Origin of the sequence: Terrabacter sp. RAF57 (assembly GCF_052113925.1) — a bacterium.
Taxonomy (GTDB): Bacteria; Actinomycetota; Actinomycetes; order Actinomycetales; family Dermatophilaceae; genus Terrabacter.
The window spans coordinates 56575-109027 of the sequence record NZ_JBFRDT010000014.1 but is presented as its reverse complement, the minus strand read 5'-3'; the positions used below and the strand labels follow the sequence as shown (position 1 = coordinate 109027).

The window sequence follows — 52453 nt, the reverse complement described above, 5'->3', positions numbered from 1 at the left end:
GGTCAGCACGCCGCTCTTAGGTCACGGGACCACCGGGAAAGAGAGAGCCCGGAGGGACTGGCCCTAACGGGGTCAAGGCCCTCAGGCCCGACAGAAAGATTCCGGGTCACCCCCGGGCTCCCAAGGCTCAGACAACCACGCAGGAAGATCCCGACGACGTCGGTTCGGCGGCGGATCTCACGGTTGAGGCGCTCGTTCGGGTTGTTGCTCCAGATCTGACGCCAGATCTCCTTCGGGAAGACGGTGAAAGCGAGGATGTCGGCGCGGGCCAGCTCGAGGTGCTCCGCCACGGCCGGGAGCTTCTCGTACAGGCCCTCCAGGACCCGGTCGAACTGGGCGTTCACGGACTCGGCGTCGGGCTGGTCATAGACGCTGTGCAGCAGCGCTTTGACCCATCCCCACTGGGACTTCGGGGTCACGGACATCAGGTTCGCGGCGTAGTGGGTGCGGCACCGCTGCCACGACGCGTTCGGCAGGGTCGCACCGATCGCCTCGACCAGGCCGGCGTGCGCGTCGGAGGTCACCAACGCGACACCGCACAGGCCACGCGCGGTCAGGTCCCGGAAGAAGGACAGCCAGCCGGCCCTCGATTCGGTTGTGGCGGTGTGGATCCCGAGGACCTCACGGTAGCCGTCGGCGTTGACGCCGGTCGCGACCATCACCGCGATCTTGACGACCCGGCCGGCCTCGCGGACCTTCATCGTCAACGCGTCGGCCTCGAGGAACGTGTACGGCCCGTCGTGCAACGGCCTCGTGCGGAACGCGGCGACCTGCTCGTCCAGGTCCTTCGCCATCACCGACACCTGCGACTTGGACAGCCCGGTGATCCCGAGCGTCCTGACCAGCTTGTCCATCCTTCGGGTGCTGACGCCGAGCAGGTAGCAGGTCGCGACCACCGTCGTCAGTGCCGCCTCCGCGCGGCGGTGCCGCTGCAGGAGCCAGTCCGGGAAGAAGCTGCCCTCGCGCAGCTTCGGGACCGCGACGTCGATCGTGCCGGCGCGGGTGTCGAGGTCACGGTGCCGGTAGCCGTTGCGGGAGGTGACCCGCTCCGCCGAGCGGGTGCCGTACTCCGCCCCGCACACCGAGTCGGCCTGCGCCGAGAGCAGCGCGTTGATGAACGTGCCGAGCAGCTCCCGCATCAGATCGGGACTGGCCTGGGCCAGCTGTTCGTGAAGGAAGAGGGCAGGGATGCTCCTATGGATGTCTCCCACGACTATCCGCGCTGCTTCTTCTGCAGTGCCGGAACGCGCCACTGACGGGAGGGCGACTTAGGCGTCCGGAGTGCCGGCGACGACCACGACCTCAGAAACGTTCGTTGTTGAGGCGCCGCCTCGTCTGCGGCTACCGAAGCGACTCGTAGGCTCGCGGTTCATGGCCCGCCAGACTGTGATCCACCTTGTCGACGACGTCGACGGCGCGCACGCCGACGAGACGCTGCAATTCGAACTCGACCGAGTCACTTATGAGGGCGACCTGTCGACGGCCAACGCCGCCCGCCTCCGCGACACCCTGGCTCCGTGGGTTGCATCAGCTCGCCGTACCGGCGGGCGACGAAGCAACCGAAAGTAGGGCACAGCAGCCGCGGCCTGGTTCCGGCAGACTGCCTAACGCAGTCGGCGAGCCGCGTGCGAGTCCGCTTATGGGTTGGGACAGAATGGCCGGATGCTGCCCACGCCTGTCGGATCAGAGAAGCCCGACACTGCTGAGCGGCGCAAGGCACGCGGCGCCTTCTTCACCCCCGAGCCCATCACCCGCTTCATCGCGGAGTGGGCCATCCGCAGCGCACATGACGCTGTGATGGAGCCCTCCGCTGGAGACGCAGCCTTCCTCGTGGAGGCAGTTGCCCGGCTTCAGCACCTCGCCGAAGATCCTTCGGTATCGCCGCGGGTCGACGGAGTCGAGATCCATGCGGTCTCAGCCAAGACCGCGAGTGAGCGCGTCCGTGAGGCAGGGGGCGACCCTCATGTGGTCGTGAGTGACTTCTTCCACGTGGATCCCAAGCCGCAGTACTCAGCAGTCATCGGGAATCCCCCCTTCATTCGCTACCAGGGCTTCTCTGGCGCCTCGCGGGCTGCGTCGCGGGCGGCCGCGCTCCGCGCCGGCGTATCCCTCACTGCATTGGCCTCAAGCTGGGCAGCGTTCACGGTCCACTCCGCCCTCTTTCTTCGCCCTGGCGGCCGACTGGGACTCGTGCTTCCGGCGGAGCTGCTGAGTGTGAACTACGCATCGGCGGTGCGCCGGTTCCTGTTCGACCGCTTCAGCACCGTGCGGCTTGTGCTCTTCGACGAGCAGGTGTTTTCTGAGGCGGAGGCGGACGTCGTGCTGCTGCTCGCCGAGGGGTTCGGAGAAGGCCCAACCGACCACGCGATCATTCACCAGGCACGCAACGCTGCCTCGCTGCAAGATCTCGAGGCCTCCCACACGTGGACTCCCACCGATCCCGCGGACAAGTGGACGGCCCTCCTTGTCGACGAAGACGTGCAGGACAGCCTCATGGCTCTCGTGCGAGACGGGCAGTTCGAGCCCTTGGAGCAGTGGGGCGACACCACCCTCGGCATGGTGACCGGGAACAATGCGTACTTCGCGCTGTCTCCCGCGAAGGTTCAGGAGCTCGGCCTTTCGCGCAAGGAACTCATACGCCTCTCTCCGCCAGGGAGCTCGCATCTACGCGGCCTTAGCCTCTCGACGCAGCTTCTCACCGCCCTTGGGAACAGAGGGCAGTCCACCTGGTTGTTCCGGCCCAGCGGTGAGCCCACGCCGCAAGCTGCGGCGTATATCGAAGCTGGCCACATCGCTGGCGTGGATGGGGCGTACAAGTGTCGCGTACGCAAACCCTGGTGGAGGGTGCCGCTGGTGCCACCGGCTGACCTGTTGCTGACGTGCATGAACGCTGACACGCCTCGGCTCACCACGAACAGCGCCAAGGCTCACCACCTCAACTCTGTCCACGGGGTGTATCTCGGCGAGCAGCGTCGCGAGCTTGGAAGGGAGCTTCTGCCTCTGGCGAGCCTGAACTCGGTCACCGTCCTGCACGCCGAGATGGTTGGTCGCGCCTACGGAGGAGGCGTATTGAAGATTGAGCCGCGCGAGGCCGATCGTTGGGTCGTGCCCTCACTCGACCTCCTCACTGCCAAGGCCGAACAGCTCAGGGCCGTCAAGAGCGACGTCGCGAACCAACTTGGCCGTGGCCAGCTCGAGCGGGCAGTTCACCTCGTCGACGCTGTCCTCTTCGGTGATTCGGAGGTTCCCGACCTTCAGCTGGTGCGCCGCGAACATCGAAAGCTGGCGACGAGACGACTGGTGAGGTCGCAGGGTGCCCGCTGACACCGCCTCCAAGTCAAAGGAGCCCTCGAAGAAAGCCCGTGCTTGGGCCATCTTCGACCGGATCGTCGCTGATGCGGCGCCGGAGGGGCTCCACACCAACCCGTGGTCGGTCGCTCCAGACGGGAACCTGGAGTACGAGCCTGACTTTGAGGTCTTGACCAAGCTCCTGGGAGTCTCGCTCTTCCTCAAGGCGGAAACCACGACGGGGGTCCCCGCTCTGGCGCTCGACGTCTGGCTTGCGTACGAGTTCCGGCGTGCCGGGTTCGACCGCGACGCCGTCTGGCCTCGCGCCACCGCGCCGCGGGTGCTCCCTGCTCCCGTCGTCAGCCTGCTCGGGAAGGTCACCCAGAAGGAGCGCGCGGCTCTGTGGACGCGACTGCAAGGGAAGACGCCACCAGCTGGCGCCGCCGCTTCGAGCGCCAACATCTTGGGAAAGAACTATCTCAAGCAAGTCGACGTCGTAATGTCGAACTGGGACACCGGCCCTGAGTTGCTCATCAGCACCAAGCGGATGGACTCCAGTTTCGGGAAGAACGCGGCCAACCGAGTCGAGGAGTCATACGGCGACGCCAAGAACCTTCGGCTTCGCCATCCTCTGGCCGCCCTCGGGTTCGTCTACGGGCTCAGGTCGACCATCTTCACCGAGTCACCGGTCAAAGCTAAATGGCTCATCGACCTCCTTCAGAAGCTCGGCCGCGAAGACGACGCCTACCACGCTGTGTCGCTGCTGATCATTGAGTACACCGACGCCGACGCGCCGGCCACCGATGCCGACGACGCCGGCGACGGAGAAGACGCCCTCGTCGAGGCCGGAGTCGTGGCCTCGGCCATCGAAAGCGAAGACGAGGACGAGGTGGCGGTGCCGGCCGGGGAGGTGGAAACGGCCCTTGCCAACATTCCCCGGGTCACCCTCAGACATGACAAGGTCCCCCAAGCCCTTCAGGCCGGAACCTTCATGGGAGTCATGATTCAACGGCTTCTGGACGCCACCCCGGTCAACTTCCATGAAGGGGCCAGGGACCGCCAGCTCGAAGCTCTGGACGCCGACTGATCAGCGGTTAGCCCTCCCGCCGAGCTTGCGCCGTAGTGGGCACCAGCTTGCCGCGGCAGGTGCACAGACACTCAATACGGTAGTAGCACCGAACCGATGTCATCTCCGCGCACCGCGCGAGTCAGGCTCCGAGACATCTCCGCGCCGACCACTTGCACGGTGATCTTGTAGGTGCGACACAGTTCGAGGGCTGAGCGATCCATGATCGAGATACCGCCTTCGAGAGCCTCCTCAATGGTCAAGCTCGGCAAGAACGTGGCTTCAGGCTTGCCCGGTACGGGTCGGTTGGGGTCGCTGGTGAAGATCCCCTTCACACCATGCTTCGCCATGATGATCCGATTGGTCCCAAGATCACGGGCCAGTACCGGCGCAGCCACATCAGTCGAAACGCCGCTCTGCCCGACGCCAGCAGCCACGATGACCACCTCATCAGATGCCTCACCGAGGGACATGTCACCGTCCCATGCCTCGGCCAGGCCGGCGGCGACTTCCGCCTTCGCGATCAACCTTGGTTTCATGCCTCCGATCTGCGTCAGCTGATGGGCTAGTGCCCGAGCGTTCCAGCTTGATCCGATCATCCCTAGATCGTCGATACCCATCGGGAGGCCTCTGGCTCCCCAAGGCATGCCATGTCGGATGAAGTTGCCGCCGCCTATGACGACGCCGACACGAACCCCAGCACCGACGATCTCAGCAATCTGGTCACCAACCGCCTCGAACGCGTGGCCATCCCATGGCAAGCCGACACCGGACATCGCTTCACCGCTGAGCTTCAGAACGACGACATCGCTGGAGAGCCTGTCCAAAGGTGGGCGCTTCATGCGGCACCACTCTCACCGGTGTCGCTGGCGGCGTCGGTGAACTCGTCCGTCGCCGCCGCCCAGACCTTTTCCCAGATATTCCGCTTGGTGGACTGGAGACGATTAGCCCTTGCCTGACGCCGGAAGACCCCTGTCACTGCTTGGAGCTCGGGATGGTCTTCGATGTCGTATAGGGAGAACCCGTCCACAGGCTTACGGCTGCCGTGCACGATCATGGCTGGGTTCGGGACCGAATCATTCGCCAGGCAGGCAGCGCAGAAGCTGTAGTCAGTTGCCTCGGTGTGATTGTGTCGGCCTTCCCATCCGTCCTCCACAGCACTCAGGAACGTCCGGACGGCGCCACCATCGGGGACGACGAATTGCTGGTCGTGGCTCCAGATGTCACTGACGCTGAGGGAGGGCACACCTCCGAAGGTTCGCGTGCTTGCCATGATCTTGAACGGCTCGATGTCGATCACGATCACGTCGATATCGGTGTCCTCGATCGTCGGAATCTTGCCGACTCGGTTCTTGCGCAGGTCGGACGCGTCGGCGCACACCGAGTACATCGCGTAGGGGAATAGTTGCGGGTTGGACCTGCTCTCATCACGCAGGTAGGTGGAGGGCAACAGGTCGGACGACCGGCGAGGATCGGGGTAGAGCTCGATCTTCTCCTTGCCTCGTCGCAGCCGCTTCTGCAGCTTCGAGAACTCAGGGAGGAGATTCTCCGTAACCGGCATGCGGCCCTCCTTGTGCCGCTTCGAAGCTCGCCGAACGGTCTCCATGAGGTTGCGGTGCTGAGTGATGAGTTCCTCACCGAAGAGGCGCCCGGCGGGGGTGAGCTGGTACTGGATACCTTCCCGGTCCAGGAGCGTGCCGCCCGTCAACTCCTCGAACTTCGCATCGAGGCGGTGGAGTTCGCGGGACACGATGCGTTTGTCCGTCTTGAGCGCCTTGGCGACCGCAGCAAAGGAGTTCATGCCGTCGCTGTCGGCGCCCTCGGTGAAGATCCGCAGCATGTCGCGGGCCGCGGGCCCTGTCTCCAAAGTCAGGAATGCCTCGATCTGTGGCTTGTTTGGCTCCACTGATGTCCGATTGCTCATGAGCTTCCCCCTTGCGTCTGCGATCGATGCGTTCATCGGCCCGGACCCCTGCCCTCTGGCCGGTCATTGCCGTCCATCGGATCCTCGTCGTGGGCGAGAAAGTCATGCCCGCCCTTCGACGACTTGCTGCCGCTCTCTGACCCACTGAGCGCCTCAATTGTGCGCATAGCCCGTCCAGCGTTCCGGGCAAAGCCGGTGAGTCGTTTCAGGTACTCGGGACGCTCGATGAGCACGGCGGTGCCACCCGAGACCAGACACAGGCCAATAAAGCAGGTAGTGAACTCTCCTCCGGAGAGCTTGCCCAGGCCCAGCATCACGAACAACCCGGCGAGGGACAACGCAGCCATCCCTGTGAAGAACGCCCGCGTCAGGCGCTCGAATCCCTCGACGAACGAGACCCGCTGCGCGGGCTCGTCCAGGTCGAAGATCTCCCACTCTTCGTCCCAGCCAGTGCCTGGCGTGCCGTTGTCGTCCATGCCTCTATCGTAGGTGCGAAACATGCTACGGTCACCCCGTGATTCGGCGTTTACATATCAATTCATGCACCGTCGAAGTCCAACCGAGGGGCTCGTTTGGTGCATCGTGGCACCACGATGCACCAACTCTGGGTAGTGTTGGGACATGAGCGCCACCACCGTGATTAAGCCGCCCGCCTCGAACGACCGCGGTCCCGGACCCGGAGTTGCAGGTTCGCCTCGGTTGAAGGTGAGCTTCTCAGGAGCTGGCCTTCGGTCATTGATGAGCGCGGCAAGGCAGGCGGGGCTCGCTCCTACGGAGTACGTGCGCCGAGCCGTCAAGGGCGCAATCTATCTTCAGAAGATGCAGTCCCAGGGCTACAAGGTGATCTGCCGCAATGAGGCCGGCGCCGAGTTCATCTACATGCCTGACCTGGTTCTGGACTGAGCTCGCTCCCAAGCCACCTCAGAAACGGTCGTTTCTGGAACACCGACRACACGCCGACGAAGAGCGGGGCAGAAGCCGAGACCACAAACACTGGAGCGCGATGTGCGGCCGGCCTCTGGTTCGCCTCGTCCAGAGCGACCACCGCACACCCGGGCACCTCGCTCGCCTTGCACCCGAGTGCTGTCAGCACGGTCAGTCCTTCGGCTGTCTCTGGCAAGGACATCCGCGCCCTGCGCCGATTTGCGGCAGCCAAGGCGGCGCAGGGCGGAGGGCCCGCATGCCACGTCCCCGCGGCGCGGCACGAGGACGTCGTCTCCTGGTGCCCCGAAACTTCCGTGCCCAGTTCATGGATCGGCAGGAGCCAGTGCTCTCCAGAAGTGACCGGGCCCTGCTCGGTCTGCTCGCCAGTGCAGCGACGGCCATCGCACTTCTCTGGCTTGCCGCTGTCGTCGCGGAGACAGCTCGCGGCCATCCAACCCCGTCCTTCTCCGCAAGCCGCGCCCTCCGGGCGTTGACCGCACCGGCCGACCCGGCCGACGCGTGGGGCCTCGAGCTGGGGTCCGCGCTGGCCTACTGGGCGACGGTCCTTGTGTTGGCCCTGGTGCTCGCTAGCGGGACGGTCCTTCTGCGTCGGCACCTCCCACGAATGCACGGACCCAGTCAGTGGATCCATCGCGCGGGGATGGCAACGCGGCGTGATGTCTCCCGTGCAGCGGGGTCGGCCCGTGTCGCGCCCCGCGCATCCGTGCTGCGCCCGTCGAGTCTGCAAACCTCAGTGGATGAGGTCGCTCATGTAGTCGGCCGCAGCTACGGCATCAGGTGTCTCGTGACGGTTGAGGACTCCACCGTCGTCCTTGGGCCGCCCCGATCCGGCAAGGGGCTTCACCTCGTCATTCCCGCCATCCTCGACGCCCCCGGGTCCGTAGTCACGACAAGCACGCGCCCCGACAACCTCACCTCCACGATGCGTGCCCGCCAAACGCGAGGCCCGGTAGCGGTGTTCGACCCGCAGGGCCTGGCCCCGGGCATCCCCTCGGCCGCCAGGTGGTCACCGATCCGGGGTTGCGAGGACCCTCACGTGGCGATGGTGCGGGCCAAGGCCCTGACCAAGGGCGCCGCCTCGGGCACGACGGACGCGAACTTCTGGCAGTCCTCCGCCGAGCAGGCCGTCCGTGCGCTGCTTCACGCAGCAGCCCTCGGYGGCTGCGACGCCGCGGACATCTACCGCTGGTCCCTCTCGGCAGTCCACGCCCGCGAGGCCGTGATGATCCTGAGCACTTGCCCGCAGGCCGCCCGGTCGTGGCACCAGGGCCTGGACTCGATCATCAGCGCGGACCCCCGGCAACGCGACTCGGTCTGGGCCATGGTCTCGATCGCCTTCGCCGCCCTCGCCGACCCACGGGTCCTCGATGCCGTGTCCCCCGCCGAGGGCGAGCACCTCGACCCGGCGCACATCCTGGAGAACAACGGCACCGTCTACCTGCTCGGCACCTCGACAGGCGCCGCCGCGACCGCAGGCCTCGTCGGAGCCTTCCTCGAGGACGTCCTCGAGGTGGCGCGACGCAAGGCGGCCGGCTCCCCCGGCTCCCGGCTTGACCCTCCCTTGTCGATGATCCTCGACGAGGCCGCCAACTACCCGTTGCCCTCGCTCGCCTCGCTCATGTCCGACGGCGGAGGCTCCGGCATCGCCACCACAGTCGTTCTGCAGTCGTTGGCGCAGGCCCGCGCCGTCTGGGGTGAGCACGCAGCCTCGGCCATCTGGGACGCGGCGATCGTCAAGCTGGTCCTCGGAGGCGGGTCCAACGCTCGGGATCTGGACGACCTCTCGAAGCTCATCGGCACTCGCCCGAAGGACGTCACCAGCCGCAGCACCAGCCACGATGGCCGCCGCTCGACCTCGACCTCCACTAGCGAGGCCCCGATCCTCACGCCGGCCGAGCTGCGCATGCTCCCGTTCGGGTCCGCCGTCCTGCTCCTGCGCTCGGCCCCGCCCATCGCGCTCACCATGAGCCCGTGGCTCAAGCGCAAGGACGCCAAGACACTGACCACTGCCCGCGTCGAGCTCGAGGAGAGGATCCGCGATGCCAGCGCCGCGCGTGCGTGAGCGCCGTCGTCCGCGCTCGCGTCGGGCGACCTACGACGCGTACCTCAGTTCGCGAGCCTGGAGCGAGAAGCGCAAGCAGTGGTATGCCGCGTGGCTGACCGTTGCCGGAGTGGAACCTTCCTGCCTGGTGTGCGGAGGCCGTTGGACCCTCAAGTCCGGCCACCTGCACCACATCACCTACGCACGCCCGGGGGCTGAGGCCTGCGAGGACCTGCTGCCGCTTTGCCGGCGCGACCACCAAGCTGCTCCACGCCGTCATCGACGCAGACGTGGCGTGGCGACGCACGGACCGTCGTACGGCGACCGCCGCTGTGATCGTTTTCTTGCGTCGCCAGTCGGCCACCTCCGGGAGCGCACTTCCCCGACAGACCGCGTCAACGCATGACCGCTGACGAGCCGCTCGACTTTGGCGCGGACCCGTTCGAGCATGCCTTCGGCCAGCTCCGCGGCCCCGTGCACTGGCCCTCCCTGACGGAGGACGAGGCCCGCGAGCGGATGCTCGAGCTCGACGACTGGGTCACCGACCTCGTCCGACGCTTCGCCATCGAGCCCCGCTTCGTGCCGCCCTGCTGGGCCAAACACGGCGCCCTCATCGAGATCCTCTCGGCCCTGCGTGACCACGAACGCGCCGACTTCGCCGACACCGCCTCACCCACGGCCGGCCTGGACTTCATCCGCGCCCTGCACGACGGACACCACTTTCTGGCGGAGCACGTCGCCAAGACCCAGTGCTCCGTCGCCGGCCACCGCGACGACTTCATCGCGCCCTGGCTGGTCAGGAAAACGGCTGCGCCCCAGTGCGATTGAGTCCACCGATGGTGTCCCGCTAAAGCAGTCACCTCTCCGGACGCGCGGGATGGTCCCGCGCACGAGAGGGCCGCCATGCCAGCCAACGCGCACCCCACACCCTCGGAGACTGCCACCACCGACCCGGTCGTCGACCAGCTCCTGGCGCTGGCCCGCAACGCCAGCCGCAACATCGAAGAGCACGACCCGATCGACTACTGGTACCGCCTCGGCCAGCGCAACGCATACGCCCACGCGACCGGACAGCTCCTCGCAGCCGATCTCGGCCGCGACCCGTTCGTCGTCGCCGAACGCATCACGACCGCCCTCGACGCAGGAGTCAGCGACCTCGATGAGCTCCACGCCGCGGCATGCGACCACGGCGTGCCCAGCCACTCCCCTACCCCCGCTCTGGAGTGGGTAGGCCCGAGGGCGTTCGACTCCGCACACCGCAACGTCCGGGGTATCGACCGGGACTACGGCATGCGCTGGGGTCAGCGCGGCAACCAGCGGATCTCTCTGCGCCTGAACGGCGACACGGCCACCTACGGCCTGCTCTACGCGTACGACCCGACCTGGCAGGAGTATGCCGTCCTGTCGCACGCTGCCCGACGCGCCGCCGTCGACCGCGCCTTGGCGCACGCGACCGACACCGACATCCACATGTCCATCGAAGGCTTCACTCAGCTCGTTGGCTCCTACGGCGCCGCCATCGAGGCAGCCGAACGTGAAGCGGGCGCGGTCCGGGAAGTCCAGCTGTGAACACCCAACGCCAGCCGATCGATGTCGACGCGGTCCGAGCACGGCACCCGCTGGCCGACGTCGTCGCCGCGGCCGGCGTCGAACTGCAACCACGCGGGCACGGGCTCATCGGCTGCTGCCCCTTCCACGAGGACACGACGCCCTCGCTCTCGGTGGACGGGGTTCCCGACCGCTTCCACTGCTTCGGGTGCGGCGCCAGCGGCGACGTCATCGACTTCGTCCAGCGCACCCGCAACCTCGACTTCCTAAGTGCTGTAGCGGAACTCGACGGCGGGCAATACCGCGGCCGGCACCTGCGGGTCGTCCCTCAGATGCCGCAGCTTCGCGCCGTGACGCCACCGGCGGCGGACATCACGACCAGCCGTGCCTTCGCCATCAACCAACTCGCCTGGGACCACTTCGCCACACCCGTGGGCGTCAGCTTCGCCACCCACTACCTGCGGCACCGACGCGGCATCGACCTCACGGCGATGTCGAGCGACTTCCCCGCGCAGCGATTCGTGGGTCACGCCACCCACGGATGGGCCACCCTGACCGACCACCTCCGCAGGCTCGGGGTGCAGGACGACGAGCTCGTCGCCCTGGACTTGTCCATGCGCACCCGCGGCGGCCGGCTCATCGACACCTACCGCAACCGGCTCATCCTCCCGGTCACCAGCGAGCGAGGCGCGATCCACGGCTTCATCGGACGCGACATCAGCGGCCACCCCGCCGCGCCGAGGTACCGCAACCCCACACGCACGCCCGTCTTCGACAAGTCCCAGATCCTCTACCGGCCGAGCCATCACCACCTCGATCCCGACGCGCAGGTCCTCGTCGTCGAGGGAGCGCTCGACGCCCTCGCCGTCGCCGCGAGCGCTGCCGCAACACATACGACCTCCCGGCTTGCCGTGTGCTCGACGAACGGCGTTTCCGTCTCGTCGGCGCAGGCCCGCGTTGTGCTGTCGATGACACGCCGACCGCCGCGGATCGCCTTCGACGGCGACGAGGCCGGCAGGCAAGGCGCCTCCCGCTGGCTCATCACCGCCTGCCTCGAGCAACGTCTCCCCGTCCTTCTGACCCGTATGCCGTCCGGCTCAGACCCAGCGGATTGGCTGGCCGCCAATGGACCGGCCGGGCTGCCCGACCTGCTCGCGGACCCCTCCCGAGCTCAGGATCCCGAGGTGCCTCGCACGGTCGTACCCGGCCGGGAGCTCGTACAGGTGCTGCTGGACCGAGCCGGCCACGCCACCAGCGAGGCCGTCGAGATCGTGACAGGGCTCGCTGCCTACCTCGCGCCCGCCGAACGCACCCAGCTCCTCCGCGAGTCCGATGCCGAAATGACTCGTCACGGCCGGAACCCCCGCGGCACTTATACGGCCGCTCTCACCGACGCACTGCACAGGAGCGCAGCCACACACCCTGCGATGCAGCGGGAAACGTCCACTCCCAGCCTCACCTGACCGAGGAGCCTCGAACGCGCCATGCCGTCATCAACAGCGCTACAAGACGCAGCCGCCGAACTACTCTGCGCCGCAGACCTGGCCGAGGACAAGGCAGGAGGCAACCTCCTCGATCCCTGGGCCGCCCTGGCCGGCACGATTCGCTTGGTCGCATCCGGGCTGGACCCCATGCCCGAGCCACTGGGCATCGACAAGGTGGGACTGCACCACCATCTCGTCGCTGCCCTGACAGCCCTCGACCGGGTGCAGCCCCAAGCGGCGCCCAGCGACTTCTCCTTCTGGCGTGCCCACGTCGCAGACCTCACGGCCAACGCGTCCGCACTCGAAACCGCCCTCAACGGCGGCCACGGCGCCCACGAAGGCGGCGCTTGATGTCCACCAGCGCCACCGACCTGCTGGACCGCGCCGACACGGCCCTCGCCCAACTGCAGACATCCCTCGCCCAGGTCGACATCTCGCTGTGGGAGTCCCTCGACCAGACCGTTTACCGGGTGCTGCATGAACTCGTCCGGGCCAGAACAGGATGGCCGATGAGCGACCCGCACGCAGAAGCCATCTACCGGATCTTCATCGACTACCCACACCCGCTCCGCCCAGCCGATGACCAAGCAGACTTCTCCACCAAAGAAGCCGCGCGACTACTCGGGACCCACCCCGATGCCGTCAGAGAGCGCATCTGCGCCGGCACCCTGCTCGCGGCGCCTACGGGCAACGGCTACCGCATCCCCCGCACCGAGCTCGCAGTCCGCACCGACGTGTATCCCGCGAGCACCGATGAGAGGCACCCCATGGCGAAGCTCGCCTACACGCTGGGCGCCTTGGGCGACCTGCTCGTTACGAACCGGCTTGATCCGGGTACCCCGGAACTGTCCGCGGACTCGGCTACCACGATGACCCAAAAATGCCTCGCCCTGACTGCCGCCGCAGCCACGCACACCCTCTCCCGGTGCGACCCCGAGGTCGCGGACCGTCCACTCGCGCTGGCGCGGTTCGCAACGAGACAACTCGCACAGGTCGCGCATACGCCGCCACCGATGCTCGGTCTGCAGAACCCGACCATCCCGCCCTCCGAGCACTCACCCGAGTCGCCGGTCTCGGACCTCGAAAGATCACTCCACCTATGGGCCATCGCTGCCCGCGACGAGCTCCGCGAGGGGCTACCGAGCGTTGAGGTCTTCAAAGACATCAATCGGCAGGCCATTCACATCTACGCGGCCCTCGACTCGGTCATGGTCCGGGGTGGTGCCGGAGACAGCACGGACGACGTCCATCGCCTGCTGCGATCCACGGCAGCCGCACTTCAGTTGGGCGCGGACGCCTGGTCGCAGACCTCCACCGGCATGCCACCCACTTCTTCCTACGTCGAGGCGGCACGCCGCCTGTACACAACGCTTACGACCGTCACGCAGCTCCCTGGTCGATCTCAGCCCGACGACGAGGCGAGATACCAGGCGCTCTTGCGTGGCGCGAACGCCGCGGCATGGATCGCGTCCCTAGCAGCACCGTGGGCCTCGCGCCTGCTCGACTCCGGCGTCCTGTTCATCCACGCACGACACGCCGCGGGGCGCCCGGAGACCCTGACCGCCAAGCGTGCGGGACGCATGATCGCCGCCACACGCGCCGACGTACCGGCACTCTTCGGCGCCGTCTGGCACGCAGAAGGATTAGCAGTCCGCGCCGCGAGGGAACTGCCGCACGCGCTTTCCCAACCAATCCAGGCTCAACTGGAATCAGCGCGGATCGGCATCTAGCAGAAGCCGAGGCGGGTCGCGTGCGCTACCCCTGTCCCACTGGAAGGGTGCCCGGAACCTGTCCCCTACCGCCCACTCAGGGCGCCCCTTCCGCCCAGAATGACGCCGGCGAAGAAGCTCGTGCGCGCATCGAATGCGTCCGCGTCGCGCGCCGGTCACCTTTCCGCGGTTTGGCCGAAACTTAGATGTCGCCGTGAGCGGTCGTTCGCTGCTCGGACGTCCCCTCTCTCCGGCTTGCGGGCTGAATACGAGTCACGGTGAGTCGGCGGGCCAGCGGGCCGAACCTACGCTCAACTTCTTCACGACCGAACTGGCTCAGGACCACACGCCAGACTTCAGCGACATAGCTGTGTGCAGGGGGACCGTGGCTGAGCAGTCCGCGCACCGAGTAGTCCGTGCGAGCCCGCCAGTTACCGTCTGAACCTCGCCATGCAAATCGCTGCCCTTCGATTGGTGCCCAGCCAAGGGCTTCCGCTGCACCCGGGTGAAAGGCGAGCCACCTAAGGAATGGGGAGTTGTTGAACATCTCGAATCCCCGGACGATGAGCTCATTGTGGCGCCATGTTGTGGCGGCCCGGCCTGGATACCAGTAGGCACTTCCACCGCTTTCAACAGACGGCGCACGAACTGGCAGTCCGAAGGCATTGGTTCCGCGCACATGGATGGGATCCATCTTCCGCTCCTCTCGCGGGAGCCCCCACTCAAGACTTCCCCAGTCCGAGTGTTCTCCGAGCACGAAGTCAGGTGCGGAGGTCAGGCTGGCGCGATAGTGCTCCAGGGCCTGCTGGGCTTCCTCACACCAACCACGGTTGTCGTACGACGAGACCGTCGCGGGACGCCACGGTTGGGGAACCGAATCAGAAAGTGGGCCAGGCTCGACCAGTAGGAGCTCCGGAGCCAACAGGTCGAACGTGAACGACGGATAGGGGTCACGCACCAAGGCCGCGTCCGTGAGCTCGGCGAGCACCTTACCGGCTGCGCGTCTGCCGACCAGGTAGGCCCAAGGCCGGTAAGTGTGCATCTGCCCGCGGCGCTTCAACCGGTCGGCCATCGCGCGGTGTCCGCCGTCGGTCCAGGGATCGCCTGTCGGCGTTAGCGCGAGCTGTGAGGCCCGGTACATGACCGCGGGCTGTGATAGTTCCGCTACGTCGGCCAGCACCTCCATTAGATTGTTGAAGGGTGCGACGACCTGCTGGGGGTCGTTGAGGTCGACGAAGGGGATGCCCTCGGCGTCGATCTCCGGGGGTTGATGCATCTGGAGCGTGGGCAGCTCCAGTACATATAGGGGTGAGAGATCACGCCTCACTGCTCTCGCCGCTGGCCGGCCCCACTGAAGGCATATTCGACGAGCGACATCGCGCAGTATCTGATCGTCTCCGGCGGTCGCCCTCTCCACCGCGGCGATGAGGGTAGGCGGCGGTTGGTCCACCGCCGAAAGTACCAGTACCGACAGGGCGGACTCAGCTGCCCATCCGCCACGGTCTAATGCGTCCTCAAGGGCGGCGAGGACAGCCGCCCGGGACTCGGCTTCGGGCGATCCGCTCGTCAGGAGTCGCACGAGGGCCCGACGTGCTCCTTCCTCCGGTGCCTTCGCGGGGTGACCCAGATAATCGCCGACCATCGCCGCGAGCGCCGCTGCACTGGTGTCCGCGACGGCGTCCATGCGGAGCCCCAGGCGTGCTTTCTGAAACGACGGGTTTCCGGGGGCGAAGATTTCGAGGTAGTCATCGATATCGGGCCAGGCGGCGCCGACGGCCGAGGGGCCGGCCACCAATTCGAGGATCTGTCGGCCGTCGACTGCCATCCGCCCCCAGGAGAAGATGCCACCGGCGAGGGTTTCGGCGAGGTCTGAGAGCGCCAATCGGACAATGGCTGGCACACGTCCGCGCAGCGCGCCAGCGAACAGCTTCTGCCGAGTGCCCCCGTCGTATTGGCGGAACCAACCGCTGCTAGGAAGGGTGCTCAAGCGCATCTCGAGGGACTGACGGGCTGCCTGGGGGTCTCCAGCGGCCGCGAGGGCACTGCACGCCTGGCCCAACGCGTCCTCGGGTGCATGCAGGCGATCCAACTGTTGGACGAGCACTCGTGCGACGTTGAGTGGGATGGGGTCAAGGAACAACTTGTTCGCGACCCTGACCCACCAGCTCTCTAGCATCTCGGAGCCGTCGGGAAGCCTCCGCAGGAGTGCGAGAAGGGCCCCAGCCGTGGCGGGTGTCTCCGGGTCCGATGCTTCGCCAGCTACCCGTGGGCTCGCCCGGTCGGGGGAGGCTCCCGATGAGTAGTCCGTCTCGTCCTGCACAGCTGTCGTGGCGCTTGCCTCTGTCTCTTCGACAAGCCCCCAGATCTGCATCGACTGGTCGATTGTGTCGCGGTCTGCATCCGTGGCAAGTGCTCGGAGCCGTTCGATGACGCGATCGCGATCGCGTCCGGCAACAGGCAATAGCATCTGGGTTGCGACGAGCGTCGCGAGCTGGCTGGCAGACGTATCTTCGGCATCCAGACAACCCAGAAGGGCGCTGGTCATGAGATCGATTTCTGGAAGCGCGCCGACGTCGGACAGCGCGATGCCGACGCGGTAGGCATGCATCGGCGATACCTGCCAGCACTCCCGTACAAGTCGACCGGCGGCCGTTGTCGCCGCGCTCTCGTCGGTCCGCGAGGCGCCCGGCAGTCTAGTGGCGAAGCGGTCGATGGAGGCGAGGTACTCGGATTCCGAGATCGCGGTGCAGTTCCTTGCGGTCGTGAGCCAGCCCACCCAATGGGCGAGCTGCTCGTCGTCGTCGGTCATTCCGAGCCCCAGCGACGCATCGACCGCGGCTGCGACCGCCTCGAGCGCTTGAGCCCGTTGGTCCAGCATTGAACGGATTTCGGCGTGCTTCAGCCAAGCCTCGACCTGCGACTGCGGATCGTAGGACCGCTCGATAATCAGCGCGCCGATGTCGTCGAGCTTGCGCTGGATCCAGCCGTGCGAGGATCGGTCCAGGGCTGCGAGCTGTTCGAGTGCCGCATGACGGAACTCCACCGACCAATAGCCTGCCCGCTCTCCATTCCAAGTTCTGTCCAGGATGCCCGTCAGACGTGAGAGCTCTGCGGATCCGCCGACGCGGTGGGCGAGGTGGATGATGTCGGTCATCAGGCTCGGGAAGGCTTCTCGAACGCGGTACCACCCGTGCCAGTCGTTCGTTGTCTGCCGGGGTACTTCTATGACTTGGAGAATCTCAGCAACTCGGCCGGCCACCCTTGGCGGGTCAACCACTCCCTCACGCGCCGCGATAGATTCGGCTCGGAGGCGAGCGACGGCAAGAACCCCACCCCGGAAGCGCTGTCGTGCGGGGTCATGTCGGCGCGCGCCAGCCGCCGGGCCCGTCGCCTTGGCCGTCTCCGAGCCGTCGGCCAAGGCATCTAAGGGTCGCTCTGGCGCAGTTCCCGGGGTAACAAGCGCGAGGTAGTGGCGGACTGTTTCGAAATCCAGTACTTGCCTGTACGACGACTCCGGTTCGTGGCCGGGATCGTCGATGGTCGGTTGTTGGTCGTCGCCGATCAATGCTCGGAACGTCTGACTGTCGTGGAGGCCGAGGGAGAGCAGAGTCACTGCGGCCCGCATCCGGAATCCAAGAGGTAGTCGTGCATCACCGTCCTGATCCTCCGACTGGTGCCGTCCTTCAAGCGCTACCATCTGCCTGATCTGCGCGACGGTCTCGTCCGCGTCTCCGTCCTCCGCGGCGGTAAGTGCGCGCATGAGTCGAGCCCGCGCACGCCAGCCGACGTCACCTTCGGCGTCGATCCTTTCRCTGATGCCATCAAGATTGGCGAAGTCGCGGGTATCGAGGAGTTCGTCGAAGCACGCTGTTAGGACCTCGAGGCGTTGGTGTCGCCGCTCCTCATGCTCACGTTCGAGGCGCCAGTCCCGCGCCTCATCCGCGTCGTCTGGGTTTCCTTGGCGTGCCGGTGGTTCCGACTCCGGGAAGGGGAGGTGGCGCTCCAGATGGGTGAGGACGGTGTCCAGGCCGGAGACGTGGAAGGTTGCGATGGCCCAGTCAGCCACGCCGTCCGCCTCGCCGCTGCGACTAACGCGTGACTCGGTGAGAGCGGTCACCCCGCCTAAGGCGTTGAGGATCGCAGCTGCGGCTGCGTTGTGACCGTGTACTGCCCAAGAGGCGGCGATCGCGGCTGCGGTGTTCGCCGCGATACGGACTCTGGAGCCTCGGACGACGTAGTCGATTGCGGTCGTGGCTGGGGTCAGACCCGCGAGTGCTGTGGCCAGCTGCTCGGGTCGGAACGCCTGTTCTCGTTGAGCCAGCTCGGCAGTGAACAGCGCGAGTCTCACGAAGGCGATGTCGTCGCCGGATCTCGCGGCGGCTCGGAGGCCAAGGCCGGTGTGGTCCTGGATCACGGGCGAGGCCTGGAGAGCGCGGAGGCTGGCACGCATGGCTGCGGGGGTGGCCAACGTGAGCACCCGATGGTCGTCTCCAGCCAGGTAGCGGTGTGCTATCTCCTCGTCGCGGTAGGTGGGCCAGGCGTCGCCCGAGTTGGCACAGCGATCTGCCAGGTCGAGATGGAGGTCACGGTCGCGGCTCTCGCTGACGGCGCCGTCGATTCGGGCGGTCTCATCGGCGAGGAAGCGGCGAAAGCTGTTGTGTACGAACTGCCACTCGTCGCCCTCGACACGAAAGAACGTCCTTGCATCTGTCACGAATCGGGTGACGATGTCGGCGGATGCCCAGGAGGACAGCCAGCGTAGATTGAGCGACGTGCGCAGGCGGGCGACGCTGGCGAGGAGACTAACGACCTCGGCGTCCGTTCGGACCGCCTGAAAGTAGCCGCGGTAGCGCAGCTCGACGTCACCGCCGTAGTTCGACGCATCTGCCAAGATGCGATCCGCGTGGACGCGCCGCTGGTCCTCGTCTGGAGCGCACGCCGCTGAGCCGCTGAGCTCGCTGAGCAGATAGGTGGCGGCGAGTGGATGTCCCTCGGTGACCTCGACGAATGTGTCGATCTGGCCGGGCCACAGCCACTCCCCTAGCCCTGCCTGATGCGCGAGGTCTCGCACCTCGTGGTCTGCTAGTGGCGGCAGGATGACGGTGCGCCCCGGCTGGCTCAACGCATTGCGAATGTCAGGCGAGACGACGGACGTGGTTTGAGTGCCGAGAATGATGAACACGCCGTCGCCGAGGCCGGCCGGCGCGGGGAGTTCCTCGAGCATGGACCGGCTCGGGTTCTGCTCTCGGGGGATATGGTCGAGGCCGTCGATGACGATAACGGTCCTCTCGCCGCGCGCACTCCACGCCTCCTGCGCCCGGGCGAGCTGTTGCCCGACGCAGAACCGAAGCCCGGGAAGGCCCGACGGTTGGCCGCTGCGGAAAATGCCGGTCTCCTCCAGGGCGAGGGATAGGTCGTTGAGAAACGACTCCGCCTCCCCTCGGTGACTAAGTGGGTTGGGCGAGTCCGGGACGAAGGCGTAGTAGCGAACCACCCGCCCGTCTATCGCGAGGTCCGAAAGCAGGGTCGATTTTCCCGATCCCGCCGGACCCACGAGCGCCAGGTACCCGCCGTCGAGGGTGGTGAGCGCCTCGCGTAGTGCTCTGGTTGCGGCGTGGTTCGGTGTGTAGGTGCCAGGGACCGGGAACTCGTGTCGGTTCTTGTAGCGGAGGCGTGTTTCCCAACCCAAACGATGGAGCAACTCGGCTCGGTCGAGGCGCCGCGGCCTGGCCGGGTCGGCGACGCATGCTTGGAGCTCCCCGGCCAGGATGCGTAGGTCGTTCCGCACCTGCAGATCGACCGCTCCCTCGAGGCTCGATGAGACGTCGTCGAGCGCCCTGATTCCGAAGTCGAACTCGAGATCCTCGACGAAGCGGAGGAAATCATCGTCACCGAGGCTGGAGACGCGCTGCAACTCGGTCCAGACCGGCTCCCACTCGGCGAAGACGCCCAGCGAACGGAGGGCGTCCATGTCCATGAGGTTGTCCCGGATGGCCCGCTGGGCGGGCTTGAATGACCGCGCTAAGAATGCCGCCAAATGCTTCGGCCCGTTGACTGTGGCGGACGCGAGTACGGAGGCCGCAGCCGGCGGGCCTACCGACGGCTGGCCGTTGGTGCACAAGTGGACGACCAGCGGCCCGTCCCACGTCGTTCGGATCGCCGCCCACGCCCCGGCCAGTCGGGCAAGCAGTGCATCCTGTGATGCGGTCCTGCCTGTCAGTGCGCTCCAGGTGAAGGACTCGGGGTACTGCGCCCACTTCACCTGCAGCGCGTGACGGGCTGACCCCGCCTTGAACTGGAAGTCGTCTGCGATGCCGACGTCCGGATCAGCCACGTGGATCCACTCAAGTGTGGAGAGGTGGTCGTAGACGATCGTGGCCGCGAGACCGTACTGCCCGGCGAAGCCGATGGCGGCTCGCCGTTCGCCTTCGGCTGGGTCCACGCTTACCCCCTAACTGGTCGACCTCCAAGTTCTATCCCATCGATCGCGGTCAGGTGAGGATGAGACTGATGTGGGTGTGCCTCGGTCGGCTTAGGCTCATGAATCGCTTTCAGCCGGCCGCCCGTCAGATGACAAGCGACGTAGCGGCTGGCGAAAGGATGAGCGCGGTGCGTCACTCCGCCGCGAGGCGTCCATCTGTCCCTCGGCTTCGTGGTACGTCCCGAACTCGCGCCGCCTCGTGCAGCACCTTCGAGCACTGGATGCCGGGTGAGACTGCCATCCAGCGCGCGCGCACGGGTGGGAAGGGGGGAACCGGCTGGCTCAGGACAGACGCGGAAGCGAGGTAGCGCAGCCGCTATTCAAGTATCCCTGCTGTCGTGGAACTGCTAGAACGCTCGTCCCACTCTGCGATGGCCGCATCACGGCTTGGTGATTCACCGCGCATATGACGCCGACGACGCTAGGCTCTCGGCCATGTCGGGGTTGACGAAAGACGAGTTAAGTCGCCTCGAGACGGTAGTTGCGCGCCGTTTAGGGGCGCGCTCGGAGAGTAAAACACTCGTGGACGCCTACCTCACCGCCATGGCCAAGAACGCGTACTCAAGAACCGTCGAATCTGGCCCTGTCCCAACAAGCCTCGTGTCTGAGCGTTCTGCGATCCTGATCGAAATCAGCCGCCAGCTTGGCAGAGTGATTGAGGACTTCGAGATCCAAGCCCTTCTTCGAGTCACGCCGCCCCAAGCCCGCAGCATGCGCTCGACCTTGCTCGCCACCTACAGCGACGACGCGGACGTCCTCACCCTCACGTGGTCGATGAGGGCAGCCCATCAGTTGGGCCGCGAAACCGTCGATGGACTCAACGGCACCAAGGTCTCGCTGGCGTCGGAGGACCGCCGCGACGCCCTCATCTCTTACGCAGAGAGAGCAGGTGTAGCGGTACGCACCATCACGGATGACGATGCGCATCCTTGGGCTGTCGTTCTCGGCGACGACTTCCCGAAGGCCGATTTGCCGCCAAAAAGTTGACTCCGACCGAAGCCGCGACGACGGCGGCACTGCTGGGTGGACCCGCCGTCCTAGGTGTGGGTGCCATGCTGGGCTACGCTCGTAAGGTCCTGGCGGCAACGACGCGCGATCCGTTCTCAGGGTGGCTGACCTTTGTAGCTGGCGCCGCCTTGACCCTCTGGATCGCGGTATTCATCCTGTTAAGCACCGGCGCCGTGTTCCAGTCGTGGGGGGCCGACGGCGACGTCAAGGCAGAATACGTCGCACTCTCAGGGGCATGGCTCACAGGTGTCGGCTTGCTAGTCGCCATCCTTTGGAACGCGCGTCGTACCGCGCGCTATCTCTCCGAAAGCTACAGAGCCGGCGAGTGGCCCCTACCAGCCCGGCTGTTGCGCTGGCTATTTCGCCTTTAAGTTCGTGGACTTCAGCCTGACAGTCAACCGTCTTAGAGAATCGACCTCAGAGCCACTAAGTCGTTCAGGACTTGTGTCCTTCCGCCGCCGGCGTTACCGCGGGATCAATCGGCAAGAGTCACATGGCCTGCAGGGCAGACGAAGCCTTAAGGCATCGGCTCGTAGAGAAACTTCACACCGAAGATGGACCCAGCTTCGTTGTAGCCATCAACGTTGGAGTCCGTCGAGTACACCAGGAGAACGGAAGGAGGATCCGCCGGTACCACTCCCGCTGGCCAAGATGTAAATGGCGTTGGCTGATTCGAACTAAGAAGGCTGAGTTCCCGTCGCACCCCGAGCGCCGCCCTAGCCATCTGCTTCTGAAAGCCCGTGTTCTTGCATTCTACGCCGAGGACTATGTCTTGGTGGCCCGGATAGCCCGATACGCCATCATGCACCACTACTATGTCCAGCTCGTGTCTATGGGCTTGCCCTGGCTTACCCGACTTCCCAGATATCGAGTAACTCAAGGTTGCGAACTCAACGTCGGTCCAGACATCGAGTTGAGGCCCGCCGCGTCGGACCAGCTTGAAGTGCGGATAGCTGCCGTTGATTGGCCCAGGCGAGGACTTGAGATGTACCTTCGTGCCCCCTACCAGCGTCGCCGCGAAACCTTCGATGTTCTCAAGGCGGTCAAGCAACAAAGTCATAATCCACGCCTCGTAAACCTTGCCGGCTTTCCAATCCTCCCCGACTAGGCTGACCACGCTCGAGGATGAGTCGTACGTCGCAAAGATCTCGTTCACCTTCGCGATCACGCCCTCAAGGGTAAGGCTCATCTTGCGTCGTCCTCCCGCAGTTCTCTAATCAGGTCGTCGATCTCACGCACTGCTCGATCGAGCTCCGGACTTCCCACCAGGTCGATTTCGTCAATGCCGAATGCGGCTCGGTCCTGCTCCGTGACATCCACCACGATGCCCTCGATCGGCAACCCCGACTCTGTCGGGATGCCACGTAGGCGTCGCATCGACTCGCGGATGACCTCCTCGCCCCCAAGAGACATCTCATCTCGGAGTCCCGTCAGGTACCCGATAACGGCCTCTCGAGGGCCCCTCGCCTCGGCCACTCGCGAATCCATCAGCAGTCCGTCGAGGTCAGCCCGCCCGCTCCCGCGCGTCCGCAGCCTGAGGGTCTGAAGCAGTGTTTCGTACTCCTCGTCGTTCATGCACAAATCTTGGCCTAAGCAGTCCCCCATATTCGACGTTCATGGTCGTCTCTGTTGCCAACGTGTCGGTTCCGCAAAGTTGAGGCTGGCAACCCGGCTGTGTCATACCGCCGCGTGCCGGTCGGCCCATAACGTAGCGGCGTGTCGTGATCAGCCAAGAGTCGCGATCGGGCGTCCCCTCGCCGGGTCGAGCTGCTGATCACTCGGCGAGCGCCGCTGAGGCGACGTGAAAACGCTCGCTGAGTAGCCCGAGACGGTCAGCATCATTTCCGGTGGCTCGTGCCCACTGCCGACGGGCCGGATGCGGCAATTCGAGCAGCGCGCACACCGGCGCTGACGGGAGCGAACGCCAGAACATCTGGGCGAACCTCCCCGCTGCCGCCACCGTCGTCGCAGGGCCGATGGCCATCAAAGCGATGCGGCGCTCGAGGTCCTGAAGGAGGTGCTCAGCCAGCTGCCTTCGAGGCGCTCTCAGCTTCCAAATCTCCCTTGCACGCGATCGGCGTAGACCCTCGACTTGAATCCATTGCTTGTCATCCAGCGGAGTTGCCGTCGTGATGGCTTGGCGCTGCAGTGGAGCCTGGCTGACGTTGACGATTGCCACACGAAAGTCGCCGCCCTTCTGTCGGTGGGCAACTTCCTGTCCGAGAGATCTGTCCGAGTCGGTCCCCGCCAAGAAGGCGAGGGCGTCCCTTCCAGCGCGTCCGGCGAGGGGGTGCTTCGCGTGCAGCTCGTCGACATGAGGAGACTCAAGGAGGATCACGACCTCGACCGGCGATCCGTATCCACCCGTGAGGTCGGGCACGAGAAAGTTCGGATAGGCACCGACTCCGGTCCCCYTCAAGTACGCCTCGACTGTCACGCGCAAAGGCTAGCCGTGGTGAGCGATAATGAGTCGGCGAAGTCCTCGCCGGACGACCCGCGCTGACAACAGCCCACTCGCCTGCGTCCTTCCGCCGCGAAGGGACTCCTCAGCTCGGGGAAGATTGGTTGTGGACCACTTCGCAGAGGCCGCGGAGTTACAGTCGGCGGTCTGGTTGCTCACGTGTGAAGTGAGGTCGTCCAAGTCGCGCCATCCCTCCCACGCTGCCTGACGCCTGAGTCCGAGGGGTGGCTCAACCTCCGACCAYGCAACTCCGCCTTGGCGGTCTATGCGCACCAGTCGGGTCTGGGCCCTTGCGTGTTACGTGCGACAGCGGGCCCGCTGCACGGACCAATCCCTCGGGAGCGAGAAACACTGAAAGCACGACGAACGCGAAGGTCGCCCGCCTTGCCGGGGCGGGCGACCATCGTCGCTGGTCTCAGCGTGAGGCGTTGTATGCGTCCTGCACTTCTTGGCTGACCCGGCCCCGATCAGAGACTTTGAGGCCGTTGGAGCGTGCCCAGTCGCGCATAGCCTGGAGCTGGTTCTTGTCCGTCTTCCCGGCAGGCGCCTTGGTCGAGGATCGGCGGCCGCCGCCGATCCTGCGGGCTCTGCTCGTGAAGGGCTCGAGCGCTGCGATCAACCTCTGCTCGTTCTCCTTGGAGAGGTCGATCTCGTACTGAGTGCCTTGATAGCTGAACTGAATCGTGGAATCGGCGGGGCCACCGTCGATGTCATCGTCCAGAATCGTCTGAATTCGCTGTGCCATGCCTTGGGTTCTCCAACTGTTTGATGAATCCCTGCGGCAGCATCGAAGCACACGCAATGTGCAGCTGGCTACTTCGTCGCGAGTGGGAGGCGACGCATGCGGACGACAACGCTTTCTGCTGCTCCATCCGCGGGCTGTGTTGAGCAGAGAGGCACCCTCTCCTGGCCAGAGCCGGGCCCGCTCATCAACCGATGGTCGGGATGGCGCGTCACATAGATCAGGATCCACACGAAACGCGTGGTGCCCCGCTCGGGTCGGTCTTGGTTCTATCAGCACGCCAACGTTCAGGAGTCACCATGTCCGTTCAGACGGAGCGCATCGTCTACACGGTGGAAGAAGCCGCAGAGCGGCTCGGCGTCGGGCGCACCCTTGTCTACGCGCTCGTGCGCAGCGGCGACATCGAGTCCATCGCCATCGGTCGCCTGCGTCGAATCCCGTGCGACGCCCTCGACGACTTCGTGGCCCGCCTTCGCGCGCTTGCTTCTTCGCCCGGCGACAGTGGCGACTCCGGCATCGGATGACATTGACGATGACCTCGTCAATGTCACGACAACCAAATGGCCGCTCGTCTATCTACAAGGGCAGCGACGGATCATGGCATGGACGTGTGACCGTCGGCATTCGCGACGACGGAAGACCTGACCGTCGCCACGTCCGGTCCGCGACGAAGGCTGGCGTGACCGAGAAGGTGCGTAGGCTCGAGAAGCACCGTGAGCAGCGCACGGTTCCGACACCCGGCACCCGCTGGACCGTTGAAAGTTGGCTCACGCACTGGCTCGACAACGTCGTGACCGGGCACGTCAAAGCCACGACGCTGTCGGCGTACCGCGTCGCCGTACGTCACCACCTCATCCCCGGGATAGGCGCACACCGTCTCGAGCTCCTCGAGCCCGAACACCTCGAGTCCCTCTATCGCCGGATCCTGACCCAGCCCACCAAGTTCAGCGCCGAGACGAAGCCCGCAACCGTCCACCAGGTTCACCGCACCATCCGAACCGCGCTCAATGAAGCCGTCCGCCGTGGCCACCTACCTCGGAATCCGGCCACCATCGCCCGAGCACCCCGGGTCGTCCCACCCGACATCGAGCCGTTCACCGTTGATGAGATCCGCAGACTGTTCGTCGCGGCCGCTGAGTCACGCAACGGCGTCCGCTGGGTCATGGCCCTCGCCCTTGGCCTGCGCCAGGGCGAGGTACTTGGCCTCAAGTGGACCGACATCGACCTCGACAACGGGGTCCTGACCGCTCGCCGCTCACTCCTGCGCCCCAAGTACGCCCACTGCTGCGGGGGCACGTGCGGCAAGGCGCAGGCCGGCCACTGCCCAGAGCGTGTCCGCATCAACCCGGAGACAGACACGACGAAGTCCCGCGCCGGCAACCGGCAGGTCGGTCTACCACCGCAGCTCGTCACCCTTCTCCAGCACCACTTGCACGTCCAACAGGGAGAGCACGTCCGCGCCGGCAACGCATGGCATGAGGGCGGGTGGGTGTTCACCACCGAGACGGGCGACCCCATCAACCCCCGCACCGACTGGTCTCACTGGAAGGTCCTGCTCCAGCGGGCAGGCATCCGTGATGGACGACTTCACGACGCTCGCCACACCGCAGCGACCGTGCTGCTCATGCTCGGGGTGAGCCAAACCACGATGATGAGCATCATGGGCTGGTCCAACCCCGCCATGGCCCAGCGCTACGCCCACGTTGTCGCACCGATCCGGGACGACGTCGCACGCCAGGTCGACGAGCTCCTGTGGCCGGGGCTCGAGAGCCCGGCGGACCCCGAATGAGACCACAACTGAGACCACCACGAGAAACGCCGGTCCGGGCCCTGAGGCTCGAACCGGCGTTTCTGCAGGTGACTGGCGGTGGCGGTGGGATTTGAACCCACGGTGGAGTTACCCCCACACACGCTTTCGAGGCGTGCTCCTTAGGCCGCTCGGACACGCCACCGGGAGAGACCTTACCCGAGCCTCCGGCCCTCGAAGAAATCGACGAGCAGGGCCGCCGACTCCTCCGCTCGGACGCCCCCGACGACGTCCACGACGTGCGTCGCGAGCGGGTCCCGCGTCAGGTCCCAGACCGATCCGCACGCCCCCGCCTTGGGGTCCCAGGCGCCGAAGACGACCCGCTCGACCCGCGCCGCCATCGCCGCACCGGCGCACATGACGCACGGCTCCAGCGTCACGACGAGCGTGCAGCCGTCAAGTCGCCAGGAGCCGAGCGATTGCGCCGCCTCACGCAGCGCGACGACCTCGGCATGGCCCGTCGGGTCACCCCGCTCCTCACGGATGTTCCGCCCGCGCCCCATGACTCCGCCCTCGGGGCCGACGACGAGGGCGCCGACGGGGACGTCCTGCGAGCCGACGGTCGCCGCTGCGAGGTCGAGCGCCTGGCCGACCCAGGCCGCATACGTCTCCGGGGCCGGGACGGAGCTCTTGTCGGGGGTCTCGGATCTCTTCGCCACGCGATAAGTTTCCACCCATGGACGTCCATGTCGCAGACCACCCGCTCATCGCCCACAAGCTGACCTACCTGCGCGACAAGCGGACCGACAGCCCGACCTTCCGGCGCCTCGCCGAGGAGCTCGTCACCCTGCTCGCCTACGAGGCCACGCGCGACGTCCGTGTCGAGCCGTTCGAGATCGAGACGCCGGTCGCGCCGACCACCGGCATCAAGCTCTCCAACCCCAAGCCGATCATCGTCCCGATCCTGCGCGCGGGGCTCGGCATGCTCGACGGCATGGTCAAGCTGCTCCCGAGCGCCGAGGTCGGATTCCTCGGGATGATCCGCAACGAGGAGACGCTCGAGGTCTCGACCTACGCGAACCGCCTGCCCGACGACCTCAACGGCCGACAGGTGTTCATCCTCGACCCGATGCTCGCCACCGGCGGCACGCTCGTCATGGCGATCGACTACCTCACGGCCAAGGGCGCCCGCGACATCACCGCAGTCTGCCTGCTCGCCGCGCCCGAGGGCATCCAGCACCTCGAGGACGAGCTCGCCGACAGCGACATCCCCGTCAAGGTCGTGCTCGGCACCATCGACGAGAAGCTCAACGAGAAGGGCTACATCGTGCCCGGGCTCGGCGACGCTGGCGACCGCCTCTACGGCGTCGTCTGACCCGACACCCCCGGCGTATGCCGTTGGGCATCGTGTGACGACAGGGCTCAGTCGCGTTGTGGCGGGGTCGCGCTAATGCCGGCATCGGCGCCCCGGCGCCCGAATCCGGCTGCGAACTCGATCGCCTGCTCGACCAGTTCGGGGACGCCACCCGGCGCCGGGAGCGCCCCGCGCTCCAAGGTGGCCGTGACCTCGTGTCGTTCCGCCGTCGACAGCAGGGGGTCACTCAGGGCACAGTCGACGCCGAAGTGCTTCTGCGCCAAGGCTGCCGAGCGCTGGAGAAGCCTCCGCCCGGGCTGGTCCTGGCCGGCTATGCAGGCCGCCAGCCCGATGGCCGCGACACTCTCGAGCAGGAAGCCCGAGTCGTGGTGCGACGGTGCGGTCCGCAGACCCGCGAGCAGCACCTCCGCGGCGCCGAACGCGTCTCCTGCCTGGAGGAGGGCGAAACCGAGCTGCTGCTGGGACTGTGCGAGCGGGAACGACGGTCCGAGGCGCAGACTGAGGCGGAGGGCCTCGGTCGCGACCTCGAGAGCGGCCTCGGTCGCCTCTCGGAAGAGCTCCACGAGGGTCACGTCCTGCAGGGCGAGCACCGTCTCCGCGTCGCCGGACGCGAGCCCGAGCTGTGCCAGGGCGTGGTCGCGCGCATCGTCGTAGCGCCCGCTGCGCAGCGCGGCCCAGCCGGCGGCGGAGTGCGCGACCCGGAGCAGCGGCCGGCTGCCGCTCGCCTCGGCTCGGGCCAGGCCCTCGCGTGCATGCCGTAGGGCGCCCTCCGCATCGGAGCCGTCCGCGTGCAGGGCGCACAGCGAGGTGTGCCCGATGACAAGCCACGTGACATCGTCGTCGGGCACGTCGACGACCGCCGCCAGCAGCTCCTCGGCCCGCGGGTCGCTGGTCACGTAGGCCGCAGAGCCCGCCCCGACCATTGCCTTGGCCCGCGCCGGGTGGGAGATCCCGGCGTCGAGGGCCGAGAGGAGGCCGGCGAGTGTCTCGTCGGCAAGGCCCAGCACCGCGTAGACCCGCCGACCGCGCAGCAGGATCTCGGCCGCCTCGTCCGCCCGCCCGCTGCCCGTCAGGTGCTGCAGCGCCCATCGGGTCGTCGAAAGGTCCGCCCGCGCGGCTGCGAGAGTACGCGCATCGGGCTGATCCAGCGGGTCGCTGCGACGGGCCCGCTCGACCCAGAGGGCCGCCACCGCATCCGCCACCGCATCCGGCCCCGACCGGTCTCTCCCCGTGTCACGCGCCGCGCGGGCCACCGCACGCACCGTGTTGAGCATGGTGAACCGGCGCCCGGCCTCGGTCTCGATGGCTCGCAACAGGGCCGCGCGAACGAGCTCGGCCACGACCGCCCGCGCTGCTGGAACATCGAGCCCGGCAACGGAGCCGACGGCCACCGCGGTCTCGAGGTCGAACGTCTCGGGCAGCGACGCCAGGTCCTCGAAGCACCGCCGAGACTGGACGGGCAGCAGGTCGAGGCTCCAGCCCACGAGGTCCTCAAGCGAGTCCTGTCGCCCGTGGCCGCCCAACGTACGTGGCACGCCCGTGGCGGGATCGAGCTCCGCGAGCAGGTCGTTGGGTCCTAGGACCGTGAGGCGGGCGCTCACGAGCTCGATGGCCAGCGGGAGGCCGTCCACGCGCTCGCAGATCCGGGTGATGACGGGTCGCCACGCCTCGACGTCGAACGAGGGCAGGTGCGCCCGCGCCCGCTCCCCGAAGAGCTCGACGCCGTCCGTCCCGGGGTCGAGCGGCTCGACCTCGATGACCACCTCACCGAGGACCCCCAGTGGCGACCGGCTCGTGGCCAGCACCCGGAGGGTTGGGACCGCCTCGAGCAGCACTTGCAGGGGTGCGCCGAGACCCGGCAGCTGCTCGAGGTTGTCGAGGACGAGGACGTCGTCCCGGCCCGACAGCATCGCGGCGTCGGCGTGCAGGTCGTCGACGCCGAGCACCGCCGCGATCGCCGCCGACGCCTCACGCAGGTCGGTCAGGTGCTCGAGTGGCAGCCACGCCAGCGGTCGACGGGCTTCCTGCAGCTCGGCCGCGACGGCGAGCGCCAACCGGGTCTTTCCCACACCACCTGGCCCGGTCAGGACGACGAGACGGTCACCGCCGTTCAGGTGGGAGAGCACTCGGGCCATCCGGTCTGTCCCGCCGACAACCGCCGTGAGGGGCACCGGGACCGTGCCCGACTCGGACGACACCGGGGCCGAGGCGATCAGGGACGGGTCCTGGTTCAGGATCCGGTCCGCGAGCCGGCGCAGGTCGGGGCCGGGGTCGATGCCCGACTCGTCGAGCAGGTGCTCGCGCGCCGACCGGTATGCCTCCATCGCCTCGCCCTGACGACCGGACCGGTAGAGGGCGAGCATGAGGTGCTGCCACGGCCGCTCCCGGTCGGGGTGCTCGCGCACGAGCCCCTGGAGCTCGGCCACGAGCGTCGCTGCCCGACCACGAGCCAGGTCAGCCTCGATGCGGTCGTCGAGGGCGGCCATCCGCTCCTCGAGCAGCTCGGACACCCAGTCGGCTGCGAAGGGCTCGTCCGCCAGATCGGCGAGCGGCGTGCCTCGCCACTCTTCGAGGCCTTGGGCGAGAAGGGTCGCCGCCGTCTCGGGCCGGCCCTGGGCGAGCAGCTCGCGACCGCCTCGGACCGCCCTCCGGAAGCGCTCCACGTCGACCTGGTCGGGCGCCGCCACGAGCTCGTAGGCCTCCCGGTGACCGATGATGCAGCTCGGGGCGCGCGCGGGACGGTTGGGTTCGAGCACCCGCCTCAGGGTCGAGACGTAGACCTGCACGTTCTGGCGGTAGCGCGGCGGCACCTGCTCGCCCCACACACCCTCGGCCAGCCGGTCGAGGGACACGGCCACGTTGGCCCGCAGCGCCAGCTGGGCCAGCACCCCTCGCTGCTTGGCGCCACCGACGTCGAGGGACCGCCCGTCGTCGCCGAGCACCTCCGTCGGTCCGAGAAGTCTGATCAGCACCACGGCCCCCACGTGACGACGCAGCCAAGGGCCGGCCCTGCGGCCCGTTGGTCGGAAGACTAGACCCGGCGGGGTCGCGTCACGGCCACAACGCAGAGGTCGGCCCGCGCCCGTGCGGGCGACCGGCCGACCTCCCTCGCTTCCCAGATCAGGGGATGTAGCAGTAGGAGCTCGTGGAACGCGAGTAGGAGGCGTAGGTGAAGTTGCCCTGCGCGACCTGGTGGGGGAAGAAGACGTCCTTGCCGACGAGGCCCGCGCTGTTCGCACCGATCCAGCCATAGGTCATGCGCACCTGGTAGTACGCGTTGTGCGGCAGACCGTAGAACGTCCACGAGGTCGGCATCCAGCTGCCGGTGATCGTCCACGGGTTGCTGTTCAGGTTGTCGCCGAGCGCGGCCTGCGTCGCTCCGGTCCGGTAGGACTGCCACCCGTACGACGTCCAGATGTACAACCTGGGCGACCACGCCACCGCGTTGTTCGGGTAGTAGCGCATGTCCGGGGCCACGGCGGTCACTGCGGACGCGCCGCACTCCGTGTGGAAGTTCGTCGAAGGGGCGATGGCCGCGGAGGCCGAGGCGGCTGTGGCGACGCTGAGGCCGACGATGGCCCCGGCGACCAGGAGCAGCGCCAGGAGGCGGCTGCGGATGCGGGTGAGCGTGGTGCTGGCGGTGGTGCGGACGGTGGTGGGGGCGGTCTCGGTGATCGCGGTGCCCGACGTGGTGCTCATCTCTGTCTCCTTGATCGGGGCTTCGGCCGGAGCCTCCGCCGCTCGTTCTGGCTGATGACAGCAACACTGGCGAGCGGCACTTCAGCCCGACTTCAGGCACGACTTCAGCCGGCGAGGTGAGGGGCGACGCGAGGGGCGACCCCGACAAGACCTCAGGGAAGGACGTCGCCCCACTCGGCGTCGCGCGCCCTGCGGTAGCGCTCCCCCGACTTCTTGGAGACGACCTCGCGACCCGCGGTCCCGTCGGGGCGGCAGACCTGGAACTCGACGAGTCCCTTGCGCTTCAACGGGTGTCGGAGGATGCGCCCCGAGATCTCCTCTGGGGTCGGAGGTTCGAGCACGCCGGGAGCGGCGGCCGCGACCCACGAGAACTTCTCGTCCTCGTAGGACAGCTCCGCTCCCTTGAGCCGACGATGCTCGGCGGACCGGCTCACCCGAGCCGCGAAGTGGCACCAGTCCCCTGGTGCGAGAGGGCATTCCATCGAATGCGGACACGGGCCGAGCAGGGTCCAGCCGGCCCCGAGCAGAGCCGATCGGACGCGGAGCACCCGGGCGTAGCCGTCGGGCGTCCCCGGCTCGGCGACGACGACGGCGCGGCCGCGGCGCATCGCGTCGGCGACGAGCCCGTCCTGCTGGGTCTCGTCGAGCTCGCTCAACACGTACGACACCGTCACGAGATCGGCGTCGAGCTCGGGCCAGGCGCCGGCGACACCGCGCCGGAACGTCGCGCCCGTCAGCGCGGGCGACGTCGCGTCGGCGACGAGGTCACGGCCGAGGGCCAGGGCGTCCTCCACCTGGTCGAGCACCGTGACCGACTCGAGCGAGTCGAAGGCGCCCGCGGCCGCCCACGCCGCCGCGCCCGTGCCGCCACCGAGGTCGAGCATCGAGCGCGGCGCCAGACCGCGGTCGGCGAGGTCGACCATGACCCGCGAGAGCGCCGCGTGCGTCGCCGGCATCCGGTAGGCGGCATACGCGGCGACGTGCACCCGCGAGGCGAGGATCGGCGCCGACGCAGGGGCGACCGACCGGTAGCGCGACACGAGCGCCTCGGTCGCCCGGGTCAGCTCGCGTCCGTCGACCCCACGCGTGGCGCGGCTCAGAGCGGCGCGCAGCTCGGCGGCATACGCTGGCGTTCGCGACACTCGTGGAGGATAGCGGCGACGTGGAGGTCAAGCCGACACGCGGGCGCCGGTGCCGCACCCCACCAGTCACGTACGGCACACTGGTCCCACCCCTGTGCCGTGGGGCTGTCAGGGCAGCGCCAGCACCTTCCCTCCAAGGAGCGACACACCATGGGCCCCAAGGCCAAGAAGATCATCCTGATCATCGTGCTCGCGTTCTTCGTCTACGCCGTGTTCACGTCCCCCGACAAGGCTGCCGACATCGTCAGCAACATCTGGGGTGTCCTCGTCGACGGCTTCAACGCGATCCTCAGGTTCTTCAACTCCTTGCTCAACCGCTGAAGCGAGCACACTGAGCTCATGGCCTTGATGCGGAGCACGGAGGTGCCGGCGGGACTGGCGCCGATCCTGCTCCCGGGCGAGCGACTCGTCACCGCGGTGCGTGCGCACTGGGGCAAGCTCGCCGAGCCTGTCGTGACGATGCTCCTGGGACTCACCGCTGCCGTGTGGGTCGACTCCAACGTCACCAAGGCCACCCAGGCCGTCGGCACCATCTTCTGGTGGCTCTTCTTCGTGCTGCTCGCCCGCCTCCTGTGGTGCCTGCTCGACTGGAGCCACAACTGGTTCGTGGCCACCGACAAGCGGCTGCTGCTGCGCTACGGTCTCATCTCCCACAAGGTCGCGATGATGCCGTTGCTCAAGGTCACCGACATGAGCTATGTCCGCTCCATCCCCGGCCAGTTCCTCGGCTACGGCAAGTTCGTCCTCGAGAGCGCGGGCCAGGACCAGGCCCTCCGCGAGGTCAAGTGGGTGCCCAACCCCGACCAGACCTACCGCGACATCTGCGCCGAGATCTTCCACATCGTCCCGCCACCCGGCGACGAGGACTTCGAGGAGATCGACGACGAGTTCCCTGACGACACAGGGCAGCCCGGTGGTCAGATACCGCCCGTGAGCCCGATCGCCCCAGGTGGCGGCACGGCATATCCCGACGTCCACCGCACCCACAACCCGATCCAGGACCGTCTCGACTCCTACTCGCGGGCCGTCCCGATCCAGCGGCCGTCCGGCGAGAGCGAGACCGTCTACGAGAGCGACGACCGCAAGCGTCGCCGGCGCGGCGCTGACACCGGCCCGATCTGGCCGCGCTCCGACGACTGAGCAGCTCCAGCAAGATCGTCCTCCGAGTGAGCGGAATCCGGTCGGGGCGGGTACCACTGGGTAGTCGCGGCATCCCCGCGGCGCGCGGCCAACGACGCCCGGGCAGGACTCGCAGGCGGTCGCGCTCCCCGCTAGTTTGTGATGATCCGCCCGTCACCGACCGCTCGGAGGTCAGCATGAGCGTGTTCCGCACCAAGTCGGTCGAGGCCTCGATGGCCTCGTCCGAAGAGGCCGACCACAAGCTGAAGAGGACACTCAGCGCCCTTGACCTCACGGTCTTCGGCATCGGTGTCATCATCGGCGCCGGCATCTTCACGCTGACCGGCAGAGCCGCCAAGGACTACGCCGGTCCGTCCATCGCACTGTCGTTTGTCATCGGTGCGATCGTCTGTGGCCTCGCCGCTCTCTGCTACGCCGAGTTCGCGTCGACGGTTCCCGTCTCCGGTTCGGCCTACACCTTCTCCTACGCGACGCTCGGCGAGCTCGTCGCGTGGATCATCGGCTGGGACCTGCTCCTCGAGCTCATGCTCGGGGCGAGCGTCGTCGCCCAGGGGTGGTCGCAGTACTTCGTGACCTTCCTGGAGCAGCTGGGAGTGACCTGGCCGGAATCGGTCGGGCCGGGGTCGCACTTCGATCTGCCGGCCTTCCTGCTCATCGCCGGCCTGACGCTGCTCATCGCCTGGGGCATCAAGGAGTCGCTGCGCGTCAACCTCGTGCTCGTCGGCGTCAAGCTCTTCATCGTGCTCTTCGTCATCTTCGCGGGCATCCAGTTCATCAACCGCGACAACTGGTCGCCGTTCATCCCGCCGTCCCAGCCGGGCAAGGCCGCAGAGGGCCTGACGACGCCGCTGCTCCAGGTCATCACCGGCATGACTCCCGCGACGTATGGCGTCATGGGCATCATGGCCGGCGCCGCCATCGTCTTCTTCGCCTACATCGGCTTCGACGTCGTCGCGACGACGGCCGAAGAGGCCAAGAACCCGCAGCGTGATCTGCCCCGTGGCATCCTCGGCTCGCTCGCCATCTGCACCCTGCTCTACGTGGCCGTCACGCTCGTCATCACCGGGATGCAGAACTACAAGGACATCGACCCCGATGCGGCGCTCGCCACGGCGTTCAAGTCCGTGGGCAAGGAGGGCTACGCCACGCTCATCTCGGCCGGCGCCGTCGCCGGCCTCACCACAGTGGTCATGACCCTCATCATCGGCGCGACCCGCGTGACGTTCGCGATGAGCCGTGACCGCCTGATCCCGGCCGGACTGGGCCGGACCAACCCGCGCACGAGCACCCCGGTCAGGCTCACGCTCATCATCGGCACCGTCGTCGCCCTCATCGCCTCGCTGACCCCCATCGGCAAGCTCGAGGAGATGGTCAACATCGGCACGTTGACCGCCTTCATGCTGGTCTCGCTCGCCGTCCCGATCCTGCGCAAGCGGCGCCCCGACCTCAAGCGCTCGTTCAAGGTGCCCGGCAACCCGGTGGTGCCGTGGCTGTCCGCGGCCGCCTGCTTCTACCTCGTGCTCAACCTCTCGGTCGAGACGTGGATCCGGTTCGTCATCTGGATGCTGCTGGGCTTCCTCATCTACTTCCTCTACTCCCGCCACCACAGCAAGCTGGCAACGGGCGAGGAGGAGGAAGGTCGCCGAGCAGCCCCCGAGGTCCTCAGCGAACGCTGAGCCTCGCCGATCGAAGCCCGCACAGCCCGCACAGCCCGCACAGCCAGCTCGTGATGTTCACGGGAGGGCTGTCCGCTGTGCACGCGGTTCAGGCATCTGCCCCGGGACGCACCGACCGGAGGCTGGCCCGATGGTCCGGCTCACACTGGCAGGGACACTCGATGAGGCAGGCGCGCTCGAAGCAGTCATCGAAGCACGAGCACTCCGGCTCGGGGTCGGCTGCCCGCCTGGCCTCGGCCCTTTCGACGCCCTCCCAGTACGCCGCCTGGCGGGCCTCGCGCAGACCGCTGACCGTCGGGTGGTCGACGGGCGTGCCGTTCCTGACACGTCGTCGAGCGCGGGACGGGCGCTGCTGGTACCAGCCGAGCGGCTCCGGCGCACCGCGACGCGGGTGGACCCGGTCGGAGGGCGCCTCCTGGGGCGGCCGCGCGTCGAGATGGCCGGGAAAGCGCCGGTCGGCGTGGTCGCGCAGCACGTCGAGCGGAACGGGGGAGATCTCTCGCCCCTCCCGGTCCAGAACGGCGAGACGGAGACCGGCCTTGGCCAGGATGACCGAGAGAGTGCCGGTGTCGACCCGGGACGCACCCGACTCGAGCCGTCCGACAGTCGCCCTCGAGACCCCGATCTCGTCTGCCAGCTCTCGCTGACTGAGATCGGCCACCCGGCGTGCTCGCACGATGTAGCGCGCCCCGTCGAAGACCCCGCCCAGACCGTAGCCGACGCCTTCGGTCGGATCCTCGTGCTGCATGTCGCCCATCGCACACCTCCTGTGTTCGGAGATGGTGGCAGCGACCGGTGACACCGCTCCCGCGGCCTCGCAACCTGCTCCCCAAACCGGAGCAGGATCCGATAGACAACCTCCCGCACCCATCCCCGCGCGACTCGGAAGCTGCTCCCCAAACCGGAGCAAGATCCGATAGACAACCTCCCGCACCAATCCCCGCACGACTCGGAAGCTGCTCCCGAAAACGGAGCAGGATCCGAACGAGTCCGGGGAGCCGGGCCCGCCGAAAGGTCGGTCAGAGGGCCTTGATGATGTCCTCGACGCGTTCCTTGGCGTCGCCGAAGAGCATCGCCGAGTTGTCGCGGAAGAAGAGCGGGTTCTGGACACCGGCGTAGCCGGCGTTCATCGAGCGCTTGAAGACGACGACGTCCTTGGCGTTCCACACCTGCAGGACCGGCATCCCGGCGATCGGTGACGTGGGGTCCTCGGCGGCCGCCGGGTTGACGGTGTCGTTGGCGCCGATGACGAGCACGACGTCGGTGTCCGGGAAGTCGTCGTTGACCTCGTCCATCTCGAGGACGATGTCGTACGGCACGCGAGCCTCGGCGAGCAGCACGTTCATGTGGCCGGGCAGGCGGCCGGCCACCGGGTGGATGCCGAACCGGACGTCCACGCCGCGCTCCCGGAGCTTGGCCGTCAGCTCGGCGACGGGGTACTGCGCCTGTGCGACCGCCATGCCGTAGCCGGGCGTGATGACGACCGACGACGCGTTCTTGAGCAGGTCGGCGACCTCTGATGCGTTCGTCTCACGGTGGTCCCCGTAGTCGACGTCAGAGTCGAAGACCGCTCCGTCGGAGCCGAACCCGCCGGCGATCACCGAGACGAACGACCGGTTCATGGCCTTGCACATGATGTACGAGAGGTAGGCACCCGACGACCCGACGAGCGCACCGGTGACGATGAGCAGGTCGTTGCCGAGCATGAAGCCCGCGGCCGCGGCGGCCCAGCCCGAGTAGCTGTTGAGCATGGACACGACGACGGGCATGTCACCGCCGCCGATGGAGGCGACGAGGTGCCAGCCGAACGCGAGTGCGATCGCCGTCATGATGAGGAGTGGCACGATCGAGTGGGCCGCCACGAACCACACGAGCAGCCCGGCGGACACGACGAGCGCGGCGAGGTTGAGCCAGTGCCGTGCCGGCAGCATGAGCGGCTTGCTCGAGATGCGCGCCGACAGCTTGAGGAACGCGACGATCGAGCCGGTGAACGTCACGGCTCCGATGAAGACGCCGAGGAAGATCTCGACGAGGTGCACGGCCTCACCCTCGACCCCGACGAGGTCGGACGTCGCGACGAACGTGTTGATGCCGACGAGCACGGCCGCGGCCCCGACGAACGAGTGCAGCATCGCGATGAGCTCGGGCATGCCGGTCATCTCGACCTTGCGCGCCCGGGCGATCCCGATCGCGGCACCGATGACCATGGCGACGGCGATGAGCAGCCAGGCCGACCACGCGGCATCGCGCAGGGAGAGCCAGAGCGTGGCGACGAGGGCGATGCCCATGCCGACCATGCCGAGGACGTTGCCGTCACGGGCGGTCTCGTGCTTCGAGAGCCCGGCGAGCGACATGATGAAGAGCAGCGCCGCGACGATGTATGCCGCCTGGATGAGTGCGATGTCCATGTGCGGTCAGCCCTTCCGGAACATCGTCAGCATGCGGCGGGTCACGGTGAAGCCACCGAAGATGTTGATGCTGGCCAGGAGGGCAGCCACGAAGCCCAGCACCATGATCACGACCCCCTTCGTGCCGCCCACCGACCCGGCCGAGCCGAGCTGGAGCAGCGCGCCGACGACGATGATGCCGCTGATCGCGTTGGTGACGGACATCAGCGGCGTGTGCAGGGCGTGGTGGACGTTGCCGATGACGTAGTAGCCGATGACGACGGCGAGCGCGAAGACGGTGAAGTGCCCGAGGAAACTCGGCGGAGACACGGCGGCCACCGCCCCGAAGACGACGGCTCCGATCGCCATCCCGGCGTACCTGCGGCGTGGGTCCTTCGGTGGCTCAGGCTCTTTCACGACCTTCGTGCCAGACGCCGTCTGGGCCACCGGGGCTGCGCTCACCTGGATCGCGGGCGGCGGCCACAGCAGCTCACCGTCGCGCGCCACCGTCATGTTGCGCTGCACGACGTCGTCGAAGTCGAGGACGAGCTCGCCGTCCTTGCCCGGTGTCAGCAGCTTCATGAGGTTGACGAGGTTCGTGCCGTAGAGCTGGGAGGCCTGCGTGGGCAGCCGGGCCGCGAGGTCGGTGTAGCCGATGATCGTCACCCCGTTGTCGGTGACGACCATCTCGTCGGCGACGGCGCCCTCGACGTTGCCGCCGTTGGCCGCGGCCATGTCGACGATGACCGAGCCGGGCTTCATCGACGCCACCATCTCGCCCGTGATGAGCCGCGGCGCCGGGCGTCCGGGGATGAGCGCCGTCGTGACGATGATGTCGACGTCAGGCGCCTGGGCGGCATACAGCTCGGCGGCCCGCCGGTTGTACTCCTCTCCCATCTCCTTGGCGTAGCCGTCGCTCGACGCGGCAGCGGCGTCGACCGCGGGCATCTGGACTGCGAGGAAGTCGGCGCCCATCGACTCGACCTGCTCGGCCACCTCGGCGCGGGCGTCGGTCGCGCGGACGATCGCCCCGAGCGAGCGTGCCGTGCCGATCGCGGCGAGGCCCGCCACGCCGGCCCCGGCGACGAGCACCTTGGCGGGTGGCACCTTGCCGGCCGCCGTGACCTGCCCGGTGAAGAAGGAGCCGAACTCGTGGGCGGCCTCGACGACGGCGCGGTAGCCGGCGATGTTGGCCATCGACGACAGGACGTCGAGCGACTGGGCCCGGCTGATGCGGGGCACCGCGTCCATCGCCATGGCGGTGACGCCCGCGGCGCGTAGCTTCTCGACGAGGTCGGGGCTGATGGCCGGCGCCATGAGCGAGACGAGGACGGTACCGGGGCGGAGCCGCGCGATGTCCTCGTCCGAGGGCGCGTTGACCTGGTGGACGATCGGCGAGCCCCACGCCTCCTCGGCCGTGACGACGCGAGCGCCGGCGGCCGCATACGCCTCGTCGGAGAAGCTCGCCCGCTCCCCCGCCCCGCTCTCGACGGCGACGTCGTAACCGAGTCCGACGAGCTGTTCGACGGTCTTGGGCGTCGCGGCGACACGTGTCTCGCGGGCTCGGGTCTCACGGGGGACACCGATCTGCACGCTGGGCTCCTTCGCGCGGAGGGCTGGTGGGCACTGGTTCACGAACCTAGAGCACGACCCACGGGTAGCGGCAGGTCTGCCGGGCACGTCACACAAATGACACGCGACCGGACCCGAACGTCTCTGATCGTGGGCAGACAAGGGGTCGGAGCGGCTGCCCCGCTGACCTCGACGTGAACCCGGAAGGTCAGTGCGACGGCGCCCGACGGCCGAGGCTGAACACCTCGGGCGGCGGCTTCTGGTCGGACTCGAGCCGTCGGTAGGCGCTCGGCGTGGTCCCCACCTCGGCGAGGAACTGCCGGTTGAAGTTGGCCATGTTGTGGTAGCCGCTCATCTCGGCGACCTGGGCCACGGAGTGGTCGGTCGTGTCGAGCAGGCGTCGGGAGTAGGCGATCCGCAGCTTCTTGACCATGCTCGAGAAGGTCATGCCGGTCGCGGACTTGAAGTACTTCGAGAACGTCGGCTCCGACATGTACGCGAGACGCGCGGCCGTCGACAGCCGGATGTCGCCCGTCAGGTTGTCGGAGATGTAGCTGAGCCCCGCCTCGCCGGCGTCGCGCGACGCGGCATCGGTCGGTCGGCCCATCCACTCGCTCGCCACGAGGTCGTACTCCTCGGGCGGGGCGTGCGCGAAGAGCGCGAGGAGCTTGAAGAGGTGGCCGAGCTGCTCGACTCCCTGGCTGTGCACGCAGGCGAGGATCGTCTCGGCAGCCCGCCAGGCCGTGGCACCGGAGAAGACGATCCCGCGGGTCGAGCGCTGGAGCACCTCCGTCACCTCGGCCAACTCCGGCAGGTGCTCCATCGCCGCATGGATCCACTCGTCGCTGAACTGGATGACCGCGTCACGGTCGACCGCCACCTGGCCCTCGGCGAGGTCGCTGACCCAGTCGTGCGGCAGGTTCGGGCCGATCAGGCTGACGTGACCCGGCGCGAAGGTGCCGATGTGGTCGCCGGCGATGAAGCTGCCACGCGTCTTGGTGATGAGGTGGATCTCGTACTCGGGATGGAAGCCCCAACCGCAGATCTCGCTCGGGAAGTCGTGCGTCAGCACCCGTGCCGAGGCCTGCGGGTGGTGCGGGATGTACTCCCGGCGGACCGGCTGCCCCAGCATCGGTCCCGACGGTACGGAACGCATCGACTCGACGTCGGTCGTGCGGGAGTCGCCATCAGAAGACTGGCCGGATCGATACGAAATCTTCGTCTCCTTCGCCGCGCTGGACAGCACCGTCGCCGTCCCGTGCGGGGCTGCGACGGATTCGTCACCTGCAGCTCCCACCCGTACGCAAAATCGTATCAATGACAGGGGGCTCATGGTGCTTGTTGCCCCGGCTCGCGCGTCATTACCGTTCCGGCAAGTTCCCGTCAAGAAACGAAGCGGAGATCGCCGCAGGGCCAGGTGGAACCGGCCGACGGAAACGAGGAATGCCTACCAAAGGAGTTAGGAATGCTTGCGAACAAGCGCATGCTCGCGCTGGGGACGGGCGCGGTGGCGGTCGCCATGACGGTGGCTGCCTGTTCGTCCGGGGCAGTGCAGTCCGGCAACGGGTCCACGGGCGCCGCCGGGGGCGCCGTCACCCTCAAGGTGGCCACCGTGAACAACGGCCAGATGAAGGACATGGAGAAGCTCAAGTCCGAGTACGAGAAGGCGAACCCCGGCGTCACCGTCAACTTCCAGGTCATGGAGGAGGGCGACCTCCGCGCCGCCGTGACGGCGGACGTCGCGAGCGGCGCCGGCCAGTACGACATCGTCACCATCGGCGCCTACGAGACGCCGCAGTGGGGCGCCAACGGATGGCTCGTCGACCTCACCCCGGAGCTCCAGTCCGACCCGTCGTATGACGTGGGCGACCTGCTCCCCCCGGTCCGCGACGTCAACACCTTCGACAACAAGCTCTTCGCCGTCCCCTTCTACGGGGAGTCCTCGATCCTCATGTACAACAAGGAGGTCATGGACAAGGCCGGGGTCACGATCCCGCAGAACCCCACGTGGCAGCAGGTCGCGGACGCGGCCAAGAAGGTCAACACGGCCGACATGGCCGGGATCTGCATGCGCGGCAAGCCCGGCTGGGGAGACCTCTTCGCCCCGCTGACCACCGTCGTGCAGACCTTCGGGGGCAACTGGTACGACAGCAGCTGGAAGGCCACCRTCGACACCCCGGAGTGGAAGCAGGCGGTCAGCTTCTACAAGACGATGCTCGACCAGTCCGGTGAGAAGGACCCGGTCTCCTACAGCTTCAACGAGTGCCTCACGGCCCTCAAGGAGGGCAAGGCCGCGATGTGGGCCGACGCCTCCGTCGCAGCGTCGATGCTCGAGGCCGCCGACTCGCCCGTCAAGGGCAAGATGGGCTACGCGCACATGCCGGTCGACAAGACCAAGGAATCCGGCTGGCTCTGGAGCTGGAACCTCGCGATCCCGACGTCGACCAAGCAGAAGGACGCGGCGGTCAAGTTCGTCAAGTGGGCCACGAGCAAGGACTACATCAAGCTCGTCGGCACGAAGATCGGCTGGTCCAACGTCCCGCCGGGCTCGCGGACCTCGACGTACGACATCCCCGAGTACAAGGACGCCGCCAAGGCGTACGCGCCCATCACGCTCGACGTCATGAGCTCGGTCAACCCGAAGCAGCCGGGCGTCAACCCGCAGGGCTGGGTCGGCATCCAGTACGTCTCGATCCCCGAGTTCCAGGACGTCGGCAACCAGTGCGCCCAGCTCGTCGCGGACTACCTGGCGAACCGCGGCACGATCGACGACGCGCTCAGCAAGTGCCAGTCCATCGCCCAGGCGGCGGGCGACAAGCACAAGAAGTGACCTCCTGTTGACGAACAGGTGACACGTGGTGCCGGGCCCGGCACGCCCCGGGCCCGGTACCACACCTCCTCCAACCCGCAGTCGCACGAGCCGCACAAGGGAGTGCCGACATGACGACGACCACCACCACGACGCAACCATCCGAGCTCGAGGACGTCCGGGCCAGCACCGCGACCGACAAGCGGCGCGTGCAGCGGACGGAGCTCTGGCGCAACCGGGGACTGCTGCTCCCGGCCGTCATCTTCCTCATCCTGCTGACGCAGATCCCGTTCCTGACGACCATCGGGTTCTCACTGACGAAGTGGAACCTGCTCTACCCCAACGACCGTGCGTTCGCCGGGTTCGACAACTACACGAGCGCACTGACCTCGGGCGACCTGTGGCCGTCGATCCGAGCCACGGTGCTCATCACGGCCTTCTCGGTCACCCTGGCGGTCCTCTTCGGCCTGCTCTTCGCCGTCCTTCTCGACCGCCCGTTCCGCGGTCGCGCCCTCGCCCGGACCCTGATGATCACGCCCTTCCTCATCATGCCGGCGGCGGCCTCGCTCATCTGGAAGTACTCGATGTTCGACACCAACATCGGGATGCTCAACTGGGTCTTCCGGACCCTGCACCTGCCGGTCGTCGCCTGGAGCACCGAGCACCCGATGGCCACGGTGGTCATCGTGCTGACGTGGCAGTTCACGCCGTTCATGATGCTCATCCTGCTGGCCGGCCTCCAGGGCCAGGACAAGGGCATCCTCGAAGCCGCCCAGGTCGACGGGGCCGGCACGTGGCGGACCTTCACCTGGATCACGCTGCCCCACCTACGGATGTACATCGAGATCGGGGTGCTCCTCGGCTCGGTCATCATCCTGCAGGTCTTCGACCCGATCGCGATCCTCACCAAGGGGACCGGCGGCACGAAGACCCTCGCCTATCTCCTCTACGAGCGGGCCTTCATCGGGCTCGACGTCGGGCAGGCAGCGGCATACGGCGTCGTGACCGTCGTCCTCACGATCATCGTCGCGACCGTCGCTCTCAAGAGCGTCTTCAAGGTCTTCATGGCAGGAGGAAGCCGATGAACGGCTCAGGCAGCACCACGAGGTCGAAGCAATCGGCCCGAGGAGCCCTCACGACGCTCGTCACGTGGATCCTCGTGCTCATCTTCTTCTTCCCCGTCTTCTGGATGGTCCTCAACGGGTTCAAGCCGGAGTCGCTCGCGTCGTCCGTCAACCCGACGTTCATCTTCAAGCCCGTCACGGAGGGCTACCAGCTCGCGATGGACCGCGGGATGGCCGGCTACCTCCAGAACTCGCTGACCGCCGCTGTCATCGCGACGATCATCTCGGTGGTGCTCGCGATCCCCGCCGCGTACGCCCTGTCGATCCGGCGGGTCAAGAACGTCGAGAACTCGCTCTCGTTCTTCATCTCGACGCGGTTCATGCCGCTCGCCGCGATCGTGCTGCCGCTCTTCATGATCTTCAAGACCGTCGGGCTGCTCGACAACATCTACATGCTCGCCATCGTCTACGGCGCCATGAACCTGCCCGTGACGGTATGGATGATGCGCTCGTTCTTCCTCGAGGTGCCCTACGAGATCATCGAGGCGGCCCGGGTCGACGGGGCCGGCATGTTCCGTGAGATCGTCCGGATCGTCCTGCCGCTCGTCCTGCCCGGGGTCGCGGCCGCAGCGCTCATCAGCTTCATCTTCGCGTGGAACGAGTACTTCCTCGCCCTGCTGCTGACGAGCTCGGCCGCCCGCACGACGCCGCCCTTCCTCGGCAGCTTCGTCGACGGCCGAGGACAGTTCCTCGCCGTCCTGTCCGCCGCAGCGACCATCGCGGCCCTCCCCGTCATCATCGCGGGCTGGGCGGCCCAGAAGCAGCTCGTCCGCGGCCTGTCGATGGGGGCGATCAAGTGACCGGCACCAGCACCACGCCGGGGCCCGTCACGCCCCCCGCCGTCGACCGTGGACGGAGCCTCGAGGACTCGGTCGTCGTCGTCACCGGTGCCGGCGGTGGCATCGGTGGCGCGATCGCCCGGCTCGTCCTCGAAGCGGGCGGTCGCGTCGTCGCCGGTGACCTCCGGCCCGACGCCCTCAGCTCGCTCCGCGACGCCTGGGGCGAGGACCGGCTGGCCGTCGGCCTCGGCGACGTCCGGGACGAGAGCACCGCCGACGCGCTCGTCACCGCGGGAGTCCAGGCCTTCGGTCGGGTCGACTCCGTCGTCGCCAACGCCGCCGTCGGCTTCTACGGCGGGATCCTCGACTACTCGGCCGAGCAGGCCTCGCTCATGGTCGACGTCAACGTCAAGGGCACCGTGTGGCTGGCGCGGGCGGCCGTGCGCCAGTTCCGCGCCCAGGGCGGAGGTGGTGACATCGTCATCATCGGCTCGGTCGCCGGACTCCTCATCGGGGGCGGCAAGGAGGCGGTCTACTCCGCCACCAAGGCTGCGCAGATCAATCTCGGCTACGCCCTCGACCGCGAGCTGCGCTCGGAGGGGATCCGCACGACGACCATCGCACCGGCCGGCGTCAACACCCCCTTCGCCGCCGCCGACGGACGCTTCGGCGACCGCGACCCGTCCGAGGGCGACTTCATGGAACCGGAGGACATCGCCCAGGCCGTCGCCTACACCCTCCGACAGCCACGACGGATGCGCACCGAGCTGTGGACGATGTGGAGCCTGTCCGAGACGCACTGACGACCGTCAGCCGCGCGTCGAGGACTACCGGCTCCCCCGTGTCCGGCCACCCCGCCGCCGACGACATCCCTTTCCTCCGAGAGGACCCAGACGACCATGACCACCACGCCCGCCACCTCGCCCCCGCGGCCCACGACTCTCGCGAGCGCGACGCTCGACGCACTCCCCGAGGCGGTGGGCCGACCCACCTACGACCGGGCGGCCGTCACCGCGAGCATCGTCCACTTCGGCGTCGGCGGCTTCCACCGCGCCCACCAGGCGATGTACGTCGACCGGCTCATGGAGCTGGGCGTCCCCGGAGCCCTGGACTGGGGCATCTGCGGCGTCGGGGCCCTCCCCCACGACCGGCGCATCGTCGACACCCTGACGGCGCAGGACGGCCTCTACACCCTCGTCGTCAAGCACCCGGACGGCCACCGGGAGCCGCGCGTCGTCGGGAGCCTCGTCGAGCTCGTGTTCGCGCCGGACGACCCGCAAGCCGTCGTCGACCGACTGGCCCACCCCCGGACGCGGATCGTGTCGCTGACCATCACCGAGGGTGGCTACCTCGTCAACCAGGTCACGGGCGAGTTCGATGCCGCCGACCCGGCGATCCGGGCGGACCTCGAGGAGGGCGCCGTCCCGCGCACCGTCTTCGGCTACGTCGTCGCGGGTCTCGCGGCCCGCCGCGACGCGGGGCAGGAGCCCTTCACCGTCATGTCGTGCGACAACCTGCCGGGGAACGGTGACGTCGCGCGGACGATGATGACGGCATACGCCCGCCTCAAGGACCCCGCGCTCGCGGACTGGATGGACGAGCACGTCTCCTTCCCCAACGGCATGGTCGACCGCATCACACCCGTCACGGTGCAGGACGACATCGACCGCCTCGTCGAGGAGTTCGGGGTCGAGGACGGGTGGCCCGTCGTGTGCGAGCCGTTCACGCAGTGGGTCCTCGAGGACCACTTCACCCAGGGACGTCCTCCCCTCGAAGCGGCCGGCGTGCAGCTCGTCGAGGACGTCGTGCCCTACGAGCTGATGAAGCTGCGCCTGCTCAACGCGAGCCACCAGGCCCTCTGCTACCTCGGCTACCTGTCCGGCTACCGCTACGCCCACGAGGTCTGCCAGGACCCCCTCTTCGTCGACTTCCTGCTCGGCTACATGGAGCACGAGGGCAGTCCGACGCTCCCCGACGTGCCGGGGGTCGACCTCGACGCCTACCGGCACGAGCTCATCGCGCGCTTCGCCAACCCGGAGGTGCGTGACACGCTGGCACGCCTCTGCGCCGAGAGCTCGGACCGCATCCCGAAGTGGCTCGTCCCGGTCATCAGGCGCAACCTCGAGACGGGCGGGCAGATCGACCGCTCCGCGCTCGTCGTCGCCTCGTGGGCGCGCTACGCGGAGGGCGTCGACGAGCAGGGCGAGCCGATCGAGGTCGTCGACCGCGTCAAGGACCGGGTCATGGCCGCCGCCGCGCAGCAGGGCACCGACCCGCTCGCCTTCCTCCGCGACCGGGACCTCTTCGGCGACCTCGTCGACGACGAGCGGTTCACCTCGGTGTTCACGCGGGCCCTGTCGGCCTTGCACACCAGGGGCGCTCGGGAGACCCTGCAGTCATGGACTGGGCAGAGCAGCACGACGTGACCGATGGACGCACCCTCGTGGCGGGGGTCGACAGCTCGACCCAGTCGACGAAGATCGTCGTCTGCGACGCCCAGACGGGGCAGGTCGTGCGCACGGCCCGGGCTCCTCACCCCGACGGCACCGAGGTGCACCCCGACCGGTGGTGGGAGGCCTACGAGCACGCGTGCGGCGACGGCGTCCTCGACGGGGTGGCCGCCATCGCCGTCGGCGGCCAGCAGCACGGCATGGTGACGCTCGACGAGGACGACACCGTCGTGCGCGACGCCCTGCTGTGGAACGACACCCGCAGCGCGGGGGCAGCCCGCGACCTCACGACCGAGCTCGGCGGCGTCAGTGCATGGGTCGACGCCGTCGGCCTCGTCCCCGTCGCGAGCTTCACCGTCACGAAGCTGCGATGGCTCGCCGAGCACGAGCCCGACCTGGCTGCGCGGGTGGCCCGCGTGGTCCTCCCACATGACTGGCTCACCGGCCGGATCCTCCAACAGGGCAACGGTTTCGAGCGCTGGAGCACCGACCGCGGAGACGCGTCCGGCACGGGCTACTGGTCGGCCGCCGACGGCGACTACCGGCTCGACCTGCTCGACCGGGCGTTCGGCCGGACCCTCGAGGTCCCCGAGGTGCTCTCTCCCGCCCAGGCTGCCGGCCGCACGGCCGACGGCCTGCTCGTCGCCGCCGGCACGGGCGACAACATGGGTGCCGCTCTCGGCCTGACGCTCCACCCCGGTGACGTCGTCGTCTCGCTCGGCACGAGCGGTACGGTCTTCACGCCGCACGGCTCGGCGATCCGCGACGAGACCGGTGCCATCGCCGGCTTCGCCGATGCGACCGGTCACCACCTCCCGCTCATGTGCACCCTCAACGCGGCCCGCGTGCTGACCGCGGCCGCATCGATGCTCGGTGTGGGCCTCGCAGAGCTCGACCGTCTTGCGCTGCAGGCGATCCCGGGAGCGGGTGGCCTGACCCTCCTGCCCTACCTCGACGGCGAGCGCACCCCTGACCTCCCCGAAGCAACCGGCACGCTGAGCGGGCTCACCCGCACGAACGCGACACCGGAGAACCTCGCCCGGGCGGCGGTCGAGGGGATGCTGTGCAACCTCGTCGCGGGGGTCGACGCCCTGCGCGACCACGACGTCGAGGTCGGACGCATCCTGCTCATCGGCGGAGCGGCCGCCTCACGCGCCGTCCGCGAGATCGCGCCGGGCCTCTTCCGCGCCCCGGTCGTCGTGCCGGCACCAGCCGAGTACGTCGGCGTCGGCGCCGCGCGCCAAGCCGCGTGGGCCCTTTCGGGAGAGGCGGACCCACCGACGTGGGCCCTCGCGATCGACTCGGAGTATGCCGTCCCGCCGGGCGACGAGCAGGCGCACGCCGACGTCGTGGCGCGCTACCAGGACCTCGTGTCCCGCACCCACAGGGTCTGAGCCGCCATCCCTCGGGACGCGAGCGGCATACGCCCTCATGCCTCGCGGAAGCTCGGCGCGACGGCCGAGCCTTCGGGAGGGCGGCTACGGGTGGTGCCGTGACGGGACGGCGAACCCAGCTGTCAGGCGAGGGCCTTCGCCTTGAGGGCAGCGAACTCATCGGCGGAGATGGTGCCCGCGTCGAGCAGCTCCTTCGCCTTCGCGATCTGCTCCGGTGCCGAGGTGCTCGAGGCCCCAGCGACGGAACGAACGTAGTCCTCCTGCGCCTGGCGGGCCTCCGCGTACTTCTGCGTCGAACGCTCGTTCATGCCGCGACCGCGGACGATGAGGTAGACGATCGCGGTGATGAAGGTGAAGAAGATGAGGCACACGACCCACAGCGCCTTCATCCCGCCGGAGACCCGGGGGTCGCGGAACAGGTCGGCCACGATCGAGAACAGCACCAGGAGGTAGGTCGCGAACGCGAAGAAGATGACGATGAACCAGACGATGTCCCAGAACGACATGGGGCGACCTTTCTCGGAGGGCAGCACGGAAGCGGTGCTCACCCCCATGGTCGTGACGCGCAGCCACCGTCGGCATCATCCACACGGGGTGACCGCGCGGCCCGGCGCCTCAGCGGTACTCCGGGTTGTGCCAGCCGAAGTGCTCGCCGGCGTTCCAGGCCGACCGCAGGTTGCCGTAGGCCGGCACGCCCCCCGCGTGGTGGAGCATCCGCGCGAGGTGCATGAGGTTCCACGTCATGAAGGTCGTGTTGCGGTTGGTGAAGTCGTTCTCCGGGCCACCGCTGCCGGGGTCGAGATAGCTCGGGCCCGGACCGGCCTCGCCGATCCAGCCGGCGTCGGCGTTGGGCGGGATCGTGTAGCCGACGTGCTGGAGGCTGTAGAGCACGTTCTGGGCGCAGTGCTTGATCCCGTCCTCGTTGCCGGTGATGAGGCAGCCGGCGACCCTGCCGTAGAAGAGGTACTGCCCCTGGTCGTTGAGCATCCCGCTCAACGAGTAGATGCGCTCGATGAAGCGCCTCGTGACGCTCGAGTTGTCGCCGAGCCAGATGGGGCCGGCGACGACGAGGATCTGGCTGTCGAGGATGCCGGGGTAGAGGTCGGGCCACGCGTCGCTCCCCCAGCCGTGCTCGCGCATGTCGGGGTAGACGCCCGTGGCGACGTCGTGGTCGACGAGGCGGATCTCGTCGACGGTGACCCCGTGCTCGCGCATGATGGCCGCGCTCGCGTCGACGAGCCCCTGAGTGTGGCTCGGCTCGGGGCTCTTCTTCAGCGTGCAGTTGACGTAGGTGGCCTTGAGGCCGGTGAAGTCCCAGTCGGTCATGGAGTCGACTGTCCTCCGACGCAGCCCGCCGCCGCAATGGCCCGGATGTGACGAGGTGCTGACGTCCTCGCGGTCGTCAGCACCTCCGGTCACGTCTCAGGACGTCAGGTGGTCAGCGACGCGTGAAGCCCATGACCTTGCGGATGAGCAGGATGCCGACGACGCCGCCGGCGGCCCCGAAGACGCCGCCGAGGGCCTCGTACGTCAGGCCCGTCTGGAGCGAGGAGACGAGGGAGTCGAGGGAGTCGGGCTGCTCGATCCCTGGCTGCGCCGCGCGCCCGAGCATCGCGAGGACGAGGTTGACGGCGAGCACGACCCAGAGGGCGATGATCAGCGGCGGGGTCGTCGACGGACGATCGTGGCGGGTGCGCGGGTTCGCGTGCTCGGTGCCCCAGAGGACGTCGCGCAGGGCCAGTGGGCCCAGGACGACGTTGGCGAAGGGGATGAACCAGCCGCCGATGGCCATGCCGGTGCCACGCGTGTAGAGCGCGTGGTCGGACCGGTCGGAGGTCCAGACCCGGTGGAGCCAGACGAGCATGACGATGCCGGCCAGCCCGGCGAGGGCGAGGATCGGCAGGTAGAGGGCGTCGGCGCTCTCGGCCTCGCTGACGACGGCGTCGAAGTCACCGTCGCTGAGCAGCCCCTTGATCCGGATGTCGAACCAGGCCAGGTAGAGGTTGGCGACGGCCGCGACCGCGAAGAGGGCTTGCGCGATGATGGCGAGCACGGCGGTGGACTGCTTCCACGGGCGCACCTTGACGGTCTTGGAGTTGGCGGTCAGGCCCGGCTCGGGGGTCGGCGCCGGCTGGGCCGGTCCGGTCGGCGCGGGCAGGTGGCCCTGCGGGGCCATGTTGCCCTGCGGGGCGATCGGGACGGGCGGCGCCGCAGCCGGGACCGGGGGTTCGTGAGGTGCAGCGGGTTGGGTCATGAGTGTTCTCCCCTGTCGATGAACGTGTGCGCCCGAAAGCTACAGCAGCAGGCGCGCCGACAGGAGCGAAGAAGGGGGGCGACCCGCCGCGACCGGGCCGACACCGACGCGACCTCGAAGATCACATCTGTTCGGGGGACTCCAGTCCGAGCAGGTCGAGACCGGTCGTCATGACCCGGAAGACGAGCGCGCACAACGTCAGTCGCGACTCCTTGACCTCGTCGAGCTCGGCCTTGAGCACGGGACAGTTCTCGTAGAACGCCGAGAACGCCTGCGCCAGCTCGAAGAGGTACCCGGCGAGCCGGTGCGGCTCGTAGGTGTCGCCGACCTCGGCGACGACGTCACCGAAACCGAGCAGGTGCGTGGCGAGGGCACGCTCGTGCGGCTCGCCGAGCAGGATCGGCGCGTGCTGGGCGGCCGGGTCGAGCCCGATCTGGCGGAAGATCGACCGGACGCGGGCGACGACGTACTGGAGGTACGGCCCGGTGTTGCCGGTGAGCGCGACCATGCGGTCGAGGTCGAAGACGTACTCGCTGTCGTGCGCGACGGACAGGTCGGCGTACTTCACGGCGCCGATGCCGATCTGCCGGGCGATGGTGGCGCGCACGGTCTCGTCGAGGTCGGGCCGCGTGCCGTCGATGACGGTCCGGGCCTTCTCGACGGCCTCGTCGAGCAGGGCCATGAGCCGCAGCGGCTTGCCGGAGCGGGTCTTGAGGATCTTGCGGTCGTCGCCGAGCACGTTGCCGATCTGGACGTGGACGGGCACGACGTCGTCGGGCAGCCAGCCGGCCTTGCGCGCGGTGTCCCACACCATGTTGAGGTGCAGGGCCTGCGGGGCGCCGATGACGTAGAGCACCCGGTGCGCCTTGAGGTCCTCGACGCGGTGCTTGATCGTCGCGAGGTCGGTCGTGCCGTAGTTGTAGCCGCCGTCGCTCTTGCGGATGATGAGCGGCACCGGCTTGCCCTCACGGCCGGTGTAGCCGTCGAGGAAGACGCACAGGGCGCCGTCCGAGATGGTTGCGATGCCCTTGGCCTCGAGCTCGGCACAGAGGTCGGCGAGCACCTCGTTGTAGGTGGACTCGCCGGCGAGGTCGTCGTCGGTGAGCGTGATGCCCAGCGTCGAGTAGATCTTGTTGAAGTAGATCTTCGACAGGTCGACGAGCTCACGCCACAGGGCGAGGGTCTCGGGGTCCCCGGCCTGGAGGCTGACGACCCGGGTGCGGGCCCGCACGTTGAAGTCGCCCTCGCTGCCGGCCGGCTCGGCCTTGTCCGCGCGGTCGAACTTGACCCGGGCCGCCTGGTAGAAGGCGTTGGGGTCGGTGACGAGGAGGTCGGCCTCCTCGGAGTCTCGACCGACATCGAGCAGGTGCTCGATGAGCATGCCGAAGGGCGTGCCCCAGTCGCCGATGTGGTTCTGCCGGATGACGTGGTGCCCGAGGTGCTCGAGGGTGCGGGCCAGCGAGTCGCCGACGACGGTCGTGCGCAGGTGCCCGACGTGCATCTCCTTGGCGACGTTGGGCGCGGAGTAGTCGATCGGGATGTTCTGCGTCGCCTGGAGAGCGACACCGCTCCGCTCGTCGGCCTCGACGTCCTGCAGCAGTCCGGCGATCCACGAGCTCGAGAAGGTGAGGTTGATGAAGCCGGGACCGCTCACCTCGACGGAGTCGCACACACCGTCGAGGTCGAGGGCGTCCACGATCCTGGCCGCGACCTCGCGCGGCGGCATCCCGACCTTCTTGGCCAGGGCGAGCGCGGCGTTGACCTGCACGTCGGCGTACTGCGACGGACGCAGCACCGGGTCGGCCTCGCGGAAGTCGTCACCGAGGGCGGCGGCGATCGCGGACTGGACCTTGGGCGTGAGCGCGACGAGCGGGGAAACCATGCCGGCAAGTCTATTTGCGCCGACCGGGTGCCCGCGCCACCGTTTCGGACCGGCCCACCGAGGGCGTATGCCGTGTCGCCCGGACCCTGCCCGAGCGCGAGCCGAGCGTGGTGGCCCCGCGGAGAGGTCCCGGGCACGAGCGTGGCCGCGTGCACACCGTTGTGCACGCGGCCACTGTCCGTCAGGGAGCGGTCACTCCCCGTCGCGGTGGAAGCCCGCGCGCCGGGCCGCCTCCTCGCTGTAGAACCACACGTCGGGCTCGACGTCGTCGTAGCCGGCGTCGTCGGGGCCGACGAAGGTCGTGCCGTCGCGGCGGCCCTTGACGG

Annotated in this window: 45 protein-coding genes, 1 tRNA gene and 1 pseudogene (1 of these 47 cut by a window edge); 24 read left to right on the top strand and 23 right to left on the bottom strand. The window is 67.8% G+C overall.

Features of this window, described 5'->3' with window-relative positions; translation table 11 throughout:
- Positions 1-143: 143 nt before the first annotated feature.
- Positions 144-1211, bottom strand: a pseudogene (locus AB4Y83_RS16460) (IS256 family transposase); the annotation flags it as partial.
- A 160-nt stretch (positions 1212-1371) separates the two neighbouring features.
- On the opposite strand from AB4Y83_RS16460, the gene AB4Y83_RS16455 reads away from it, so the two are divergent.
- From AB4Y83_RS16455 to AB4Y83_RS16445, 3 genes are all read left to right on the top strand, one after another.
- Positions 1372-1569: a histone-like nucleoid-structuring protein Lsr2 gene (locus AB4Y83_RS16455; RefSeq protein WP_442297540.1), complete on the top strand. Its 198-nt coding sequence runs from the start codon at positions 1372-1374 to the stop codon at positions 1567-1569.
- A gap of 93 nt (positions 1570-1662) precedes the next feature.
- Positions 1663-3324, top strand: a complete 1662-nt coding sequence (locus tag AB4Y83_RS16450) for an N-6 DNA methylase (protein WP_442297539.1) — start codon at positions 1663-1665, stop codon at positions 3322-3324.
- The gene (locus AB4Y83_RS16445; RefSeq protein ID WP_442297538.1) at positions 3314-4375 is read left to right on the top strand and encodes a hypothetical protein; all 1062 of its coding nucleotides are present in this window, start codon (positions 3314-3316) and stop codon (positions 4373-4375) included. Before AB4Y83_RS16450 ends, AB4Y83_RS16445 begins: the two co-directional genes overlap by 11 nt.
- A 71-nt stretch (positions 4376-4446) precedes the next feature.
- Here AB4Y83_RS16445 and AB4Y83_RS16440 read toward each other — a convergent pair whose 3' ends face one another.
- From AB4Y83_RS16440 to AB4Y83_RS16430, 3 genes are read right to left on the bottom strand one after another with little or no spacing between them, the layout of a single operon-like run.
- The gene (locus AB4Y83_RS16440) at positions 4447-5196 is read right to left on the bottom strand and encodes an amino acid kinase family protein (protein ID WP_442297537.1); all 750 of its coding nucleotides are present in this window, start codon (positions 5194-5196) and stop codon (positions 4447-4449) included.
- Positions 5193-6314 (bottom strand): helix-turn-helix domain-containing protein, encoded by a 1122-nt coding sequence (locus tag AB4Y83_RS16435; protein ID WP_442297536.1) that lies wholly within the window; start codon positions 6312-6314, stop codon positions 5193-5195. The genes AB4Y83_RS16440 and AB4Y83_RS16435 overlap by 4 nt, the downstream gene beginning before the upstream one ends.
- Positions 6311-6754 carry a hypothetical protein gene (locus AB4Y83_RS16430; RefSeq protein WP_442297535.1) on the bottom strand — a complete coding sequence of 148 codons (444 nt, stop codon included), beginning with the start codon at positions 6752-6754 and terminating at the stop codon, positions 6311-6313. Before AB4Y83_RS16430 ends, AB4Y83_RS16435 begins: the two co-directional genes overlap by 4 nt.
- 145 nt (positions 6755-6899) lie before the next feature.
- Between AB4Y83_RS16430 and AB4Y83_RS16425 the strand changes: the two genes are divergently transcribed.
- From AB4Y83_RS16425 to AB4Y83_RS16395, 7 genes are all read left to right on the top strand, one after another.
- The gene (locus tag AB4Y83_RS16425; protein WP_442297534.1) at positions 6900-7181 is read left to right on the top strand and encodes a hypothetical protein; all 282 of its coding nucleotides are present in this window, start codon (positions 6900-6902) and stop codon (positions 7179-7181) included.
- A gap of 892 nt (positions 7182-8073) precedes the next feature.
- Complete coding sequence (locus AB4Y83_RS16420; protein ID WP_442297541.1) at positions 8074-9285, top strand: type IV secretory system conjugative DNA transfer family protein; 1212 nt, start codon at positions 8074-8076, stop codon at positions 9283-9285.
- Between the two features lie 381 nt (positions 9286-9666).
- A complete protein-coding gene (locus tag AB4Y83_RS16415) occupies positions 9667-10092 on the top strand; it encodes a hypothetical protein (RefSeq protein WP_442297533.1) in 426 nt (141 codons plus the stop codon).
- A 75-nt stretch (positions 10093-10167) separates the two neighbouring features.
- On the top strand, positions 10168-10833 hold the full coding sequence (locus AB4Y83_RS16410) for a hypothetical protein (RefSeq protein WP_442297532.1): 666 nt from the start codon (positions 10168-10170) through the stop codon (positions 10831-10833).
- On the top strand, positions 10830-12275 hold the full coding sequence (locus AB4Y83_RS16405; protein WP_442297531.1) for a CHC2 zinc finger domain-containing protein: 1446 nt from the start codon (positions 10830-10832) through the stop codon (positions 12273-12275). Before AB4Y83_RS16410 ends, AB4Y83_RS16405 begins: the two co-directional genes overlap by 4 nt.
- A gap of 168 nt (positions 12276-12443) precedes the next feature.
- Positions 12444-12647: a hypothetical protein gene (locus AB4Y83_RS16400; RefSeq protein WP_442297530.1), complete on the top strand. Its 204-nt coding sequence runs from the start codon at positions 12444-12446 to the stop codon at positions 12645-12647.
- A complete protein-coding gene (locus tag AB4Y83_RS16395; RefSeq protein ID WP_442297529.1) occupies positions 12647-14026 on the top strand; it encodes a helix-turn-helix domain-containing protein in 1380 nt (459 codons plus the stop codon). The genes AB4Y83_RS16400 and AB4Y83_RS16395 overlap by 1 nt, the downstream gene beginning before the upstream one ends.
- A 181-nt stretch (positions 14027-14207) precedes the next feature.
- Here the strand turns inward: AB4Y83_RS16395 and AB4Y83_RS16390 are convergent, their stop codons facing one another.
- Positions 14208-20447, bottom strand: coding sequence for a hypothetical protein (locus AB4Y83_RS16390; protein ID WP_442297528.1), 6240 nt, complete (start codon positions 20445-20447; stop codon positions 14208-14210).
- 474 nt (positions 20448-20921) lie between these two features.
- On the opposite strand from AB4Y83_RS16390, the gene AB4Y83_RS16385 reads away from it, so the two are divergent.
- The gene (locus tag AB4Y83_RS16385; RefSeq protein WP_442297527.1) at positions 20922-21473 is read left to right on the top strand and encodes a hypothetical protein; all 552 of its coding nucleotides are present in this window, start codon (positions 20922-20924) and stop codon (positions 21471-21473) included.
- 65 nt (positions 21474-21538) lie between these two features.
- Positions 21539-21865: a hypothetical protein gene (locus AB4Y83_RS16380; RefSeq protein ID WP_442297526.1), complete on the top strand. Its 327-nt coding sequence runs from the start codon at positions 21539-21541 to the stop codon at positions 21863-21865.
- Positions 21866-22011: 146 nt separating this feature from the next.
- On the opposite strand, the gene AB4Y83_RS16375 is transcribed toward AB4Y83_RS16380, so the two are convergent.
- The 4 genes from AB4Y83_RS16375 to AB4Y83_RS16360 all read right to left on the bottom strand — a co-directional run bounded on the left by AB4Y83_RS16375 (position 22012) and on the right by AB4Y83_RS16360 (position 24700).
- Positions 22012-22683 carry a hypothetical protein gene (locus AB4Y83_RS16375; RefSeq protein ID WP_442297525.1) on the bottom strand — a complete coding sequence of 224 codons (672 nt, stop codon included), beginning with the start codon at positions 22681-22683 and terminating at the stop codon, positions 22012-22014.
- Positions 22680-23069: a hypothetical protein gene (locus AB4Y83_RS16370; RefSeq protein WP_442297524.1), complete on the bottom strand. Its 390-nt coding sequence runs from the start codon at positions 23067-23069 to the stop codon at positions 22680-22682. The genes AB4Y83_RS16375 and AB4Y83_RS16370 overlap by 4 nt, the downstream gene beginning before the upstream one ends.
- Before the next feature lie 199 nt (positions 23070-23268).
- Positions 23269-23931: a hypothetical protein gene (locus AB4Y83_RS16365; protein WP_442297523.1), complete on the bottom strand. Its 663-nt coding sequence runs from the start codon at positions 23929-23931 to the stop codon at positions 23269-23271.
- A gap of 439 nt (positions 23932-24370) precedes the next feature.
- A complete protein-coding gene (locus tag AB4Y83_RS16360) occupies positions 24371-24700 on the bottom strand; it encodes a histone-like nucleoid-structuring protein Lsr2 (RefSeq protein WP_442297522.1) in 330 nt (109 codons plus the stop codon).
- 296 nt (positions 24701-24996) lie between these two features.
- Here AB4Y83_RS16360 and AB4Y83_RS16355 point away from each other — a divergent pair, with 296 nt between their 5' ends.
- A complete protein-coding gene (locus tag AB4Y83_RS16355) occupies positions 24997-25221 on the top strand; it encodes a helix-turn-helix domain-containing protein (protein WP_056756236.1) in 225 nt (74 codons plus the stop codon).
- A 155-nt stretch (positions 25222-25376) separates the two neighbouring features.
- Positions 25377-26486 carry a site-specific integrase gene (locus AB4Y83_RS16350; protein ID WP_442297521.1) on the top strand — a complete coding sequence of 370 codons (1110 nt, stop codon included), beginning with the start codon at positions 25377-25379 and terminating at the stop codon, positions 26484-26486.
- Between the two features lie 73 nt (positions 26487-26559).
- Here the strand turns inward: AB4Y83_RS16350 and AB4Y83_RS16345 are convergent.
- Together AB4Y83_RS16345 and AB4Y83_RS16340 are read right to left on the bottom strand one after the other, a co-directional pair.
- Positions 26560-26649, bottom strand: a tRNA-Ser gene (locus AB4Y83_RS16345).
- Positions 26650-26659: 10 nt separating this feature from the next.
- Positions 26660-27163 (bottom strand): nucleoside deaminase, encoded by a 504-nt coding sequence (locus AB4Y83_RS16340; protein ID WP_442276456.1) that lies wholly within the window; start codon positions 27161-27163, stop codon positions 26660-26662.
- A 17-nt stretch (positions 27164-27180) separates the two neighbouring features.
- Here AB4Y83_RS16340 and upp point away from each other — a divergent pair, with 17 nt between their 5' ends.
- Positions 27181-27819, top strand: coding sequence for a uracil phosphoribosyltransferase (gene upp, locus AB4Y83_RS16335; protein WP_442276455.1), 639 nt, complete (start codon positions 27181-27183; stop codon positions 27817-27819).
- Between the two features lie 47 nt (positions 27820-27866).
- On the opposite strand, the gene AB4Y83_RS16330 is transcribed toward upp, so the two are convergent.
- From AB4Y83_RS16330 to AB4Y83_RS16320, 3 genes are all read right to left on the bottom strand, one after another.
- On the bottom strand, positions 27867-30794 hold the full coding sequence (locus AB4Y83_RS16330) for a BTAD domain-containing putative transcriptional regulator (RefSeq protein ID WP_442297520.1): 2928 nt from the start codon (positions 30792-30794) through the stop codon (positions 27867-27869).
- A gap of 145 nt (positions 30795-30939) precedes the next feature.
- On the bottom strand, positions 30940-31518 hold the full coding sequence (locus tag AB4Y83_RS16325) for a hypothetical protein (RefSeq protein ID WP_442276453.1): 579 nt from the start codon (positions 31516-31518) through the stop codon (positions 30940-30942).
- A gap of 152 nt (positions 31519-31670) precedes the next feature.
- Positions 31671-32660 carry a small ribosomal subunit Rsm22 family protein gene (locus AB4Y83_RS16320; protein ID WP_442276452.1) on the bottom strand — a complete coding sequence of 330 codons (990 nt, stop codon included), beginning with the start codon at positions 32658-32660 and terminating at the stop codon, positions 31671-31673.
- A gap of 150 nt (positions 32661-32810) precedes the next feature.
- Between AB4Y83_RS16320 and AB4Y83_RS16315 the strand changes: the two genes are divergently transcribed.
- From AB4Y83_RS16315 to AB4Y83_RS16305, 3 genes are all read left to right on the top strand, one after another.
- Positions 32811-32981 carry a hypothetical protein gene (locus AB4Y83_RS16315; protein WP_200959120.1) on the top strand — a complete coding sequence of 57 codons (171 nt, stop codon included), beginning with the start codon at positions 32811-32813 and terminating at the stop codon, positions 32979-32981.
- Positions 32982-32999: 18 nt separating this feature from the next.
- The gene (locus AB4Y83_RS16310; protein WP_056774195.1) at positions 33000-33800 is read left to right on the top strand and encodes a PH domain-containing protein; all 801 of its coding nucleotides are present in this window, start codon (positions 33000-33002) and stop codon (positions 33798-33800) included.
- Positions 33801-33976: 176 nt separating this feature from the next.
- Positions 33977-35476, top strand: coding sequence for an APC family permease (locus tag AB4Y83_RS16305; RefSeq protein ID WP_056826209.1), 1500 nt, complete (start codon positions 33977-33979; stop codon positions 35474-35476).
- Positions 35477-35564: 88 nt separating this feature from the next.
- On the opposite strand, the gene AB4Y83_RS16300 is transcribed toward AB4Y83_RS16305, so the two are convergent.
- The 4 genes from AB4Y83_RS16300 to AB4Y83_RS16285 all read right to left on the bottom strand — a co-directional run bounded on the left by AB4Y83_RS16300 (position 35565) and on the right by AB4Y83_RS16285 (position 40567).
- Positions 35565-36233, bottom strand: coding sequence for a helix-turn-helix domain-containing protein (locus tag AB4Y83_RS16300; protein WP_442297519.1), 669 nt, complete (start codon positions 36231-36233; stop codon positions 35565-35567).
- A gap of 262 nt (positions 36234-36495) precedes the next feature.
- The gene (gene pntB / locus AB4Y83_RS16295) at positions 36496-37884 is read right to left on the bottom strand and encodes a Re/Si-specific NAD(P)(+) transhydrogenase subunit beta (RefSeq protein WP_442297518.1); all 1389 of its coding nucleotides are present in this window, start codon (positions 37882-37884) and stop codon (positions 36496-36498) included.
- A 6-nt stretch (positions 37885-37890) separates the two neighbouring features.
- A complete protein-coding gene (locus tag AB4Y83_RS16290) occupies positions 37891-39456 on the bottom strand; it encodes a Re/Si-specific NAD(P)(+) transhydrogenase subunit alpha (protein WP_442297517.1) in 1566 nt (521 codons plus the stop codon).
- Between the two features lie 187 nt (positions 39457-39643).
- On the bottom strand, positions 39644-40567 hold the full coding sequence (locus tag AB4Y83_RS16285; RefSeq protein WP_442297516.1) for a helix-turn-helix domain-containing protein: 924 nt from the start codon (positions 40565-40567) through the stop codon (positions 39644-39646).
- Positions 40568-40900: 333 nt separating this feature from the next.
- On the opposite strand from AB4Y83_RS16285, the gene AB4Y83_RS16280 reads away from it, so the two are divergent.
- From AB4Y83_RS16280 to xylB, 6 genes are all read left to right on the top strand, one after another.
- Positions 40901-42265 carry an ABC transporter substrate-binding protein gene (locus AB4Y83_RS16280; protein WP_442297515.1) on the top strand — a complete coding sequence of 455 codons (1365 nt, stop codon included), beginning with the start codon at positions 40901-40903 and terminating at the stop codon, positions 42263-42265.
- A gap of 110 nt (positions 42266-42375) precedes the next feature.
- Positions 42376-43329 carry a carbohydrate ABC transporter permease gene (locus tag AB4Y83_RS16275; RefSeq protein ID WP_442297514.1) on the top strand — a complete coding sequence of 318 codons (954 nt, stop codon included), beginning with the start codon at positions 42376-42378 and terminating at the stop codon, positions 43327-43329.
- Positions 43326-44168, top strand: a complete 843-nt coding sequence (locus AB4Y83_RS16270) for a carbohydrate ABC transporter permease (RefSeq protein WP_442297513.1) — start codon at positions 43326-43328, stop codon at positions 44166-44168. Before AB4Y83_RS16275 ends, AB4Y83_RS16270 begins: the two co-directional genes overlap by 4 nt.
- The gene (locus tag AB4Y83_RS16265; RefSeq protein WP_442276449.1) at positions 44165-44950 is read left to right on the top strand and encodes an SDR family oxidoreductase; all 786 of its coding nucleotides are present in this window, start codon (positions 44165-44167) and stop codon (positions 44948-44950) included. Before AB4Y83_RS16270 ends, AB4Y83_RS16265 begins: the two co-directional genes overlap by 4 nt.
- Before the next feature lie 96 nt (positions 44951-45046).
- Entirely contained in the window at positions 45047-46573 is a 1527-nt protein-coding gene (locus AB4Y83_RS16260) for a mannitol dehydrogenase family protein (RefSeq protein WP_442297512.1), read from the top strand.
- Positions 46546-47991, top strand: a complete 1446-nt coding sequence (xylB, locus tag AB4Y83_RS16255) for a xylulokinase (protein WP_442297511.1) — start codon at positions 46546-46548, stop codon at positions 47989-47991. The genes AB4Y83_RS16260 and xylB overlap by 28 nt, the downstream gene beginning before the upstream one ends.
- Positions 47992-48113: 122 nt before the next feature.
- On the opposite strand, the gene AB4Y83_RS16250 is transcribed toward xylB, so the two are convergent.
- The 5 genes from AB4Y83_RS16250 to AB4Y83_RS16230 form a co-directional block, all read right to left on the bottom strand.
- Positions 48114-48497 (bottom strand): SHOCT domain-containing protein, encoded by a 384-nt coding sequence (locus AB4Y83_RS16250; RefSeq protein WP_442297510.1) that lies wholly within the window; start codon positions 48495-48497, stop codon positions 48114-48116.
- A gap of 109 nt (positions 48498-48606) precedes the next feature.
- Positions 48607-49317: a flavodoxin family protein gene (locus AB4Y83_RS16245; RefSeq protein WP_442297509.1), complete on the bottom strand. Its 711-nt coding sequence runs from the start codon at positions 49315-49317 to the stop codon at positions 48607-48609.
- A 112-nt stretch (positions 49318-49429) separates the two neighbouring features.
- Entirely contained in the window at positions 49430-50245 is an 816-nt protein-coding gene (locus tag AB4Y83_RS16240) for a DUF4328 domain-containing protein (RefSeq protein WP_442297508.1), read from the bottom strand.
- Positions 50246-50366: 121 nt separating this feature from the next.
- Entirely contained in the window at positions 50367-52127 is a 1761-nt protein-coding gene (argS, locus tag AB4Y83_RS16235) for an arginine--tRNA ligase (RefSeq protein WP_442297507.1), read from the bottom strand.
- Positions 52128-52319: 192 nt separating this feature from the next.
- Positions 52320-52453 carry the final stretch of a sunset domain-containing protein gene (locus AB4Y83_RS16230; RefSeq protein ID WP_442297506.1) on the bottom strand. It continues 1687 nt past the right edge of the window, so 134 of the gene's 1821 nt are visible here — the last part of the coding sequence; the start codon falls outside the window, past its right edge; it ends in the stop codon at positions 52320-52322.

Excerpts from the sequence above, each read along its gene's own strand:
- AB4Y83_RS16455 (WP_442297540.1), top strand. The coding sequence starts at position 1,372 with ATGGCCCGCCAGACTGTGATCCACCTTGTCGACGACGTCGACGGCGCG.
- AB4Y83_RS16450 (WP_442297539.1), top strand. The coding sequence starts at position 1,663 with ATGCTGCCCACGCCTGTCGGATCAGAGAAGCCCGACACTGCTGAGCGG.
- AB4Y83_RS16440 (WP_442297537.1), bottom strand. The coding sequence starts at position 5,196 with ATGAAGCGCCCACCTTTGGACAGGCTCTCCAGCGATGTCGTCGTTCTG.
- AB4Y83_RS16435 (WP_442297536.1), bottom strand. The coding sequence starts at position 6,314 with ATGAACGCATCGATCGCAGACGCAAGGGGGAAGCTCATGAGCAATCGG.
- AB4Y83_RS16430 (WP_442297535.1), bottom strand. The coding sequence starts at position 6,754 with ATGGACGACAACGGCACGCCAGGCACTGGCTGGGACGAAGAGTGGGAG.
- AB4Y83_RS16425 (WP_442297534.1), top strand. The coding sequence starts at position 6,900 with ATGAGCGCCACCACCGTGATTAAGCCGCCCGCCTCGAACGACCGCGGT.
- AB4Y83_RS16415 (WP_442297533.1), top strand. The coding sequence starts at position 9,667 with ATGACCGCTGACGAGCCGCTCGACTTTGGCGCGGACCCGTTCGAGCAT.
- AB4Y83_RS16410 (WP_442297532.1), top strand. The coding sequence starts at position 10,168 with ATGCCAGCCAACGCGCACCCCACACCCTCGGAGACTGCCACCACCGAC.
- AB4Y83_RS16400 (WP_442297530.1), top strand. The coding sequence starts at position 12,444 with ATGCCCGAGCCACTGGGCATCGACAAGGTGGGACTGCACCACCATCTC.
- AB4Y83_RS16395 (WP_442297529.1), top strand. The coding sequence starts at position 12,647 with ATGTCCACCAGCGCCACCGACCTGCTGGACCGCGCCGACACGGCCCTC.
- AB4Y83_RS16385 (WP_442297527.1), top strand. The coding sequence starts at position 20,922 with ATGTCGGGGTTGACGAAAGACGAGTTAAGTCGCCTCGAGACGGTAGTT.
- AB4Y83_RS16380 (WP_442297526.1), top strand. The coding sequence starts at position 21,539 with ATGCTGGGCTACGCTCGTAAGGTCCTGGCGGCAACGACGCGCGATCCG.
- AB4Y83_RS16375 (WP_442297525.1), bottom strand. The coding sequence starts at position 22,683 with ATGAGCCTTACCCTTGAGGGCGTGATCGCGAAGGTGAACGAGATCTTT.
- AB4Y83_RS16370 (WP_442297524.1), bottom strand. The coding sequence starts at position 23,069 with ATGAACGACGAGGAGTACGAAACACTGCTTCAGACCCTCAGGCTGCGG.
- AB4Y83_RS16360 (WP_442297522.1), bottom strand. The coding sequence starts at position 24,700 with ATGGCACAGCGAATTCAGACGATTCTGGACGATGACATCGACGGTGGC.
- AB4Y83_RS16355 (WP_056756236.1), top strand. The coding sequence starts at position 24,997 with ATGTCCGTTCAGACGGAGCGCATCGTCTACACGGTGGAAGAAGCCGCA.
- upp (WP_442276455.1), top strand. The coding sequence starts at position 27,181 with ATGGACGTCCATGTCGCAGACCACCCGCTCATCGCCCACAAGCTGACC.
- AB4Y83_RS16325 (WP_442276453.1), bottom strand. The coding sequence starts at position 31,518 with ATGAGCACCACGTCGGGCACCGCGATCACCGAGACCGCCCCCACCACC.
- AB4Y83_RS16315 (WP_200959120.1), top strand. The coding sequence starts at position 32,811 with ATGGGCCCCAAGGCCAAGAAGATCATCCTGATCATCGTGCTCGCGTTC.
- AB4Y83_RS16310 (WP_056774195.1), top strand. The coding sequence starts at position 33,000 with ATGGCCTTGATGCGGAGCACGGAGGTGCCGGCGGGACTGGCGCCGATC.
- AB4Y83_RS16305 (WP_056826209.1), top strand. The coding sequence starts at position 33,977 with ATGAGCGTGTTCCGCACCAAGTCGGTCGAGGCCTCGATGGCCTCGTCC.
- AB4Y83_RS16300 (WP_442297519.1), bottom strand. The coding sequence starts at position 36,233 with ATGGGCGACATGCAGCACGAGGATCCGACCGAAGGCGTCGGCTACGGT.
- pntB (WP_442297518.1), bottom strand. The coding sequence starts at position 37,884 with ATGGACATCGCACTCATCCAGGCGGCATACATCGTCGCGGCGCTGCTC.
- AB4Y83_RS16285 (WP_442297516.1), bottom strand. The coding sequence starts at position 40,567 with ATGCTGGGGCAGCCGGTCCGCCGGGAGTACATCCCGCACCACCCGCAG.
- AB4Y83_RS16275 (WP_442297514.1), top strand. The coding sequence starts at position 42,376 with ATGACGACGACCACCACCACGACGCAACCATCCGAGCTCGAGGACGTC.
- AB4Y83_RS16270 (WP_442297513.1), top strand. The coding sequence starts at position 43,326 with ATGAACGGCTCAGGCAGCACCACGAGGTCGAAGCAATCGGCCCGAGGA.
- AB4Y83_RS16260 (WP_442297512.1), top strand. The coding sequence starts at position 45,047 with ATGACCACCACGCCCGCCACCTCGCCCCCGCGGCCCACGACTCTCGCG.
- xylB (WP_442297511.1), top strand. The coding sequence starts at position 46,546 with ATGGACTGGGCAGAGCAGCACGACGTGACCGATGGACGCACCCTCGTG.
- AB4Y83_RS16250 (WP_442297510.1), bottom strand. The coding sequence starts at position 48,497 with ATGTCGTTCTGGGACATCGTCTGGTTCATCGTCATCTTCTTCGCGTTC.
- AB4Y83_RS16245 (WP_442297509.1), bottom strand. The coding sequence starts at position 49,317 with ATGACCGACTGGGACTTCACCGGCCTCAAGGCCACCTACGTCAACTGC.
- AB4Y83_RS16240 (WP_442297508.1), bottom strand. The coding sequence starts at position 50,245 with ATGACCCAACCCGCTGCACCTCACGAACCCCCGGTCCCGGCTGCGGCG.
- argS (WP_442297507.1), bottom strand. The coding sequence starts at position 52,127 with ATGGTTTCCCCGCTCGTCGCGCTCACGCCCAAGGTCCAGTCCGCGATC.